We start from the raw sequence: 57,671 nt of genomic DNA, 5'->3' as shown, positions 1-57,671 counted from the left end.
GGGGAACGCTCCAAGCCCATCCGGTTCCGGGCCAACATTCCTACCACCTGGGTCGAGATCAAGATAAGCCAGGGCATGAACCGGCAGGTGCGCAAGATGACCGCCTCGGTGGGCTACCCAACCCTGCGGTTGGTGCGGGTGGCCATTGGCACCTTGCAATTGGATTCTTTGCAGCCGGGCGAGTACCGGGCCTTAACTTTTGAGGAGATCAAGCAATTGAAAGGATTGGCGAAGCCGGTGAATACGTTTGTTAGGCCATTCAAAAAGAGGTCTTAAGTGTTTTGAGCTCGTTTTTGGAAAATTGGCTCCAAAACAGGTTTTGATTTTCCTGGTGTAATCTTAGTCTGCTTGCGCTAGCGGAATGCTGCTTTTGGCGTGGGTGCATGCCGTTTGCTTGCGCTAGCGGAATGCTGCTTTTGGCGTGGGTGCATGCCGTTTGCTTTCGCTGGCGGAATGCTGCTGTTGGCGTGGGTGCATGCCGTTTGCTTTCGCTGGCGAAGAACTGCCGTTGGCGTAGGTGCATGAACTTCATTGTTTCATCGCTCGGCTCCGTGCGCTCACGGCCGCGAGGCCCCGCCTTCCGGCCTCGCGCTGTACCAGTTTCCTTTGCTCCCTGCGGTCGCAATGCCTGCGGCACCGGAACCTGCTTAGGCGCTCAACCGAAAGGCTGGAAACAGCAATGCGTTGGTAGTAACGCCTCAGACCTCACAGGTTTTGAAGACCTGCGAGGCCTACTTTGTAGTGACGCAATACCTTGCGTCTTTCAACGGTTCTACCACCTGATGTTTTCAATGCGCAGATGACCTGCCACAGTTCTCTTCCGTTTCGGGGCGGTTTTTTAGAAAACAGGTCAAAAGCGCATTCTTACCTGACACCCTCCGCCAATTGTTCGTATAGAAAAGCTTTCGTCTTTTGCCTGAAATGACATAGTGTCACAAATGGCATGAATTATAGCCTTGGCACATGTCTTGTTAATAAGACTGCATCAAGTTAAACTAGGAACTACTAAATAAAACTATAGACAATGGGAAAAATCATAGGCATTGACTTAGGAACTACCAACTCTTGCGTTGCGGTAATGGAGGGTAACGAACCAGTGGTGATTCCGAACAGCGAAGGCCGCCGGACTACTCCGTCCATCGTGGCATTCCTGGACAACGGGAACGGTGAGCGTAAAGTAGGTGATCCTGCCAAGCGTCAAGCTATCACGAACCCACAAAATACCATCGCGTCCATCAAGCGTTTCATGGGCCGCGGCTTCTCAGAAGTAAAAGACGAAACCAGCCACGTTTCTTACAACGTGCAGTCTGGCAGCAACAACACCGTGCGTGTGAAGATTGGCGACCGTGAGTATACCCCACAGGAGCTTTCGGCCATGGTGTTGCAGAAAATGAAGCAGACCGCGGAAGATTACCTGGGCACGACTGTGACCGAGGCGGTAATCACCGTTCCTGCGTACTTCAACGACGCCCAGCGTCAGGCTACCAAAGAAGCCGGTCAGATTGCCGGTTTAGAGGTGAAACGGATCATCAACGAGCCTACTGCCGCTGCTTTGGCGTACGGTTTAGATAAAAAACACGCTGACCAGAAAATCGCGGTATACGACTTAGGTGGTGGTACTTTCGATATCTCGGTGCTGGAGTTAGGTGACGGTGTATTTGAAGTTTTGTCTACCAACGGTGACACGCACCTGGGTGGTGATGACTTCGACCAAGTGATCATTGCTTGGTTAGCCGATGAGTTCAAAGCCGAAGAAGGCATGGACTTACGCACTGACCCAATGGCGTTACAGCGTTTGAAAGAAGCCGCTGAGAAAGCTAAAATTGAGCTTTCCTCTTCTTCTGAAACGGAAATCAACCTGCCTTACATCACGGCTACGCAGACAGGTCCTAAGCACTTGGTGCGCAGACTGTCAAGAGCTAAGTTTGAGCAGTTAGCTGATTCTCTGGTTCGTCGTTCCATGGAGCCGGTTCGCAAAGCCTTGCAAGACGCTGGTTTGCAGCCGTCAGACATTGACGAGGTAATCTTGGTGGGTGGTTCTACCCGTATCCCAAGAATCCAGGAAGAAGTAGAGAAATTCTTCGGCAAGAAGCCATCTAAGGGTGTGAACCCAGACGAGGTAGTAGCCATTGGTGCCGCTATCCAAGGTGGTGTATTGACCGGTGAGGTGAAAGACGTGCTTCTTTTGGACGTGACCCCGCTTTCCTTGGGTATTGAGACCATGGGTGGCGTGATGACAAAGTTAATTGAGTCCAACACTACCATCCCAACCAAGAAGTCTGAGACCTTCTCAACCGCTTCTGACAACCAGCCAAGCGTGGAGATCCACGTGTTGCAGGGTGAGCGCCCTATGGCCCGCGATAACCGCACCATCGGCCGTTTCCACTTGTCAGACATTCCACCAGCACCACGCGGCGTTCCGCAGATCGAAGTAACGTTTGACATTGACGCCAACGGTATCCTGCACGTGTCTGCCAAAGACAAAGGAACCGGCAAAGAGCAGAAAATCAGAATTGAAGCTTCTTCTGGTCTGTCTGAGCAGGAAATCGAGCGCATGCGCAAAGAAGCGGAGGCGAACGCCGAGTCTGACCGTTTAGCGAAAGAGCAAGTAGAGAAAGTGAACCAGGCTGACTCTATGATCTTCCAGACTGAGAAGCAGCTGAAAGAGTACGGCGACAAACTGTCGGCCGGAAACAAAACTGCGATTGAAAGCGCCCTGGCCGAGCTGAAGAGAGCTCATGAGTCTAAGGACTTAGCCGCGATTGACAGCGCCATGGAAAACATCAACAATGCATGGCAAGCTGCCTCTCAGGAGATGTACGCGGCCACTGGCGGAGCTGGTCAACCTGGTGCTGATGCTGGATTCGGCGGTGGACAGCCAGGTGCTGACGGACAAGGCGGTGCCACCCAGTCTGCCGGTGCTGATAACGTGACCGACGTTGACTACGAAGAAGTAAAATAATTAATATAGGTTTAGTTGAGGAAAGCCTCACCGCTATGCGGTGGGGCTTTTTTGTTTATAGAAATTTTATTCTCGACCAAAAGTTGCCATTAAGACAACTTTAGCCGTACCTTTACAGTTCTCAATTGGAACCTTAGGTAAATGAACGTCATCAGCTTAAAGAAACTAAAGGAGTACTATACTCAGCATGCTGGTGCTAAAATTGGTCTGACCGCTTGGTTTAAAACAACTAAGAAAGCTGAGTGGAAGGACCTGAATGGGTTGAAGGCAGATTTCCCTAGTGCTGATTTAGTAAAAGATGACAGGGTAGTATTCAATATTAAAGGAAATCATTACAGGCTCATTGCCAGAATCAGCTTTCAATACAAGAACGTAATGGTCAAATGGATTGGAACGCACGCCGAGTATGATAAGATTGATGCCGGTACAGTTTAACTCTTACCACTCTGACATATATGATAAGCTTAAAGTTGATTGAAACCGAGGAAGAGTACGAGCAGATGTTGGCCCGGATAGATGAGATCTTCAACGCTACTCCTGGGAGCGCAGAAGCAAAGGAATTGGAGCTGCTCATGCTCATCGTCAACAAATATGAAGAGGAGCACTATGCCATTGAGGAGCCAGACCCCATTGACTACATTAAAACGCGCATGGAGGAACTGGGCCTGAAACAAGAAGATTTAGTACCTTATATGGGCAATAAAGGGAATGTCTCCAAGGTTCTAAACCGGAAACGTGGCCTCTCCCTGGAGATGATCCGCAACCTGCACAAAGCGCTCGGCTTTCCGCTGGAAGTACTAGTGGCCGAACCAACATTACACCTCAACAAAGGCGCTGCTTAATATTTTTTACATGAATTTCATTACCCTAGATTTTGAGACGGCCACCGCAGACCGTGACAGCCCTTGTGAGATTGGATTGACCTTCGTGCAAAACGGACGAATTGAGAAGACGGAAGCCTGGCTCATCAAACCGAAATCTTACCCGTACTTCAACAGCTGGAACATCGCCATCCACGGCATTAAACCGCAGGATGTGAAGCACAGCCCCACGTTTGACCAGGTGTGGCAGGAACTGAGACCCATGCTGCAGAACCAACTGGTGATTGCGCACAACGCCAGCTTCGACATGAGCGTGCTCAGAGCCACGCTGAACACCTATGGCCTTCCTTTTCCGGAGCTGAATTACGCCTGCAGCGTGCAATTCTCCAAACAGGTGTGGCAAGGTTTGCCGCAGTATGATTTGAAATCGCTCTGCAATAGACACGGCATCCAGTTCAAGCACCACCGCGCCGCCGCTGATTCTTACGCCTGCGCCGAGCTAACTTTACGCGCCCTGGCCCACACGAATTGCCGCCAACAGGAAGACTTCTCCGAGAAGCTGAAAATCAATTTCGGGCAGTTGTTTGAGGGCGGCTATAAAGCATCCTCCGTGAAGAAGGAGTCAAAACCTAAGAGAGCGTTTCCGTTTTAGTGGTTTCCTGTAGTCTAGCTTTCCCATTCTTGATATTATTTTAGGGAGAACACCTGAGGAACTGACCTTCTTCGCTTCCGCTGAATCCCCATTCGGTGAAGCGGACGTTTCTGGGCTGATTTTAAAGAATCTGCCTCAAACTGTTTCTCTATCAAGAGAGAAAATTGTCCTATGTTACTAAACAAAAAGAGGCTGCCCATACTGGGCAGCCTCTTTTGATATCAATAACTTCTTGAATTTATAACAGCACACTGCCAACTCTGGATACAAAAGCTTCGTGCACTTGTTGTTGCGTGAGGATGTGGCCCTGCTTCTGAGCTTCATCAGCTAACTGGAAGCCCAGACGGGCGGCGGCCATGCGTTGGGCTGGCGTGCCATGGTGACCAGTGCTTGTAAATCCGCAGTCTCCAATCTGGAAGAACAGTGTCAAGAAGTCTTCTACACGTTTGCTGTTGTAGGTAGCTCCTCTTTTGTGCGTCATGTAGTAAGCTGCCATGAAATCGGCCTCTAACTCAGTGTAGCGGGTTGCCTCGGCTTGATCTTTCGCGGCGCCGTTCGGGTACCAGGCGGTCATGTTTTTAAACTGCACCTGGTGCGCCCACTCATGGGCCAGAATGCCGGTCCACACAATATCCTGCTCCACTCCGGTTTCAGAAAGCATCTCTACGATTCCGTCGCCAATCACAATCAGGTTACGGTAGGTAGTGGCAAAGCCATCCAGCGCGAAGAACGGTGATTCAGGCAGGTAAGGAGAGAACGTGTTGAAGTAAAGGATTTGGTCAGCTGCGGCATAGGCCTGCTCGCGGGTTCTGATGTTGGTACCCACAATTTGATACACATCGGCCAGTTTCTCGCGGTCATTCAGCGTAGCGGTGTGCTGTCCGTTGATCTGGATCAGGTTGGGCATGTTCCAGAAAGTCTCCAGATCTCTCTTCCGCTTGGCCATCAGGTTGGTGTACTCGCCATTCTTGCCGAAGTACTGCTCAGAGGTATCAAAGTAGGCCGAGTACTGGTTGAGGGTCATGTACAGGTTCAAAATGGAGTTTGCACTCTGCGCGCTCCCGAACAGTTGAATCAGGTCTTTGCCAAGCGGGGCTAAATACTTGTTCTGCACCGCCACGAACTGGGTAGGTCCGCAGGTGCTGGGCGCCACGGCATCGTAGCTGAAGAGGTTTCTCAGGTTCTCACCGGGCGCTTTAAAGTCGGCGGGGGCAGTGAGACTCAGGTTTTGGGGGATTTCAAGGCCAGAGGCAGTCGCGGCTACACTCTTTGACTGAGCATCCGTTTTCACGCTCAGCTCTTCCATTTGATTTTCACAAGAAACGGTAGCGAAGCCTACCGCAAGGCACATGAGGGCAAACGTAGATTTTTTCATTAAAGGGGTTTTGTTTATAGATTAAATTTGAAATGTGTTCCTGAATAGTAGTGATGCTGATGTGTTGGAAAGTCTTTGAAAACACTGGATTCAAAGACTTTCCAATTTGAATATAGGCAATTCTTTGTAGAATTGCACAAGTACATTTTCGTATAAACAGTTCCTTCCCAGAAATAAAAGTCCTTATTTTCTTTGGTGGGCTTGGGTTAGAATAGATCCGCGGAAGACTAGCAGGCCGTGAGAAGAGAGTTCTGAAACCATGATTTTACAGCCGTGGCAATGCTTAGAACTTGTCCTATTGCATACTTCGTCGCGCACTTTGCAATGTGACACGCGCCACAACTAGAATCTTGAAAGCTGGTTTAAAACAAAAGCGAGGGGTTACCAAAAAAAAGTAGATCAACTCAGACGATGTATCTTACCTGTAGACACTATCTTTTACAGGTTTCCGTTTTGCGCCTAATTTCCACAAAACAGGCCTGAAAAGGAGGTTACCCTTTACTCAGTTGCGTCACGCCTACGAAGCCTCGCCCGCCGTCCAGCACTACTTTCCAGCCGCGTTGCTTTAGGGATCGTTTGATGAATTCGTTCAGGAAACCGTGTGCCACCAGCACGGCCATGCCATCGGCCTCGGCCTCCCGGGCAAGATGCTCCGCGGCCTGGGCAGCGCGGACTTTCGCCTGCTTGAAACTCTCAATGTCTTTCTGATTCAAACCCAGCAGCCACAGAATGCGCGACGTCACCTGCCACCAGAGAAGGGGAAACTTCCCCAAGGGCAATCCCCAGATGCGGTTCTCAAACTCCTTGAAAGAGGCATCTTCTATCAGTTCCACCTCTGGCCCGAACAGCATCAGGGCCGTGGCTTTGGCCCGAGGCAGCGTACTGCAGAACACTTTCCTGATGCGGTCCAGAGGCAAGTGCTCACTCCTTTCGATGATTTCCTCCACCTCGGCCACATTGTACTCCTGAATATACTGCTCCGCCTGCGCTTTCGTGAAGAAGCCTTTCCGGTTAATCAGCGGCCGGGCGTGCCGGATGAGGTAAATGTGCGGGGTAGCTGGGTTCATTACTACTACATACTCAAAAGGACGTGAAAACGGTTACTTGCGTTTTCACGTCCTTTTTCAGAAATCAGGTGTAAAACAACCGGTTTACTGGGAAGCCACGGCCTCGGTGCGTTTATGCCGCCGAAGCGCTTTCATATACACCACCAGTTCATCTAGCTGATCCGGCGAAATCTCGTGCTTCTTGAACGAGGGCATCCGCCCGATGCCCAGAAAGAAGGCCTTGCTGCGCACCCTGAACCGCAACGCCGCCCCGGGCAGCGGAATGTTGTTGAGCGACGGACCCAAGCCCGCCTCCCCCAGCGGATGGCAGCGTTGGCAGTGCTGCATGAACACCACGCGGCCGTTTTCCAGTTGCTGGGTTTGCACCTTCATGGGGCCTAGAATGGGTTCGCTACGACGGGCCGAGCCGCAGCTAGAAAGTACCAGTACCGGAAGAAGCCACAGCCATTGCCTGGCGTTTCTAGGAAGTTTGAGGAGTTGTTTCATCTGGCGGCAGTTTTAGTGATTTTCCAAACAACGCCGGTCTGCTGCTTTGGCGCTGGACCCTGTTCCGTCATAGGCATGATGCCAAAGTCCACCACGTAAAGCGCGGTTCCCTCGGGGTTAAACTTTACGGCGATGGGTCTTTCCAAGCCGCCGTTTTTCATGATGGAGGCCGGTCCGTTGGTTTTGCTTTTGTTCACGGCAAAGTCTTCGATGACGCCGGTGGCGGGGTTCACCCGTACCACCTTGAAGCCCACGGGTCCGTAGGTGTGGCCTACTTCGGGGGTCATATCGCCAAACTGGGCGATAAACGCCTCGCCCACGTGACCAAAGGTAGCGGTTCGGGAGAAATCCAGACCGTTGGAAGAGGAATGCACCCCCAGAATGGCTGCCGGTTTGGGCGGCGTGCCCGGATGTTGGGCCAACAGGAATTTAGGGTCATCGTGCGGCGTTTTGTAGTCATCCGAAGCCATGGGCTGCCCGGAGGCGAAATCTGGCCAGCCGTACCATTTGCCGGATTGCACGGCCCACAGCACATCACCGGTGCCGTAGCCGGGCCGACTGCCGCGCGTGTCGTAGCCGTTATCAGTGACGTAGAGTTGCCCGTTGGGCGAGAAAGACAAGCCGTAGGGATTCCGCAGTCCCCAGGCCACCAGTTCCAGCGGTCCGCCCTGCAACGGCACCCGAAAAATAGCCCCGGAGCACGGAATCGCGCCCTTGATGGTTTGGTTAGGCGTGCTGGGTGTCCCGAAGGGCAAGTAAGCGCCCGTGGTGACTTCGTCTTTGTCATCCTCAGTCAGCGGGTTATAGGTGGTGAAGTTCTGCCCGGTCAAGACGATGTCCTGGCACGGAATATCATGAAACGTGGGGTTGCGCTTGAGCCAGCCGTAATGGTAATTATCAGTGCCGACCACGCCGGAGTTGGTGGCCGTTCCCTGCCCAAAGTACAGGTAACCGTCCTTCCCGATGACGGGCGCATCGGTGTGGTGATCGCCGTAGCTGGGCAGGCCTTCCACCAGGCGGGTGATCTGTCCGGTCCGGGAGATTTTCAGGATGCGCCCGCCCTCCAGCTGCCCGCCTTCCGACACGTAGAAAAAGCCGTCGTGGTAGGCGGTTCCGGTCCAGGGACCGTTTTTGTCGCCGGCGGCAATCTGGGTGGTGGTGCCATCGGGGTTCAGGCGCAGCAGCTTGGGCGGTAGCCAGACTTCGCCGTAGGCATAGCCAGACTCGGTGACGTAAACGGTGCCTTGCTCGTCAAACGTGATGCCGGTGGGGTACGTGAGGCCCGAGGCGATGGGTTCAATGGTGTACCCGGCAGGCAAGGCCACGTCTAAAGGCTGCAACGGCCGCATCTGCGGATTGAAGTTCTTGGGGCCGCCATAGCTTCCCTTGATCTTGTAACACCCAGAACACAGCAGCAGCAACAACGCAACAATATAAAAGCGAAGAAGTATTTTCATAGGCGAAGGTTAGGAAGGCTTCTCCTTACATACCGGTAGCAGGAAAAAGAGTTGCCTTTGCACCTTGCTAAGAAAACTTTACTTTGGTCTAAACATTTAATAGCGGGAGATACCTCCTGTACTTGTATGAAACTGCGTCTTGTTTTACTGCTTGTCTTAATGCTAATGTTTGTGACATTCGCCTTGGTGCAATTGAATGACCCTGATCCGGAAATCTGGGTTCCGGTGTACTTGGCGGCGGCCGTACTGTGTTTTCTGGCCTTCAAACGGAAACTGTTCAGATGGGTATACGCGCTGGCTTTTGTGGTTTTTGGGATAGGTGCTTTTCTGCTGTGGCCTCCCGTTTACCAGGGCATCACCATGGACATGGACCACACCCCGGCCATTGAACAAGCGCGGGAGTCTTTGGGGCTCCTCATCTGCGCGCTGGCCATGGCCTACTGCTTTCTCCTGGAATGGAAATACCGGGCCTAAAGCGGAACATCGATCATCGTCCAGTTTTGGGCCTGCTTTACGAAAGAAGGGCCAAAACGAAGAGCGCTACGTTGTCTCTACCTGATAGACTTTGGCGTACAAGCGCCCTTTAATTTCCTCAAACTGACGGGCTTCAAGTCTCTCTGGCCAAGACATGAGGTGTAGCGGCACCCAGGGTTTGCCCGAGGCATAGGGGGGTTGTGAGTAGGCAAAGGAATTCAGGTGGAAGCCGGCCCGTTCATAAAACGCGATGCGGCGGGTTGCCTCCGGGGTATGGGGGAATTCCACTTCCAGAACCAAAGGCGGATTGGAGATTTCCTGCAGCATCGCTATCACTTCCCGGCCCAGCCCTTTTTCCCGTTTATCGGGTGAAATGGCAAAATGCTCCAGAAACGTGAACGCGGGGAATTGCCAGACGCCCAGAATACCGGCCAGGCTTTCATCCTTTCTGATAGAGAGGAACTGATATACCTTGTTCGTGAGCAGGGCTTCTTGCTGCATGATGCTGCGCCTTTCCTCCGGCGGAAAAGCCTTTACATACAAGGCCCACGCCTGAGCGAACTCGGGCGTGGGCCTTGTACGAAGTGGTTGCAGGGAGAGCAAAGGTTAGTCCATTTCGATGTCGCCGCGGCGAAGCTGTTCCACAGAACGCATCACTTTATCACGTTGCACGGCGCGGTGTTTCTCCAGGGCATCGGCTACCACGGCGTTGGTGCTGCCCAAGATCTGGGCGGCCAGGATACCGGCGTTGGTGGCTCCGTTTAAAGCAACCGTTGCGACCGGTACACCGGAAGGCATTTGCAGGATAGACAGAATGGAATCCCAACCGTCAATGGAGTTGCTGGATTTCACCGGCACGCCAATCACGGGCAGCGTGGTAAGCGCGGCCACCATGCCCGGCAAATGCGCAGCCCCGCCGGCTCCGGCGATGATGACTTTCAGGCCTTTCTTCCGGGCTCCCTCGGCGTACTCCAGCATGCGGTGCGGCGTGCGGTGCGCTGACACGATGGTGACTTCAAACGGAATGTGCAGTTGTTCCAGGATATCGGCAGCGCCAGACATTACTTTCAGGTCTGACTGGCTGCCCATGATAATGCCTACCAGCGGCGTAGGGGAATCAGGAGATTGGCTCATGCAATGATTTTTAAACGATTTTTAAGGAGATCAGCTTTCTGTTTGACTTCTTCTACGGTAGAAGCCAGCACCGTTAAATGGCCCATCTTACGGTAAGGACGGGTAAATTTCTTGCCGTAGAGGTGAATGTACACCCCGGGTTCCTGCAGCGTGGTGTCCAGCCCTTCGTACACGGCTTCGCCGGAATAGCTGGCCTCGCCCAGCAGGTTCACCAAAACGGCGGGGCAATGCGGCTCCGTATCACCCAAAGGCAAGCCCAGGATAGCGCGTAAATGCTGCTCAAACTGAGAGGTGGCGTTGGCCTTCATGGTATGGTGCCCGCTGTTGTGCGGCCGGGGGGCCACTTCGTTCACCAGAATCTGCCCATCGCGGGTCACAAACATCTCCACGGCCAGCAAGCCTACAATGTCCAGGGCGGTGGTTACGTGGGTGGCAATCTCAATGGCCATGCGCTGCAGTTTATAGGCGATCTGGGCCGGGGCCAGCAGGTAATCCACCAGGTTGTGCTCCGGGTGCATCACTTGCTCCACCACTGGGAAGGCCTTCACCTCGCCCTGCGTGTTTCGGGCACAAATCACGGAGATCTCGGTCTCAAACTCCACCAGTTTTTCTAAAACCGTAGGGGCCTGAAACGCTTTGGAAAAATCAGCCGCGGAAGTTAAGCGGGTCACGCCATTCCCGTCATACCCGCCCCGGCGTAGTTTCTGGAAAGCGGGCAGAAAATCCAAGTTGGCCTCTAGTTCTGCGGCCTCCTGCAGCAACCGGAAGTCTGAGGTAGGGATGCTGTTCTTCTGGAAAAACTCCTTTTGCAGGCCTTTGTCCTGAATGGTCTGGAGCGAGGCCGGTTTGGGATACACCAGAACTCCCTCTTTCTCCAACTGGAACAGGGCATCTACGTTGACGTGCTCAATTTCAATGGTCACGTGCGTGCACTTCTTCCCGAAGGCGTACACGGTATCATAGTCCTTGAAATCACCGTGCACAAACTCCTCGCAGAGATGGCGGCAGGGCGCATGCTCATCGGGGTCCAGCACCAGGGTGTACAGGTTGAAATCCAGGCCCGCCTGCAGCAACATACGGCCCAGTTGCCCTCCTCCCAATATACCTAATTTAACAGTATTCATTTTAAAACCAGAAAGTCACTAATAAGAAAGAAATGCTCGTTTGCCGCGGACTTTTCGCAATCCGCCGGAAACCCAAATCTCTTAGTTCTGTGGGTAAGCTACAAGTTTTGGGAAGCAAGAAGGCCATTTTCTTTCAGGAATTCTCTTTTCTCCCTTACAGCTAGGTGAAGGCAAGGCCTTGAAACTCGTAAAAGTACCTGGCAAGGCTTTTTTTGCTTTAGTAATTTAATAATTTTGCACTATATATTTTAAATATTCATAAATAGCCTTCTATTCAAAATTCAGATTAGAAAAATAGTTACTTACCCATGAATACTTCCTATAAGCTGTTACTGCTGGAAGATGACCATCTGTTAGCTGGTTCGCTTGCCCAGGCTTTGAATAAGCAAAATCAATACGCCCAACGGGTAGACATCCAGGCGCTCAGCTACGAGGTGTTCGAGAATCAGTACGGGCTAGGGCGCAACTCTACCCGGGAGTTTATTGTGCTGGGCGGCAAGGCTTCTCTGGGATATGCCCCTGATACCCGCCTATTGAAATCACTGGCCACGCAACTGGAAAGAACCCACCTCTTCGTGCTGACTTCTTCTTTAGACGGCAAAGAAATCCTGAACCTGTGGCAGCCGGGCGTAGGCGGAGTGCTGCAAAGGGACGAACACGCGCATGTGGGGTTGGTGAAGGCCATTCTGCGCTTACAGTTGGTCCAGCAAAAACGCACCTACGTGCAGGCCAAGCCGAAGCCTACGGGCATCTGGCAGAAACTCTTTGCCTAACCAGCCCCGTTGGTTTAGGCTAAATTCAACCAGGTGTCCGTATTTTCCTGAATTTCCGTATTATTGGACGCAATGGAAATTCTACTCGCAACTTTCTCGGCTTTGTTCTCCGTGGTCAATCCCTTTGGGGCCATGCCGGTGTTCCTCACGCTCACGCACGATGACAGCCCCGCCCGGCGGAACCAGCAGGCGTTCAGGGCCTGCATTTACATGATCCTGATTTTGACGGTTTTCTTTCTGGCCGGGCAAGCCGTGCTGGATTTCTTCGGCCTCCGGATTCACGATCTGCGCATTGCCGGGGGCATCATGATCATGCGGGCGGGCCTGGATTTGCTCAACCCCAAAGGCGAGGACGGCAAGAAAATATCCAAAGACGTGGTGGCCGAAGGTGTGGAGAAGGAAGACATCTCGTTTACTCCGCTGGCCATGCCCCTGCTCTCGGGCCCGGGCTCCATTGCGGTAGTCATCAGCCTTTTTACAAAATCGCTCACATTTCTGGACATGTGCCTCACCATTCTGGGCATCGTTTTACTGGGTCTGATGAGTTACATCATCCTGCTTTTCTCGCCCCGCCTGATGATCTTTTTGGGCAAAGCCGGTCTGGCCGCCCTCACCAAGATCATGGGCTTCATCGTGTTGTCTCTGGGCGTAAGTTTCATTGTCACGGCACTGTTGGCTCTTTTTAAGTAAACTGTTCTAACCTGTTCAGTCTCCCGTTTTAGACCTGTTTTTCCAAAATCGGCTCCAAAACAGCCATTGTTAAAAACCTGCCCGTCTCAATTATCTGACTCAGAACCCAGAACTCAGAACTCAGGACTCATTGTTTTGCCTTATCTTTGCACCATGCAATTAAAGAACGACTTGCTCCTGCGCGCCGCCATGGGGCAGCCTACTGAACGAACTCCCGTATGGCTCATGCGTCAGGCAGGCCGTATTTTACCGGAATACCGCGCCGTGCGCGAACGCCTCTCCGGCTTCAAGGAACTGGTGGAAACCCCTGAACTGGCCGCCGAGGTCACCATTCAGCCGGTGGATTTACTGGACGTGGATGCCGCCATCATTTTCTCTGATATTCTGGTAGTACCCGAGGCCATGGGCTGTACCTACGAGATGATCGAGAAGCGCGGACCTTTGTTCCCGAACACCATCAAAACCGCCGCCGATGTTGAGAACGTGCGCGTTGCTGATCCTTACGAGCACCTGAACTACGTGCTGGAGGCCATCAAAGTCACCAAGCGCGAACTGAACGGCCGCGTGCCGCTCATCGGGTTTGCGGGCGCGCCCTGGACTATTTTCGCGTACATGGTGGAAGGCAGCGGCTCCAAGACGTTCTCCAAAGCCCGCAAAATGCTCTACGAAGCCCCGGAGCTGTCGCACCAGCTGCTGCGCAAGATCACCGATACCACCATCGCGTACCTCAAAGCGCAAGTGGAAGCCGGCGCGAACCTGATCCAGATCTTTGATTCCTGGGCGGGCATTCTGCCGCCGGCGCACTACAAAGAGTTCTCGTACCGCTACATCGCGGAGATCTGCCAGGCCATCCAAGGCGTGCCGGTCACCGTTTTCGCCAAAGGCGCATTTTTCTCCCTCACGGATTTCGCCCAACTGGATTGCCAGGTCATCGGGTTGGACTGGAACATGGACGTGAAAGACGCCCGCGCGGCCATAGGAGACGGTAAAACATTGCAAGGCAACCTGGACCCGTGCGCGCTGTACAACGATTTCGCCGGCGTGAAACGTGAGACCATCAAAATGCTGGAAGCCTTCGGCCCCAACCGCCACATCGCCAACCTGGGCCACGGCGTGTACCCAGACACTGACCCCGAGAAAGTGAAATGTTTTATCCAGACGGTGAAAGAATATAGCCACCGATAAGCATTTCAAGCCTCTTTTTGGAAAACCATACCAAAACGGCCTCCTGTTCATCTGAGCAGGAGGCCGTTTTGGTATAAGTTCCTAAGACTTGGGAATGCCGTTTTGAGGCTTTGCCTCACTGAAGTTGCAAACTTCAGGTCATGATGGGTCCAAGTTGAAAACTTGAACCAGATAATGGGTATCAATGTATGAAACTACACCTCATACTTCTTCCTATCGCAAGTTTAGCGCTAGCGCAACTTGTGGTGGTCATGACGGCAAGCTTGCAACTTGCCTGCTGCGGCCTTCCAAAGACTGCTTCCCTACCGAGGAATGAATCCTGAAACCCTTCCAGTTTAAAGCTGATTTCTCGAAAACGGCCCCAAGACGCAGACGCATCAGGTGGTCACTTCAAACGAAGCCAGCTCCTTTTGCAAGACCTGTGATTTCTGAGCTTCTGATTTGAGTAGCTCGCGGTTAATAGGCACCACGCCCACGTGCTCACACACTAGGCCTCCGCCCAGGTTCGCCAGCTCGGCCAAAGCGGGTAGCGGCAGACCGGCGGCCAGGCTGAGGGCGGCAATGCTCACCACTGTGTCGCCGGCCCCGGAAACATCAGAAATGGACCGGATGTGGGCATCCAGATAGGTTTTGGTTTGATCGGCAGCCTGGCAGAAAACGCCGCGCTCCGAGAGCGTCACCAGCACATTTTCCAGCTCCAGCTGCTGCTGCAACTGCTGGACGGCGGCTTCAAAAGCGTTTAGGTTGGCATCCTGGAAATCCACTTTCAGGCCTTCTTTGAGTTCTTTCAGGTTGGGTTTGAACAGCGTGCTGCCTTTGTAGGACAGGAAATTCTTCTTCTTGGGATCGACCACTGTGGGAATACCGGCCTGTTTGGCCAGACGCAGCAGTTCTTTTATTACTTCGACACTCAGCACGCCTTTGTCATAGTCCTCGAAAATAACCACGTGGGCCTGGTCCAGTAAGCCCTGAAACCGCTGCACCAACGCCTGTCGCTCAGCCGCTGACAAATCAGTCTCTACTTCAGAATCGATGCGGAGCAGTTGCTGGCCGCCGGAGATGATGCGCTGTTTCACCGTCGTGGGCCGCTCTGAACTTAGCACGATGCCCTCGGCGGTCTGGCCCTGCTCCTGCAACAGGCGCAGCAACGCTTCCCCGTCCGGGTCGTCTCCCACTACGGAGCAAAGCAGCGGGGTAGCGCCCAGGCTCTGCACGTTCAGGGCCACGTTGGCGGCCCCGCCCAGGCGCTGCTCTATCTTGGTGCGGTTCACGATGGGAACCGGCGCCTCGGGCGACAATCTCGTCGATTTTCCCCAGAGATAGGCGTCAATCATCACATCACCCACAACCAACACCCGCAACTGACTGAAGCGGTTAAAAAGAGACGAAACCGTGTGCTGAATGGACATTCAGGAAAATGTAGAGGTTAAAAACAAAACATTGGATAAAGCACCCGTTTTAGGGCCACTTTATCCAATGTAGGGCAAAAGTAAAAAGAAAAAGCGAGACTCAGTTTTAGCTTAGTTTCGCTAAACTGGCCTTAATACGCTCCAGGGCTTCAATCAGCTTGGCGTCTGAGGCGGCAAACGAGAACCGGATGCACTGCGGCGCCCCGAAGGCTCCTCCTTCCACCAATGACACGTGCGCCTCGTTGAGCAGGTACATGGCCAGATCGTTCGCGTTCTCTATCTTGATATCGCCCGCCGATTTCCCGAAGTAAGCGCTCACATCGGGGAAGATGTAGAAGGCACCCTGCGGCACGTAGGTTTTAATGCCGGGGATGTCGTTCATCAGCCCTAGCACCAGGTCGCGGCGGCGCAGGTAAGAAGCGCTCATCTCCTCGGCCGAGGCACGTCCGCCTTCCAGGGCCGCCTGCGCGGCTTTCTGGGCGATGGAGCAGGTACCGCTGGTGATCTGGCTCTGCATTTTGTCACAGGCATCGGCAATGTCTTTGTGGGCCGCAATGTAGCCCACGCGCCAGCCGGTCATGGCGTAGCCTTTAGAGAAACCGTTCACAGTGATCACGCGGTCTTTGATAGAATCAAAACGGGCCAGGCTGTAATGCTCACCGGTGAAGTTGATGTACTCGTAAATCTCATCGGCGATGACGTGCACCTGCGGATGTTTCTCCAGGATGGCGGCAAACGCTGCCAGTTCGTCTTTGGTGAACACCGAGCCCGTCGGGTTGCACGGCGAAGAGTACATCACCAGCTTGGTGTTGGGCGTAATGGCGTCTTCCAGCTGCTGGGCGGTGATTTTGAAATCGTTTTCCAGGGAGCCTTTCACCGGCACCGGAATCCCCTCGGCCAGTTTCACCACTTCCTCGTAGCTCACCCAGTACGGCGAGATGATGATCACCTCGTCGCCGGGGTTCACCAGGCACATCACCGCGTTGGCGATGGATTGCTTGGCTCCTGTGGACACCACAATGTTCTCGGGGCCATACTCCAGGCCGTTGTCGCGGCGCAGCTTCTCGACGATCGCCTTGCGCAGGTCTGGGTAGCCGGCCACCGGCGTATAAAAGGTATAGCCATCATCAATGGCTTTTTTAGCAGCGTCTTTGATGTATTGAGGTGTTTGGAAATCGGGTTCTCCAAAACTCAGGTTGATCACATCCACTCCCTTGGCCGCCAGCTCACGGGCTTTTTTAGCCATGGCAATGGTTTGGGACTCGGCAAGGGAGGTAATGCGATCTGAAAGTGCTTTTTGTTCGGTAGTTATCATCTCTTGAGAAGACATAAGGTGTGGCGCCAAAATTAGAAGGTTTTGCTGTTTTTACAGCAAATGCGCGCATATTTAATTAATACGTAAGGAGTTTAAGGGTTGATTCTGTTAAAATAGTGATTAATAAGGCAGCTACTCAACGTCAGAATTGCCCTTTAACGCTTCCCGCGCTTTTTCATTTGCGGTCACTTTGTTTCCAAATTTCTACTGTCAGCTCTTTTTGCCTGTTTTCTCAAAATCAGGCCGAAAACACCTAATGATAAAGTCGGGCGGCACGCGCAGGGTTGATACACACAGTTGCTGAAAGGCAGCGCTTCTACCCTTTTCTGTGGGTTATACTGGTCAGGGCTGGGCAATACACCAAACTTCTGCCAAGGCAGTTAGTTCTTTTACTGGTTATCTTTTGTGGTTTTCGCATTTCAAGGGATTTCCTTATTGCGCTTCCAGAAAGCGGCCCCGATGGTGCTGGCTTTCCCAAAACGGGGCTTCCTCTCAGTAGAGAGGAAGCCCCGATGGGGTCCTGTACAAAGTGAACAACCCAGGTAGCCGCTCACTCTGTACTGGGAAAATACCTTCAACTACTTTGAACATTGCTGGCTAACCGTATTCCTGCAAATGCCAGGCTATTGAATTAGTGAATATTTTCAACGCTAACGGTCTTGTACACCTGCTCAATAAACTGTTGCACGGTAGTGGGTTTTCTGCCCAGTAAAGACTCCAACGTGGTATCCTCCAAATCCATCATGCCTTCGGCCACAGCTGTGCCCCACATGACAAACATGCCAATGTACAGCTCTGGCACACCTGCTTTCTCCAGAATAGCTTTAAACTCTTCCACCTTGGGGGAAAGGTACTTAATCTCCTGGCCTACTGCCTCAGAAATATAGTTCGCAATTTCTTCAAAACCCACTGATGCGTTGTGGGTCAGATTGTACGTCCTGTTTTCATGGCCTTCGGTCGTTAATACGTTAACAGCCGCCTCGGCTAGTTCTTCCCGTAGTACCCAGCTGGCTTTCCCTCCAGCTGCGGGAAATAAAATAGTCCCTGTTTCGGCTACCTTTTCCCCAATAAAGGCTAGAATCATTTCCTGGTAAATGCCATTCTGGAGAATGGTATACTTGATCCCACTTTCTTTAAGAAACTTCTCTGACGCCACGTGAGAATTCTCAAAGTCAGCAATGGCAGAAGCTTCGTAGCCGGGCTTTCTCACGAAAGAAGTGTAGGCGATGTGCTGTACGTTTGCGTCTTTGGCTGCGGTAATCGCGTTGATGTGGTGCTTTGTTCGGTTTTCAACCGGGCCCCGGTCACTACTGGAAATCAATAACAGTTTATCAACGCCCGCAAAGGCTTTGCGCATGGATTCTACGTCTGCATAATCTCCCATTCTCACCTGAATACCTTTGTCTTTCAAAGGCTGGGCGTCCTCTCCGTCTCTTACCAATGCGGCAATGTCTTTAGCGGCTACCCCTTTGTTTAATAAGTGCTGTATGGCTTTAGAGCCAAAATTTCCGGTTGCTCCTGTAATTAGAATCATGGTTGCTTTTTGATTAGTGGAGCGGCAAGTTGACGAATTTACTATAGTATGTATAGTTGTTTCTTAAAAAGAACTCCTATACTTTTGTATAGTAAACCACTTAGAAACTTCACTGTGAGCGACTTTAAGAAATTAGTAGAGGAGGAAAAGTTACAGCAATGCCCTAGGCAATTCATCCTTGCCTTGACCGATACGCTTCAGGTGATTAGCGGGAAATGGAAGCTCCCGATAATTGCTTCCTTACTGTATGGAAGAAGCCGGTTTAAAGATTTACAGGACAATATAGAGAAGATCACTCCCAGGATGCTTTCAAAAGAACTGAAAGAACTGGAGATTAACGGTATTGTGCAGCGCAAGGTGTTTAACAAAACGCCGGTCCTAATAGAATACACCTTAACCGAATCTGGCAAAAATCTGATCAATGTAGTAGATACGATGCTCGCGTGGGGATTAGCCCATAGAGATGGAGTAATAGGACAAGACAGACCTAACGAGCAGTTATTTGCTAGTAAGGATTAGGGTAGACAACCCGCGAGGCCGAATGAGGATTACGTTGGGGGAGGACATGCGCCAGGCTTTGGCACGCCACTTTTCATGCTCTTTTACAGCTTTTCCTGAAAACACGGGCCAAAAACAGCGGGTAGCTATCAGCTTTTGCGTATTCGCCTACTTTTAGATTGTTCCCGCCAAATAAACCTGCGATTTAGCTGAATGCGCTGCTGCTACTTGCCTTGTTTGAAAGAGTTTTGTTTTCTAAGCTGATCTGCCCAGATTGGAAATATTACGGGACAGGATCAGCAGATCGGCGTAGGGCGTGTAGTCCTTGGCGTAGATGACCTCCATCTGCCGGGCAGCGGCCGGACTGATGCGCCGCCCTGAGACTTTATCTACCGGCGACAAGATGGCTGGCTTGGATTCTGGCGTGGCCGTGGCTTTCAGGCCTACCCATTGGTAAACGCCCACCAGGTTTCCGAGGCAGTTTTTCAAAAACTGCCTTTTTCTGTTGATCCGCCAGATCAGGAAAGGCGACAAAACCAGCAACAGGGCACTGACCAGCGAATTCAGCACGGCTTTGTTCCGGCGGTAATACGGGTTCAGGAGATTGACTTCAATGTGCAGGGCGTAATAATCGCCGGGAGCGTTCTTGGAGGAAGACCCGATAATGTAGGCGCTGTTCTCGGGCAGAATCTTGAATTCCACGGCGCTGTTGTGGATCTGCACCATCCACTCAATGATCTGGGAGACGGCCAGGTCTTTCCCGCAGAAGATGAGCTCGTTGATTTTGTAGATTTCGATCACCTCCCTGATCTGCCGCAAATCGGCGGGCGTGTGCTGCGGTTCCAGGCGGGCTAGGGGTTCCTGGGCTCCGGCCTGCCGCAACAGATTGGAAGCCCGTTTCACTTCTTTGTCGCTGCCCACCACCGCAATGCGCTTGGCCTTGGGCTCCCCGAACCGCCAGTGTCCGTAGGTTTTGAAATGCCACACCAGCCGCCAGAGCGTCATGCCCACCAGCCCCACCAACACGGCCACCAGCAAATGCTTTTTATTGGTCTCGCCCACCACTGAGACGATGCTGGAAAAGGCCATGAGCAGAATACTGCCCCACAGCATGCCCCTCACCAACCGGTACAAGCGCGTAGGTTGATCATAGGCCCCGCTGAAGAAGGCCGTTCCCAGCCACACCGCCAAATATGCCCCCCACATAGGCGACACCTCCAAGGACAACGGATCAGGCACTACTTTTTCTCCCAATAAGGCCCCCAGCACTAGGCATAAGCCGTCCAGCAGCAGCGGCAATACTTGTTTCACCCCCCTGAACAGCAGCGCGAGGGCCGCTCGCAGGTAAATGGCCCACCGGATCAGCAAGGAATACAGCCGTGCCTGGCGGCCGCTGAAATGTTTTTCGGCGAACACCATCATGGCCCGGTAGAACATAAACACGTAGTTCACGCTGGTTTTGCGGGTGCTTTCGCCTTTGTAGTGGATGATGCGCGTCTCGGGGAAATAGTAGACGTCAAAGCCACCTTCCTTGATACGGTAAGAAAGGTCGATGTCCTCGCCGTACATGAAGAAGTCCTCGTCCAGCAGGCCTACTTTCTGGAGCGCTTCGGCGCGCATGAACATGAAGGCCCCGGCCAGGATGTCTATTTTGTGCACCTCGTCCGCGGGTAAATGGCCCAAATGGTAGCGATTGAACACCGCCGATGCCGGGAACAGGGCCGCCAACCCAAACACCTTGGAGAATGCGACCCAAGGCGTGGGCAGCCCGCGCTTGGACTCCGGCAGGAACTTGCCCGCGCCGTCCATCATCTTCACGCCCAAGGCCCCGGCCGCTGGATTCGCTTCCATGAACCGGAAGCATTTGAGAAAAGTGTCTTCCTCCACCACCGTGTCGGGGTTGAGGAGCAGCACGTACTTGCCCTGCGCCTGCCGGATGGCCTGGTTATTGGCCTTGGAAAAGCCCAGGTTCTCTTTGTTGGCCAGCAGAATGACCTCGGGGAACCGCCGCTGCACCATCTCCACTGATCCGTCCACGGAATTGTTGTCTACCACAAACACCTCTACCCGCAGCTTCTGCGCGGCTCTCCGGACGGAAAGCAGGCATTGCTCCAGGAAATAGCTGACGTTGTAATTGACAATAATGACGGAGAGGTCTTTCAAGCGCGAACGTTGGGTCGTTTAAAGATACACACAGGAAGGCAATAGCTTGGTAAGTTCAGAAAAGAACGACAAACATAAAAAAAGCAGGAACTCAAGTTCCTGCCCATTGGCCGTTTCTGGCCTGTTTTCATAAAAATAAGTCAAAAGCTTAGATCTGGCTGTACGCCGTGCGGTCCAGAATACTGCGCCCCAGGGTAATCTCGTCGGTGTACTCCAGTTCGCCGCCCACCGGCACGCCCCTAGCAATGCTGGAAATGCGAGCCGGGTAGTCCTTCAGTTTACGGGTGAGGTAAAAGGCCGTGGTGTCGCCTTCCATGGTGGGGCTCAGGGCCAAGATGATCTCTTTCACCCCGGAGTTGGGCAGCCGCTCCACCAGTGATTGAATGTGCAGGTCTGAGGGCCCCACGCCTTCCAGCGGAGAAATGACGCCGCCCAGCACGTGGTAGACGCCTTTGAATTGGGCCGTGTTCTCAATAGCGATCACGTCGCGCATGTCACTCACCACGCACAGCAGGGCGCGGTCGCGGAGCGGATTGGCACAGATGCCGCAGACTTCCTGGTCAGAGATGTTGTGACAGGTTTTGCAGTACCGGATGCCGGTGCGCATGCGCACCAGGGCCTCAGAAAGTTGTTTGGTATCTTCGGTTTCGGCTTTGAGCAGGTGCAACACCAGGCGAAGGGCGGTTTTCTTGCCCACGCCGGGTAATTTGGCCAACTCTTCTACCGCATTCTCAATCAGCTTAGAAGGGAAATTCATCCAGATAAGTCAGGGTTAAACGATATCCGCTGAGATACCCCGGTCATGGATGGCAGTGCACATGATTTCCAACTCAGTGAAGGTGCCCAGTTTCACGGTGCACTTCCCTTTGTAGTGGATCAGCATGGTACATTGCTCGGCCTGTTCCTGTGTGTGGCGGCAGACCTGCACCAGCGTATTGATCACATGCTCAAACGTATTCACGTCATCGTTGTACACCACCAGCTCGCGCATGTCAGTGGTTTCCTCCAACAACAGCACGTCTTCCTGCTCCAGAATTTCAGTTAGAATGTCCATAACACAAAATTAAACAATTAACCTGAGTTTAGGAAGTCCTCTCTGCGTGAGCCTCAGCTGAAGTAAAACAGTTAAAAAGCGCCGCTTGTTCCTGAAAAAAAGGTAGTTTAGCCTTATTTTTGAGAAAAGAATCCGGCGCAGAAGGGATTGCCATCCACGCGTTTTGCGCCTGTTTTTCCAATCACAACCCCAAAACCAACATGCATAAACAACCGCTTGCCTGGATAGCCCTGCTCTGGCTGTCGCTTCTTTCTACTGGTCCGGTCTCCGGCCAGCAGAAGTTACTCACCATGGAAGACGCCTTCCTGAACCCGGCCCTCACCCCGGCTAACCTCCGCCAGCTCACCTGGGTGCCCGGCACCAACGACTTCAGCTACGTGAGCGACAAAATGGACCAGCTGCTGCGTGGAAACGTGCGGGAAAATGCCCGTCCCGTACTATCGGTAACCGATCTGAACGCGGCGCTGGAGAAAGCTGGAGGCGCCAAAGTTTCCAACGTGAACGGGTTGCAATGGATTAACGGCCAGGAACTGCTCCTGAAGCAGAGCGGCGCTGTATACCGCTACCACCTGCAAAGCAAAAACGCCCAGGCGTTGTATAAACTGGATGCCGCCGCCGAGAACGTCGATTTCTCCCCCAACAAGCAGCGGGCCGCCTACACCAAAGCGCAGAACCTGTTCATCTCCCAAGCGGGCAAAGAGAACGTGCAAATCACTCAGGAAAGTAATCCCGAGATTGTGAACGGACAAGCTGCGCACCGTTCTGAGTTTGGTATCTCCAAAGGCACGTTCTGGAGCCCCAGCGGCAACAGCCTGGCGTATTATCGCATGGATCAGACCATGGTCACCGATTATCCGCTGGTGGAAGTGGCCCCGGTGCCCGCCAAACTCAACAACATCAAATACCCCATGGCGGGCGGTAAAAGCCACCACGTGACGGTAGGCGTATATAATGTGGCCTCGGGCAAAACCATCTTCCTGAAAACCGGCGAGCCCGCCGAGCAGTACCTCACCAACCTGACTTGGAGCCCCGACGAAAAATCCATTTACCTGGCCGTGGTGAACCGCGCCCAGAACCAGATGTGGCTGAACCAATACGATGCCGCCACCGGCGCCTTTGTGAAAACCTTGTTTGAGGAGAAAAACGACAAATGGGTGGAGCCCGAGCACCCCATGTACTTCGTGCCCGGCCACCCCGACCAGTTTGTCTGGATCAGCGAGCGCGACGGATTTGACCACCTGTACCTCTACAACACCAGTGGCAAGCTAATCCGCCAGTTGACCAAAGGCGAGTGGGTGGTCAAAGATTTGGTGGGTTTTGACCAAAATGGCCGCGAAGCGTACTACACCTCCACCGCCGAGAGCCCGCTGGAGCGCCACTTCTACGCCGTGGAACTCAGCACCGGCCGTACCGGAAGGCTCACCCAGGGCAGCGGCGTGCACAACGTGTCCTTCAGCCCAACCGGGCAGTATTTCATTGACAACTACAGCAGCCCCGTTACGCCCCGCACCATCCGTATTCTGGACACCGAGGCCGGAAGAGTGACCAAAACCCTGTTAGTGGCGCAGAATCCGTTGCAGGATTATCAACTGGGCGAGACCACCCTCTTCCCCATCAAGGGCGAGGATGGCACCGACCTCTACTGCCGCATGATCACGCCGCCTAACTTCGATGAGAAGAAAAAGTACCCAGTGGTGGTGTACGTGTACGGCGGCCCGCACCTGCAGATGATCAACAACAGTTGGCTGGGCGGCTCTAACCTCTGGATGCAGCTCATGGCCCAGAAAGGCTACATTGTGTTCTCCCTGGACAACCGCGGCTCCGCCGATAGAGGCCGTGCCTTTGAGCAGGCCATTTTCCGGCAGGTGGGCGTGCCCGAGGTCAGTGACCAGATGAAAGGCGTGGAATACCTCAAAAGCCTGCCGTACGTAGACGTGAACCGCTTAGGTGTGCACGGCTGGAGCTACGGCGGCTTCATGACCACCTCCCTCATGCTCAAACAGCCCGGCGTCTTCAAGGTAGGTATTGCCGGTGGCCCCGTGATTGACTGGCGCCTCTACGAAATCATGTACACCGAGCGCTACATGGATACGCCCCAGGAAAATCCGCAGGGCTTTGAGCAGGCCAACCTGCTTAACCACGTGAAGAACCTCAAAGGCAAGCTGCTCATGATCCATGGCACCGTAGACGATGTGGTGGTGTGGCAGCACAGCCTTTCCTTCCTGAAAAAAGCCGTAGACGAAGGCATTCTGCTGGATTACTTCGTGTACCCGGGCCATCCGCACAACGTGGGCGGCAAAGACCGTGTGCATTTGTATAAAAAAGTGACCCAGTACTTTGACGAGCAGCTGAAGTAAGCGGTGCGTTTTACGCCCGTTTTCCGGGAAATAAGCTAAAAACAGAAAGGCGTTTCAATGGCAGAAGCGCCTTTCTGTTTACAGGGCAATTTCTATCTTTGGAAAACACTTCCACTCTTTCCTCCACATGAAAAAACTTCTACTCGCCTTATTGATTTTGGTCTCCGGTATTGCTTCGGCTCAAGTACTTGCTTCTGAAAACAGAATTGTGGTAATGGGCCAAGCCACCGTTGAAGCCCCCGCAGACCAGGTGAGTTTCAATATTAATTTATTGTCTACCGACACCTTAAGCCTTGATAAAATGTATGCAAAACACAAGGCGATGGAATCCAAAATCTACAGGATTTTAAAAGACCTGAACATTCCTTCAGACAAGATTTCATACTCCCTTTTATCTGTAGGAAAACGACCTTCTTATGCAGAAAAAGATGAAGACATAGTTTGGTACTTTGAGGGAACTCAGGAAATTTCCTTCACCCTTGACTCCCTCAAAACCTATCCAGCCATACGAGACAGATTGATCAGAGAAGGCGTTATAAGATTTGGCAGTGCTTTTACTTCCTCAAAAGAAGAAGAAATGAAAAAAGAAGTACTAACTAAGGCTGTAAAAGTGGCTACTGAAAAGGCTGAAGTTTTAGCCAAAGCTGGAGACAGAAAAATCAAGCGCATTGTCAAAATAGCAGATACAGATGACACTGACCCAATGTTTGAAAACTATACAAGTGACACCATATACGCGGTAGCAGGGGCCGACGCAACAGGAGGAAGTGCTGAAGGTACATTGATAGAAATCCCGCAGAACATCTCCGTTTCTGCAACTGTGAAAGTTACGTTTCAACTTAAATAGCCCACCCAACCAAATCGCCTATGCTCAAACGAATGCACCTCTGGGCGCTCCCACTCGGTTTAACGCTTTTAGGAGCGTGCCAGTCCGCTAGCAGCAAGAAAGAAGCCGCCACTTCTATTTCTGATACGGCTGGAGACGTAACGCTGGAAAGCTACAGCCAATATGTGACCGCCATCGCCTCTGATGACCTGGAAGGCCGGAAACCCTTTACCAACGGCGAGAAGAAAACCCTGGCGTACCTGGAGCAGGAAGCCAAAGCGCTGGGGCTGGAGCCCGGCAACGGCGACAGCTTTCTGCAGGAAGTGCCCATGGTGGAAATCACCTCCTCGCCCGCTCCTACCATGACCGTGAAAGGCAAGCAGTCCATGGAACTGACGGGATTGGAAGATTACGTGATCTGGGCCCGCCGCACCCAGGAAAACGTCACTATCAAAGACAGTGAACTGGTGTTTGCTGGCTTTGGGATTGTGGCGCCGGAATACAACTGGAACGACTACGCCGGTTTGGACGTGAAAGACAAAGTGGTGGTGGTGCTGGTCAGCGACCCCGGTTTTTACTCGGCAGACACTACGTTCTTCAAGGGCCGCACCATGACCTACTACGGCCGCTGGACCTACAAACTGGAGGAAGCCGCCCGTCAGGGAGCCAAAGGCTGCCTGATTGTCCACGCGACCGAATCAGCCGGCTACACCTTCAAGATTGTGCAGAACAACTGGAACACCGCTAAATTCTACCTGGGCACCCAGCAAGGCAAGGATTCCTACCGGTGCGCCATGGAGGGCTGGATTACCACGCCCGTGGCCGAAAAACTATTCACTGCCGCCGGCAAGCAGTTCCAGGCGGAGGTGCAGCGCGCCGCCAAACCCGGCTTTAAAGGCACGCCGCTGGGCTTGACGGTGAGCACCTCCCTGAAGGCGAAGGTGCGGTATGACAAATCGTACAACTTCATCGCGAAGATCACCGGAGACAAACGCCCCGACGAGGCCATCGTGTACTCCGCGCACTGGGACCACTTGGGCATCGGGAAGAAAAACGAGCAGAACGACAGCATCTACAACGGTGCCGCCGATGATGCCAGTGGCACGGCGGGTTTGCTGGCCATCGCCAAAGCTTTCCAAAACCAGGCGCAGAAACCAGCCAGAACCCTGGTCTTTCTGGCCGTGACGGCTGAGGAACAGGGCTTGTTGGGCTCGGCACAGTACGCCGAGAACCCCGTCTTCCCGAAGGAGAAAACCGTGGCTAACCTCAACATGGACATGCTCAACCCCTACGGCGAAACCAAGGATATTGTGCTCATTGGCATGGGGCAGTCAGAACTAGAAGAGATGCTCGCCGAGGAAGCACAGAAAGCGGGCCGCTACATTGCCCGCGACCCCAACCCCGAGGCTGGCCTCTACTATCGCTCTGACCACTTCAATTTCGCGAAGATGGGCGTGCCCGCTTTGTTCACCGGCATGGGCATTGACCACGTGAAACTTGGCAAGGCCGAAGGCAAAAAGCTGCTGGACAACTTCACCGCCAACATCTACCACAAACCCAACGATGAAGTGAACGATGCTTTTAAGATGGACGGGGCCGTGGCCGACCTGCAGTTGCTCTACCAGGTAGGCAACCGGCTGGCGACCTCAGCAGAATGGCCGCAGTGGAAAGCCGGTTCTGAGTTCAAGGCCGTACGTGATTCTTATCTGAAAAAGTAACTCCTGTTTTAAGGCTATTTTCGCAAAATCGACTTAAAAACGGCAAACACGGGGCCGCTCCAGAACTTGGGCGGTCTCGCTTATTTAAGCCCCTTGCTGCTCCCGGTTTCCCCGCCTCGCGTATGGGTGTCTGAACCTAACTCCGGCAATTATGTGGTGGATGTACGCCCTCCTCTCTGCCGTCTCCGCGGCTTTAACGGCCCTTTTCGCCAAAGTAGACATAAAAGGAGGTCTTGCAAGTGGCCCCATTGACAAAGCCAGTATCAACTTTATTCAATCAATACTAGCTCAAGAAGAGGAACTAACGTTCAAAATTACATTAGGTGCCAGTCTCATCTTTGCCGGCACCCTAGTGTGATTGACTTGAATTACTTCTTTCAGTTGCTCTGTTTTCAGGCAGCTTTTAGTTAAACAGGTTGAAACTGATGAGTGGCAACTTCTTGGTTTTTGGGAGCTGTAGCTGCTCTACCTGTTTTGTAAAGATTGCTCTGTCCGTCTACAAAAACAGTTTCTTAGATAGAAGTTTTTCAAGTTCTTCAACTCGATTGCCACTTCTTAATAAACCAATGTAGACTCAGTTTAGAATTCTATTTAAAATACTGAATATCATCCAATGTCCTACCCTGAAAGAAAGAGGGTAGAGAACTAATCCGGTAAAACTGCGAGCCCTCCTGCTACTCTTTCATATCTGAATTACTATTGCCTCTTGTTCAGGTAGCTCTTTGGAGGTTAGTAAAGGCTACAGTAGAAATCAACCACTTATTTTTCAGATTATTACCCAATATTTTCAAACAACTCTAGCTTATACTTTTATCCTTCCTGTGCCATCTGCTCTGGCAGACAGATCATAGATGAAGTATATAATTAAATTTAAATTATCCATATTCTTTTTATATCAGAAATCTTATACCATCTTTATAGGATTATATCATACTTCTATACAAAATATAAGAAAACTCTACCCTCCTTCAACCCTTTATGTTAAAAAATCTACTCTCTGTTTCATCTGGATTCAGATGGAGGCCCCTTTTTGCATTTCTGCTTTTCTTCAGTGGAATCCAGGTGGCCTACTCCCAAGCCGATTATGCGATTCAAGGGGCCGCGGCATCACCCACCTCGGTGGCTGCTGGGGGCTCTGTTTATGCCACCGGCTCCATTTACAACCTGGGCAATACTGCCGGGGCCTCTAGTAACATTGGCTTTTACCTGTCCACGAACAACACGCTGGATGATGCTGACACCTTCATTGGTTCTTCTTCGGGAGGCAGCCTGGCCAGTAAAGGTTCATCCTCCAGAAGCGTTACCCTTACTGTCCCTGGCGGCACCACTACAGGTACCTACTACCTGCTGTTTGTAGCCGATTACCTGAAAACAGTTACGGAATCAAACGAAAACAACAACGTAAGCAGCGTTTCTATTGCAGTAGTACCGTCCAGTGTTGACTTTACCATCACTTCGGCATATCTTTATTACACATCCTTACCGGCCGGAGGGAGTCTCACGGTAGAAGGGTATATCTCAAACCAAGGTAACATTGCCGCTTCTTCCAGCAATGTAGGTTATTACCTATCTACCAACAGCACATTGGATGCCGCAGACACTTTCATTGGGTCTTCTTCTGGCAGTGCTATATATGCAGGGGATTACACTTCATTTTATACTTCTCTTACCTTACCCGCTAACACTGCTCCGGGAACGTATTACCTGATCTTTGCGGCAGATTACCTCAACAGTGTAACGGAAAGCAATGAGACCAACAATACTGCTTCCCGTCAGATCACCGTGACTGCCCCCAGCGTAGATTTGGTGATAAACTCTGTTTACTTAAATAAAAGCACAGTATCACCGGGCGGAAGCATTTCTTATGAGTTTTACGTGTACAACCAGGGGAACACCGTTGCCGCGTCCAGTAATGTTGGTTTCTACCTGTCTACCAACAATACCTTGGATGCAGCAGACACGTTCATTGGGTCTTCTTCCGGTCAAAGCTTGACTGGAAGTAACAGCAACTACCGGTACTCTTCCGTCACTATCCCTGCGGGTACAGCAGCTGGTTCTTACTACCTTTTGTTTGTAGCCGATTATCTGAAAACTGTCTCTGAAACAAACGAAACAAACAACGTGAGCAGCGTTGCCATTTCTGTGGTAGCACCATACATAGATTTAAACGTTCAGTCTCCTTACCTCAGCCCCACTTCTGTCACGGCTGGGAACTCTGTTTCTGGCTCATTTTACCTCTACAACCTGGGGAACACCACCGCCACTTCCAGCAATGTAGGCATCTACCTATCTACCAACACCACCCTGGAGTCTAGTGATGTGTTTATTGGCTCCTCAACCGGAAACGCCCTGACCGGGGATAATTACGTTACCCATTATCCTTCCGTGACCATACCCTCCAACACCGCAGCAGGAACCTATTATGTTCTGTTTGTAGCCGATTACCTGGGCACCATCACCGAAAGCAACGAGAACAACAACATTGCCAACGTAGCTATTTCTGTGGTCACTCCTTCCATAGACCTGGAGGTACAGTCGGCTAATCTAACGGCTACCTCTGTATCCGCGGGGAATCCTGTCACCGCTACGGCCACTATTTACAACCTGGGAAACACCATGGCTGCCTCCAGCAACATAGGCTACTATCTGTCCACCAACAGCACCCTGGATGCGACAGATGTTCTGGTAGGTTTTGCAAATGGCGGCGCGATTTCTGCCGGATATTATGACTATAGAAGTGCGTCCATTACTATCCCGGCAAACACAACTCCCGGTAATTACTACCTCATCCAGGCGGTTGATTACCTGAATTCTTTGAAAGAGAGCAATGAGAATAACAACACCGGTAGCACGTACCTGAGTGTGACTGCGCAAGGAACTACTTTTATCACCCCTTCCAGCGGCAACTCCAGCTTTACCACCTGTACGGGAAAGGTGTATGACACCGGAGGAACTGGTGCTTACACCACTGCCGCCAACGGTACCATTACCTTAAATCCTGGCACACCGGGCACTAAACTCCAATTGTCATTTACCTCCTTCTCGTTGTACTCCTATTATGATTACCTGGAGATCTACGATGGCACCACCACCTCTGCCCCGCTGATTGGCAAGTACACGTACACCTCTCCGGGCATAGTCACTGCCTCCAGTACATCCGGCGCCTTAACGCTTCGTTTCTATAGCAGTGGTTACAGTTACTATGGATATACTGGTTTTGAAGCAGACATTGCTTGCGTAACACCTTCCGTAGACCTGATGCTTTTGTCTGCATTCACCTCCACCAGCAGCCTGACCCCGGGAACTTCCTTCACCACCACCAGCTTTATCGCGAATACGGGCGCGACTTCCTCCTACAGCAGTTCAGTGGGGTATTACCTTTCTGCCAACAGTACTTTTGAATCCACTGACCTTTACCTGGGCAACACCATTGGGAGTACTTTAACCAGTGGCAACTCGGCGCAGCGGTCGGGTACCATCAGTCTGCCTTCCACAGTTACGGCGGGGAATTACAACCTCCTGTTTGTCGCAGACCCAACGAACGATATCTCAGAAACGGACGAGACCAATAACGTGAAGGCGGCGGCCGTTACCGTTACTTCCTCCAACACTTTGGAACTTGCCGTTTCGACCAGAACCCTGGCAGCTACTTCTGTAGTACTGGGCGGAACGGTATCTGCTACTGCTACGCTTACCAACAGTGGCAATGCTACCGCTCCTAAGAGTGCCGTTGGTTTTTATCTTTCTACGAATACTTCTCTTGACGATAATGATGTTTTACTTACCTCCAAGCAAACATCAGGCACTTTGGCTGCCAAGGCATCTGAGGAAATAACCGCAACTTTAACTATCCCCAACAATACTGTTGCCGGCAGTTATTACATTCTGTATGTACCAGATCCAGAAAACCACATTGCAGAGTCAGATGAAACCAACGGGGTGATGTCACTTGCCCTTACAGTGACGAACAACAGCATTGACTTGGTTGTACAAAATCCTGCTCTTTCGCCAACCTCCTTGTTAGCAGGAGCCACTGTAACCGCCACGTCTACACTTCGCAACCAAGGTTCTGTTTCTGCGGCCAGCAGCAACATAGGCTATTACCTTTCTGCGAATAACACATTTGAGGCGTCTGATGTAGCATTAACCACTACCACTGGCGGTGCCTTGGCCGGAAGCACATCTGCTGCTAAGTCTGTCACGCTCACCATTCCAACTGGTACCGCTGCCGGAAACTACTATGTGCTTTTTGTGGCCGATCCAGCCAACGCAGTAACCGAAGGCCTAGAAACGAATAACGTTTCTAGCGTAGCACTTACAGTACTGCCCCAAACTATAGACCTAGAGATGCAAACTCCGTCCTTATCAGTAGCTTCTGTTACGGTTGGTGGTTCTGTCAAGGCAACCTCTACCATCCGTAACACGGGCACAGTAGCATCCAGCGCCAGTGTAGTTGGCTATTACCTCTCTACTAATACCACTTTTGAATCTTCTGATGTGGCGTTAGGCACCTCAACCGGGGGAGCATTGGCCGCTAATGCTTCTGCAGCAAAAAGCGCTGATCTTACTATTCCAGCTGCCACCGCAGTTGGCAACTACTACATCCTATTTGTGGCTGACCCTGCCAAAGCAGTAACCGAAAGCAATGAAACCAATAATGTCATGTCTGTCGCTTTAACTGTAACTGCCCCGCCTAGCCCAGACTTGGTAGTGGAGACATTTTACATTACTCCATCCACTTCGTTCATCAAAGGAACAGCATACACTGTTGCCTCGATCATCAAAAACCAAGGGAACGCCACCAGTTCAGCTTCTTCGGTTGGGTTTTACCTGTCTACTGATGCTACTTGGGATGCCGCAGATGTCCTGATGGCGGAGGCAACCGGCTCTAGTCTTAACCAGAATGCCACCACTACCCTCACCAAGGCCGTAACAGTTCCTACCACCACCGCAACCGGCTCTTACTACTTGATAGTTAAAGCTGATCATAAAGACGCCGTGACAGAGAGTAATGAAACCAATAACACTAAATATTCAGTAATAACGGTTATCAACCCAACGGTTGACTTCACCATCCACAACGTAACAGCTTCTACTGGGATCTTAAGCGTTGGACATCCCATCACTTTTTCTGCAAGAATATACAACAGTGGTAACTCCACCGCATCTAGCAGTAACATAGGGTTCTATTTGTCCACTAATGATACATTTGACACAAATGATATTGCCTTAGGCACCATTACAGGTGGAGAATTAGCTTCGGGAACAAACGCTACTAGATCTGGCACCTTTACCGTTCCGGCGGGCACCCCAAATGGGAATTACTTTTTGCTCGGCGTAGCAGATCCTGCCAATGCAGTGATAGAGACCAATGAAGCTAATAACGTTGTGGACTATATAGGTCTCTCTGTATACCCTGCAAGCGTAGATCTGGTCATACAAAGCACCATGATCTCATCACCAGTAGCGGTTAAGGGAACTAGTATCAATGTAAGTACCTCCATCATGAATAGCAGAACCTTAGCGGCCTCGTCTAGCAATGTTGGGTACTACCTATCAACTAATAACACCTATGAAACCAGCGATGTACTGCTGGGAACTTCCACCGGAGGGACACTTGCATCAGGTGTAACGGCTATCAAGAATGCGACACTCACCATTCCAGCTAATACTGCAGCTGGTAACTATTTCATATTATTCATAGTTGACCCGGGTAATGAAGTGACTGAAAATGATGAGACAAATAACCTTGAAGCTCTTGCTTTGACAGTCTATGAAACTAACACGAGCGTTCAAAAACCTGATTTAGTAGTTCAAGCTCCAACCTCAAATAAATCTAGTGTAGTTCCAGGGGGTACTGTGACCGTTACCTCTAACATTGTCAATGTTGGCAATGCCACCGCAGCTGCAGGCAAGGTTACCTACTATCTATCCTCTAATACTACTTTCGAGAGTACAGATATAGTATTAGGTGAAAGCAATCTAGCTTCATTAGCTGCGGGCGCATCTAATGATCAAACAACGTCATTGACCATTCCAGCCAACACAGCCTTTGCTAATTACTTCTTGCTAGTGAGGGTAGATGCCATTGGTGCTATCGATGAAATAGCAGAGAATAATAATCTGAATAGTATTGCGCTGACAGTGAAAGATCCCAATGGTATTCAAGAGCTTTCTCCAGAGCATAAGCTGACGTTATGGCCAAACCCTGCCACCAAAAATCTTTCTATTGAGGCCAAAGGCTTTAAGAATGGCGAGAAGGCGGCAGAGATCACAGTCTACTCCATTGCAGGTCAGAAAGTGATCACCAAGAAGGCTACTATTGTCAACCAGGACTTGAAAGCCACCTTAGACGTAACCAACCTTAACCACGGACTTTACCTGGTGTACATTCAGGTAGGCGACACCCTTACAATAAGAAGAGTCGCCGTAGAGAAGTAATTTCTGCCTCTCACCTCTTTCAAAGAGCCTCACCTAATGGTGAGGCTCTTTTTTTGTGTACACTTTTTTCAGGGAACTCATATGGACTTGTAGCTTATCTCCTGTGGAAAGCTCAAACTCTGTCATTTCCGTTTTAAAGCTTCTTTGGTAAAAACGGCTCCAAAACGATTCAAGGTTGATCTAGCTAGCTTTTTATTTGCCAGCACAAACCTGTAATTTTGAAAGCGTTAGAAGCGTAAGCCTTGGCGTGCTTCCAAAGACGTGTTTTCATCATCTTAGCCATCCCTATGCCCGTACCTTCCGCTGACTTCAAGCAGGCGTTGAAAAAATTAAGTGAGAAAGAGAAGGAAGCTTTGATTCTCAGGTTGGTGCGCAAAGACGCCGAGGCGTATGATACCCTGGCCTTTGAACTGCTGGACGAAGTCACGCTGGAAACACTTTTTGAGCGCAGTTCAGAAACCATCCATGACATCCTGTTCACCGTCTCCGGAAGGTCATTGAGCAAGGCCCTGAACCGCGGACTCAAGAAAGCCACCCAGGAAATCGCCCGTTTTCAGCGCATCACCAAAGACCACAAGGGCGAAGTTGAGCTGCATCTGTACCTGCTCACCCTCATCTTCGACAACTTCACCGGCCAGTTCGATAGCATCTACAAGGGTTTTTATGTGGCCACGGCCCGCCTGGTGCTGCGCACCATGACACTCATCAAAAAGCACCTGCACGAAGACTATCACCTGGAGTACCAGGACCAGCTGAACAGCTTCCTGTCTGATCTGAACGGCCGAAGCAAGCGCCGCCAACTATCCTTTGACCTGCCCGCCCAATTTGACGTAGCCTAACCGGCTCACCTGTTTTAAGGCTGTTTTCCGAAAATCGACCTTAAAACGACACCTTACCGTATGGCATCAGAACGATTCCAGTGAATGACGACTGATATGGATTCTTTATTCGGTCCTCCGCCTAAAAAAACCTGCTGACAAACGGCCGAACTGGAACGCAGTAGATCTTTGCGTTCCTTGACTGTAATCGGCAAACGGCACCTCTATTCCTCCTGATGCTCTTTGGGCTTGTTTATGGTAAAACAGCTCAAAAACGCAGGTAGAGATACGCTCATTTATCCCGATATAGGAGTATGATGATATTTCCTAAACCTGGCGCGGCAGTTCACGTTCATAAAAGTTCATAAACCATAACCGAACGTATGTCAACTAACGAGAAACAAAGAGTCGTAGAGGTTCTGCAGGAACTGAACGAATTTGTCCATGATGGCCTGGAAGGCTACGAGCGTGCCGCCAAGGAAAGCACTGATTCACTTCGGCAAGATGCGTACCGCCGTTTTTCACAGCAACGCCTGGCTTTTGCAAATGAACTGAACCAAGTGATCCAACAACACGGCGGAAGCCCGCAGCGGGACACCACTGCTAAAGGAAAACTGTACCGCCAGTGGATGGATTTTAAAGCAACTATTGCCGGTGGCAGCGAAGAGGCCATTCTGGGCTCCTGCATCTACGGCGAGGAATGGGCCCAGAAAGCCTACCGTGATGCCCTGGACCACGAGCTTCCCGCCGAAATCAGAGGCATTCTTTTACGTCAGAGAGAAGCCTCTACCGATGTGTTAACCTATCTGCACCAGCTTTGGGAAGCAGCGGGTTATGAAGAAGAGGCCCCAAGCGGCCTGGTAGCCGCCACCGCCGTTACCTCCACCCCCAACAGTACCTGGAGAACCGCCTTGTATGTGGCCGCTGGTGCTGCCGGCGCCGCGCTTATCTACGGCCTGATCACCAAGAGAATCCCTACGGATCGTTTGATGGCCGGTGTGTCCAACCTCACCAAAGGAACCCTGGGCACGAACGGAAAAAGCACTGGCAAAAAGAAAAACCAAGCCAATAGATAACAAAAAAACGGCGGACAATGTCCGCCGTTTTTCCTCATCCTATAACACATTCACTACAACTTAAAACTCTTTAGAATCTGTAACCAAGCGAGGCTTTGAACCCGTGGTTGTAAGATTTGTAACTGGCGTTGTCATCTATGGTGGTGAAGCCCATGTCATAGCTGCCGCTCATGTTTAACCCATTCTGGAACTGGTACCCGGCTCCCGCCGACATACCCAGATCCACTTTCCGTTGGCTGTTCTGCCACTCAAAATCATCGTTGTAAGCAGAGAACCCGAAGGCTCCGGCATTCACGTTCACTTTGTTAGACACCAGGAACGATACCTGCGGACCGGCAAATAGATTGAACCCGCTGCCCACGTACAGTTTGGCCAGTAACGGCACGTCAATGTATTCGGCTTTGTTGGTGAGGGTCACTTTGGCGTTGGCAAATTCCAAGGCATCGCCGGGTACGCGTCCTTCCAACACCATCCCTTTCTGGGAGTACTGCACGCCGGGCTCAAACTCAATTCCCGGGGCTATCGGAATGCTCAGGTACATCCCGGCGTGGAAGCCCTGCCGCATTCTGGTCTGCACATTGCCATTGGTGTAATCCAGCAGGTCACCGAAACTTTTCACGGTCTCGCCCTGCCAGCCCGCCACGCTGTAACCACCTTTGATACCAACCCGCACCCCGCCGCCATCTTGGGCGAAGCTTTCGTTCAGGAGCCCTGCCATCAGAACCACTGCTATCAGTATTATCTTTTTCATGTTGCTTGTATTTTCAAGGAAAGCCACTCATCAGGCTTGTATCTGTCTAAATGGAAAAACCGTGCCAAAACCACGCTTCTCCTGATCGTTTAAAAAGCAAACACCCTTCCACCAAATCACAACTACTTGATTACCAATCAAGTCATTCTGCAATATTTTTCAATTTTGCCCTTAAAACAGCAAGGCCCCGTCTCTGGTGAGACGGGGCCTTGCTGTTTTAGCTAATGTATTTTCTACAGTTTGATGAGTTTCACGTCTTCCCAATAGCCCATGATTTTATCATCTGGGCCCACCAGAATATCTACCCGGTTCTTGATCCGGCGGTGCATGGCATCGCGGACCACGTAAACGCCATCCAATCTGGGAGAGATTCCTTCCACCTTCACGGAGTCACCGTATTCTATTTTGCCGCCCCACCGGGTTAACAGGTTCCGGGAGAGGGCCAGCCACCGGTGCTGCCGCGGGTTTTTCTCGTTTATCTTGGAACCGTCGGCGGTGATGAAGGGGTCCTCATCGGTTTGTTCGGGCACCGGATAGTACACCGAGGCATCTACCTTGATGTGCAGCGTGTTTTCCGCCTCCTCTACTGGTGCTTTGGCCGCCGTTGGCATGACCACCGGGTGGTGCTCAATGGCCGGCATGGCAGGGGCCGGCGTGGTTGATCCTGAAATTTCTTTCAGAAACGGTAAAATAATTAGAAGAAAGAGTCCATACGTTTGATTCTTGACCATGTTTTCGTTGTTGGTGAAACATCGTTTTAGGTACTAGGTCTTAAACGGTTTATATTTTACAGGGTTGTCTTTCTTTAATTAGTACAATTATAGCTTTTCGAAGGCAGCTTAGCACATTATATGCCAAAACTTATTGTATTGGATGTAAAGCATGTAAATAGCTGGTAAACAAAAAAACCGTTTTTGACGCATTTTCATCAAATGAGTCAAAAACGGTTTTATATGTTAAGCTGAGAAGTTTCTCAGAACGAGTACGTTACAGAGACAACTGCTTGTCCAGCACCTGCACCGCCTGCGTAATGGTTTCAACGGCTTTCAGGTAGAAGGTGGGGTGAATGTTCTTGAACTCATCGGTCTCCTGGTGGTAGTGCGGATGGTCCTCCACCCCGAAATAGATAAACGGAATCTTGGCGGCATGGAAACTGCCGTGGTCTGACTGCCGGGTCCAGTCATCGTGGCCTTGCTCCGGGCGGTCGTGGCCAAAGCGCAGGTTCAGCCCCTGGGGTACTTTCACCTGCTCCAGCAATGGTTTAAAGGCCGGATAGTGGTACAAGCCGGAGGCGTACAGCTCGTTTTTCTCAGAGATGCTCACCATGTCCAGGTTCACGTTGAGCAGGATGCGCTCCTTGGCGAACGGCAGGTTGGCCACAAACGCCTTAGAACCTTGCAGGCCCTGCTCCTCAGCATCAAAGGCCACAAACACCAACGTATGCTGCGGTTTCTGCTTCTGGAACTGCGTGGCGATGGACAGAATGGCGCCAATGCCCGAGGCATCATCATCGGCACCGTTGAAAACTTTGCCGTTGCGGGTACCCACGTGGTCATAATGGGCCGAGATCACGATCACCTTCTCTGATTTACCCGGAATCATGCCCACCAGATTCACGCCGGGCTGTTGGGTGGTGGAATTGCGCTGGGTAAACGTGAACGCGTGCTGGTACTGGTCGCCTACTGGTTTCAGGCCGATGCTTTTGAACCGCTGCACCAGGTACTGCTGCGCCTTGGCGTGCCCCGGCGTGTTAGGCAAACGTCCGCCCAGAGAATCGGAGGCCAGAATCTCCACGTCTTTCAGGGTCTGGTTGGGCTTGGAAAGTTCCTGGGCGCAGGAAGAAAAGCTGAGGGCGCTCACGCCCAGAGAGGCCAGAAAAAGGCCACGCAGTAGAGGGAAACGGTTCATGACTAAAAGGTACGGCAAAAAAACACATCTTGTACCGGTGCCCTCCCCTGCCCCTGGTTTTTGGGCTGTTTTCTGAAAATCGATGCAAAACAAACCTCGGCTCAAGCCAGGTAAACAGAGGCTTCTACAGGAAAGCAGACCGTTAAGGCGGGAGGATAGACCAGAAAAAGCCGGCAAAGCAGACCTTGCGTTTTAGGCCCGATTTCCTGAAAACAAGCCTAAAATGCAAGGTCAGTTGGAGTAAAAACAAAACCGGCACCCTCTGGGGAGAAGGTGCCGGTGATACATATTGTAGTTTCTATAACTTAAGTAGTGGTCAGCACGCCTACGCGTTGGCCGGCTTCATTCAACAGCATCCCGTCGGTGCTCACGAACAGGTAGGAGAAGTAACGGCTCTCCAGGACGTAAGGGAAACGGGCGCTTTTGGTTTTCTGCAGCTTGCCAATCACTTCCAGGCCATCTGAAGTCTCGCGCACCAGGTTATAGGACGTAGTCACGTAAATACGCTCCTGCGGTGCGCTTTGCAACTTCACCTGACGCAGGATCTTCTGACCGGCCATTTTGGAGGCAGTGGATGAAGTACGTCGGACGGTAGTGGTGGTCGCCATGGCCTCAGGAGACGTGATGGGGCGGCTAACTCCGGCTACGGTACGATTTGGCGTACCGGCTTTGGCACTGGCCAGAATCTGCTCCTGGGCATTGCGCCAGCCTTTGCTGATGGCGGTCAGGCGGGAGCTTTTGCCCGGGTGCGTGTACGAATCCTCTTCCTCGGCCAGGGCTTTGATGGCGGCCTGAGCCTCGCTTAAACTCGCGCCCATTTTGCGGAGCACAAACCCAGAGAACTCATCAGCCTCCAGTTCATCCTGCTGGTTGCTGCCGCCCTGCGTAAGAGTGTGCCCGTTCAGGTGGTGCCCAATCTCGTGGGCCAGAATGCTCACGCCCGCCCAGTCGGTTCTGAGCGCGTTGTTCAGCGAGCTCACGAAGTTCTCGTTGTACAGAATATAGCGCTTGCCGTTCATAATCACGGCCGCAGCGTTAGGAACGTTGGCCGCGCGCACCTCAAACCGAGGCTTCAGCCCTACCACGTCAATAATTTCAGTGATGATATCTCTGGCTCCTACCGCGGCAGGCGCTGCATATGCCGTAGCAGCTCCTCCCTTCGTTTCAGCCACAGCCGGTGTCGCCACCGAGGCACCGGTCAGAAACAGACCGGTAAGTACTGATAAAAGAACCTTTTTCATATGCTTTTCCATGTAGTCTTAGAACAGAAGAACACGCCCTTTGATTCAACGTGAAAGTAGTCAAATCATTGCGTATCTATCTAATAGCAAGTTTTCTGCCAGTTTTAGCGAAAACAGCCCTTAAACGATCCTTTGGCGGGAGGATGTGAAAATATTTTTTTAGTTCCGAGGAAGGCACAAAAAAGCCTTCAGAAGGATTGCTGAAGGCTTTTTTGTGTGCTACTTAGTAGTTGTTTTCCTGGTTGGCGTCGCCGTCATTCGGGTCACGCTCGTCTATGGTGTTGCCGCCGCCGGCTTTCTCCGTGCCCGAGAAGTTCTCATCCTGCTTGGTGGAGTCATAGCCGGTCATGGACCTACGGTAACTGTCATTGTCACTGACGTCTTGACGCTGGTGCTCTGACTGTTTGCCTTGCTCCATGTGGTTAGCGGAGTTATTGGTTTCTTCGGGGCCGGGGTTATTTACTTTATCTGGCATGTTTGCTTCGCGTTAGTGGAACATCTCCCCGATTCTGCGTCGGGTCTGTCTTCTTGTACTAAAGCCAGGGCAAAAGGTTCTTCCCTATTAAGACCGGGAACCGAGCCTTCCGGCTTTCCCGCATCACTACGAAGTAAAAATCAGCTGACCGCTTTGCGTTCGATCTGGTCCAGCAGGTGCAGGAGCCGCTCGGCAGTTTGGTCTATCTGGGACAGTTGCGTCAACGCCTCCTCCTGACGTCCTTGCTGGTACAGTTGCCACAGACGGCGGGCAATTACATGCATTTGATCATGGACCTTTTCCAGCTCTTTTACTTCGAGCAAATGCCCGATGCGCGGAATGGCCACGTCATAGATCCACTTGCCCAAAGAGCAATCGGTGGTGGAAAGGACTGGTTCGGTGTCAATGGCTGCCCCGTAGAGCAGGGCCCGCAGTTTGGATTTGAACAGGACGTGCTTGATGCGGGCCTGCTCAAAATCAAGCCTACCTATGCTCTCAAAATAATTGTCCTGCTCGTTTATGTTCATAGTTTTATCCAAGGATGATCCAGACCTACCGGCCAGACAATGCACCTGATGGGGTCCTGCTGCTTTGGGTTCAGTAGAACCGGCTGCTTAAAGCTGGAACAAACCGGCCTTAAGCAGCCGCAAAGCTAAACAATCTCCCAGAGATTATCAGCCTTCGTCACGGCCTCTCACTTGGGCGGGCGGGGCGGTGGCTTCCACGGAGGTGAATTCTTCCAGAATGCGGTAGGTGTGGGAGGCGCCTTTGGGCACCACGTACGAGTTGCCGGGCTCCAGAATCACGGTCTGCCCTTCCACCAGCAGTTCGGCGCGGCCGGAGATCACGTAGCCCACGGTTTCGTACTCACGGCGCACTTCGGGTTTGGCCTCGCCGGGCTGTTCTTTCTCCCAGAGTCGCATGGACACGGTTTTGCCCGAAGCCAGGTATTTCTCTCCGTCTTCGCCCTTGGGGGAAAAGGCCCCGTCTATTTTGGTGACAGTGGTATCGCTCATAGTTAGTTGGTTTACATGAAATAAGATGTACGGTATCGTGATAGAAAAAGACTTTGCACAGGCAGAAATCTCAGGATTCCTCCAGCCTGCTCGCTCTTTCTCCCGATTAGAGTTCGTTGTTCTCCCGGGCCGCTTTCTGGTTGGGCGCGTTCAAAGGTGATTGCGTGAGTTCCGTTTCGCTTTCATAGCCGCGTACTCTTTCCTGCCCGATTCCGCCGGGGCCGGGCAAAAACAGGTTCACCAGCCCCATCAGATCAGCGGTGGTGCCGGGGAAGAGGCCGTGCAGCGTACTGATGAACTTGGCGTTGAAGCCCAGCGTGACTTCGGCCTCGCCGTAACGGCAGGCATCCACAATCTTGCGGGCTGCGCTGTCAGCGGCCAGGGAGATCATGGGGTTGGCATCCAGCAACGCAAAAGCGGTGTACTCCTTCTCGGTCTGTCCTTTCACAAACGCGTTGCGGGCACTGCCGGTACGCATGAGCCCCGGGTTGATGGTGGTCACGTAGATGCCGTCTTTCAACAACTCAGACCGGAACCCTTCTGACATGCCCACCAGCGCGAATTTGCTGCCGCTGTAAGGCACCAGGTGCGGCACGCTCACTTTTCCGCCAATAGACGCGATGTTCACGATCCGGCCTTCGCCGCGGGATTTCATGTCAGGGATCACTTCCAGCATGGTGTACAAAGAGGCCCAGTAATGCACTTTCATGGCTTCCTCAAAGTCTTCCAGCCGCATCTCCTCCAAAGGGCCGGCGGCAATGATGCCGGCATTGTTGATGAGCACCTCCACGGGGCCCCACTGGTCTTTGATCTCCTGGATCATAGTTTTCACCTGCCCCTGGTCGCTTACGTCACAATTGAAGGCCAGCACGTTGGCCCCGCCGGCTTCCAGTTCTTCGCGGGCGGCATCCAGCTGGTGCTGCGTGCGCGAACAGATGGCAATGTTGGCGCCCTGCTCGGCGAACATGCGGGCCAGCACCAGCCCCAGGCCGCGGCTGCCGCCGGTAATCAGGACGGTGCGGTCTTTAAAGGAGAATTCCTTTTTGCGGCGCGAGTAGGAACGCAGGGCGAGCAAGGCACCCACGCCTGCCCCGGCCAGTAAAAGTGAAGTTTTGGTCTTTTGTTGCATGATCTTATTTTTTCAGTTTTTTGAGATACGCCGCCACGTCAATGCCTTCGCCCAGCACCGGTCGGAAAATATCGCCCAGTTTCTGCACCCGCTGCGGCACGTTCTTTATGGTAAACTGCGAAGGGTGCAATCCGGTTTTGACTTCTTTCCATTGAAGTGGCGTGGAAACGGTGGCTCCCGCCCTGGGGCGCACGCAATAGGGCGCGGCAATGGTCTGCCCGATGGCGTTTTGCAGGAAGTCAATGTAAATCTGGTTCCGGCGTTCCTTGGGGCTGCGCTCCAGGCTGGTGAGTTCCGGCAGTTGCTCGTGCACCCGCTGGGCCAGCGCATAAGCCAATTCTTTCACCTGCTCAAACGGCCATTTTGCCTCCAGCGGCACGTAGAGGTGCATGCCCGTGGCCCCGGAAGTCTTGGCGTACACCGGGATCTCCAGCTCGTCCAGGAGCTGCTTGGCAACCAAGGCCGTTTCCACCACCTCGTCATAGGTGTTCTCGCCGGGGTCCAGGTCCAGCACCAGGTAATCGGGTTTCTCCAGGTGTGGCAGCCGCGAGTTCCAGGGATTGAGTTGAATGCAGCCCAGGTTGTTCAGGTACGCCAGCGTGGCCTTGTCCTGACAGACGATGTACTCCACGTCCTTGCCCGTTGACTCCGCGGGAATAGTCGTGGTCTGCACCCAATCTGGGGCGTGGTCACCGGCATCTTTCTGGAAGAAACCGGGCTTGGTAATGCCGTTGGGGTGGCGCAGCAAAGATTCAGGACGGTCTTGAAGGTAGGGCAGCAGCACCTCGGCCATGGACTGGTAATAGAGCACCAGGTCTCTCTTGGTGATGCCGTCCTCGGGCCAGTAGAGTTTCTCGGGGTGCGAGACAGGAACCTGCTGTCCGTCCAGTTCCAGCATCACCGTTTCTTCGTCGGTTTTCCGTTTTGGGGCCGTTTTCGGGATTTTAGCAGTTTTCTGGGCATCAGGTTTAGCCAACTGTTTGGAGGCTTTAGGCGCGGCGGGTTTTGCTTTTTTCTTACCCGAATCCTGCACGAAATCCTCGGCATCATAGGAATCCTCGGTGGCGAAATCGTCTTGCTTTTTGAGGAGCAGCCACGCGTCTTCCTGCCGACCTTTCATCTTCACGAGGGTGAACTCGCCGCGCAGTTTTTGGCCTTCCAGCACAAAGTGCAGGCTCCCGGCCTCAAGTTCCTGCAGCATCTGCTGCTCCCCTTCGGCGCGGGTGGTGGTGCTTACCGCGTGAAATGTTCCTTCGTCCCAGATGTCCACGTGCCCGGCACCGTAATTTCCTTCGGGGATGTCGCCTTCAAAGGTGCGATAACTGAGGGGATGATCTTCTACGGCCACGGCCAGGCGTTTGTCTTTGGGGTTCAGCGACGGACCTTTGGGCACGGCCCAGCTCTTGAGAACACCGTCCAGCTCCAGCCGGAAATCATAGTGCAGTTTAGAGGCCTGGTGCCGATGCACGACAAACCGCAAGCTTCCTTTGCCTTTGGTTTCTTTGCCTTCGGGTTCAGGGGTTTGGTTGAAATGGCGCTTCTGGTTGTATTCTAGGAGGCTCATAGGCGGAGGTTCGTTTGTTTAGCGGGTGTTTTCAGGAAAGCAGGCTTAAAACGGCTTTGCCTTGCCGGGGGAATGTCTTGCTCTTCTACGCAGGAAAGCCGTTCTGCGGTGCATGCCCTGACCAGCAGGCTTTGCGCCCGTTTTCCCGAAAACGGCCTGAAAACAGAAAGCCTGTCTCTTGATTGAAGAGACAGGCTTTCTGCTGGGTTACAACGCTGATTAGTTCGTCCGGGCACCGCGGCCCGCTACGTCAGGATCGTTGTTTTGGTCTTTCCCGCCTTTGTTGGACGAGTATTTCTCATCCTCTGGGTCTCCGCCGTGGCCGGCATGTCCGCTGCTGCGTCCGCCGCCGGTACCGTCGTTGCCGTTGTGGTTTCCTTTGAAGCCGCTGTGGCTGTCACTCAGACCACCGGCGTGGGTTCCGTACCCGGTGTCTTTGTCGCTTTCAGCGTCGTGTTTCGTCTGGTTTTTGTCACCGGAGGCGTGTTTGCCCAATTCTTGGGTTCGCTCGCCGTAACCGCCACCTTGCCGGCCTAAGACATCGCCGCCGCCGTTTCGGTCATCGTGGGCCTGGCCGTCGTCAATGCGACCGCCGGTGTCGTTGATGTCCAGGTTGCCGTCAGCGTCATAGTTGGCGGTGTTGCCCCCTTCGGCTTTGGTACCATAGTTATGATCGGCAAATACCCCGTCTCCGCGATTTCCGTCCTGGCTGTTGTTGCTTCCAGATCCTTCTTGCTGAGGCGTTCCCTGGTTCTTATTTTGCTCTTCCATAGTCTCGTCAGGTTTTAAGTTAGTGTAACAAACTTGTGTACCTGTTTACGGCTCGGAGCCGGGAGAGTTAATTTCCGGGGGAAGTTTACGCTCTGGGCGCTCGCTTACTTCTTCTCAGACATGGACGGCGGATAAGCCTGCGGGCTGGTTCCCCAGGTCTTGTTGGGTTGCGGGCCCATCACAAATTTCAAGGTTCCGCCCTGCATGAGCTCGGCGTGCGTGATGTAGGAGCGCGTCAATGGCTTGCCGTCCAGAAACACCTGCTGCACATAGATGTTCTGCGCACTGTTGTTTTCTGCGGAGATTTCAAAAACCTTGTTCTTTTCTACTTGGATGCGGGCCTGCGTGACCAAAGGACTTCCCAGCACATAATTTCCGTCCGATGGATTCACGGGATAGAAACCCAGCGCGCTGAACACATACCACGCCGACATCTGGCCGCAGTCCTCGTTGCCAGACAGGCCATCGGGGTGGTTGCGGTATAGCTGGTCCATGATCTGGCGCACCCGCGCCTGCGTTTTCCAGGGCTGGCCGGCGTAGTTGTAGAGGTACGCGATGTGGTGGCTGGGTTCATTGCCGTGCGCGTACTGCCCGATGAGGCCCGAGATATCCGGCGATACGTTTTCACCGGTCATTTGGGAGGTGACGTTGAACGTGGAGTCCAGGTGTTGCACAAACCGCTGCTCTGACCCAAACAGATTGATGAGGCCCTGCACGTCATGGGGCACAAACCAACTGTGCTGCCAAGCGGTGCCCTCAATGTACGTTCCCTTGTCGCCGTGCTCCGAGTAAAAGGGATCAAAAGGTTCTTTCCAGTGGCCATCGGCGTTCTTGCCGCGCATGAAGAGGGTCTTGGCATCGAAGAGCGGCTGATAGGAAAGTGCCCGTTGGCGGTATTTCTGGTAATCGGTTTGTTTTCCCAGCTTTTTGGCTACCTGGGCAATGCACCAGTCATCAAACGCATACTCCAACGTTTTAGTCACCGAGAACCCGTCTTTGTCGGCGGGAATGTAGCCGTAGGTGCGGTAGAAGTCCGTGCCCCGGATGTTCTGCGACGCGCTGGCCACCATGGCCTGGTACATTTCCTCCGCTTTTTCCGGAAGATAGCCTTTCAGGAGGGCATCGGCGAGCACGGGCACCGCGTGGTAGCCCGTCATGGTGTTGGTTTCGTTGCCCGACAGCTCCCAGACCGGCAGCAGCCCCAGCTCCTGGTAAGAACGCATGAGGGAATTCAGGAAATCGGGCATCCGGTTGGGCTGAGTGATGGTGTACAGCGGGTGCGCCGCCCGGAACGTGTCCCAGAGCGAGAAAACGGTATAGCGGTTGAAGTTAGCGGTACGCACCGTGTCTCGGTGGCCTTTGTACTGGCCTTTGACATCGGAGAATAAAGACGGCGCCACGAAGGAGTGGTACAGCGCCGAGTAAAAGACCGTGTCCATGGCCGGATGCACGAAAGAAGCCTGAATCTTCTGCAACTCCCCTTCCCACTTCGCTTTGCCGCTGGTCGCCACCCGCTGGAAGTCCCAAGCGGGGATTTCGACTTTCAGGTTCTGCAGCGCGCCGTCTACGCTGGCGCTGGAGATGGACACTTTCAGCAGCAATGGCTTTTCGCCGGGGGCGAAATAGAAGGCCGCCAGAGCTTTCTCGGCGGCAACTTCCTTGCCGGCCACCGATTGTCCGTTGCGCTTCAAGACCTGCTTTTGCACCGGTTCTGAGAAAACGGCCGCAAAATAGACCCACTGCTGGTTGGCCCAGCCCGTGGATTTGCGGTAGCCAGTGACCAGCGTATCGTTCACCAGCGTGATCTTGGTTTCGGTGGGTTTGTCCCAGTTGATGGCGAAGCCCAGGTCAAGGCTGATCGCTTTCACGGAGTCTTTGGGAAAAGTGTACTGGTGGAAGCCCACCCGCTCCGTGGCTGTCAAGGCTACCTTGATCTTGTTCTCCAGCGTGACAGTGTACAGGCCTGGCGTGGCGGTTTCCTGCTGATGGCTGAACTTCTGCCGCGCCTTTTTCTCCACGGCACCGGCGTAATACGGCATCACCGAGATATCGCACAGGTCACCGATGCCGGTGCCGCTTAAATGGGTGTGGCTGAACCCGGCAATCAGGCTGTCTGAGTAATGGTAGCCCGAGCACCAGTCCCAACCCTGGGTGCCGTTGTCGGGCGAGAGCTGCACCATCCCGAAGGGCATGACCGCTCCCGGATAGGTATGCCCGTGTCCGCCGGTCCCGATGAACGGATTCACCTTATTCGCCAAAGCTTGTTCTTGGGGCGAGGCCGCCTTCCGGAAAACACAACTGGACACGAGTGCTCCTAACAGGAGGACGCAACGGAAAAAGTAGCTTTTGGTCATGGGAAACTCAGGTGGCAGAAGCCAGGAACCAACCCGGCCCGATGCTTCTAAAATAGAGCAAAAGCACTGGCATTGGCAAACGTCCCACCGAAATATTTACCTTCTCACCACTCCACCACGAAGGGCCGTGCGCCTACCCTTGGTGAGTAGACGCACGGCCCTTCTGATGTTTTATCGTTTTTAAGCCTTTTTCTGGAAAAGTGGCTCAAAACGCACGTGGCTCCAGTTACCCAAAGACGGGTGTAGCCTTAGACCAGGCGAGGCGTGCCAGCTTACTTTTTGCCGCCGCTTTTCTTCTCCAGCAGCTTGGGCAGCAGGTTGGCTTTGGCCCATTCCACGGCCAGCAGGGTTTTGCCGTCTATAAAGGTGTGCTTGGTGAGTTCCTGGGCGGTTAGTTCCAGCGTTTTGATGCTTTCGTTTTCATCGTCCTTGCCGCCGCCTTCGCTTACCTGCTTGCTTACCTCGGCGTAAAACAGGTAGATCTTCTCGGAGAAAGCGCCTGGCGAGGGATAGAACTCATAGATCGGCTGCAAGTGGTCTACGGCGTAGCCAATCTCCTCCTCAATCTCGCGGGTGATGGCGGTGTCGGGCTTTTCGTCTTCGCTGTCCAGCATGCCGGCCACGGCTTCCACCATGTCCTGCTCCACCGCTGGCCTGAACTGCTTGGCGAAGATGAACTTCTGTTTCTTGGTGTCATAGACCAGGGCCGCCGCCGCCTTCCCGGTTTGGAAAACCTCGCGTTCAAACTCTTTTCCTTTGTCTTCCACGGTAAACACCTGCAGGCGGTAATGGCCCTGGTACGCGGTTTCCTTCTTGGTTATTTTCATAAAACGGTTCAGCTAAGAAAACTTCTGATTTGCTCTGTTCCCCACTGGTACGCATACGTTCTGCAGCGGTTCATCCGCGGGAGTTGTCCAAAATAAATCTAGCGGGAAAGTGGCTATTCTGGGGCCCGTTACGTACCTATGGAACAAATCAATCTCATCAGATGAAAAAAGTATTCTTTCTTTGGGCTATCCTGCTGTTGGTTTCAGGAGGAAGTGCGATGGCACAGGCCCAAAGCAGCCACTACAAAGCGGCCGAAACGTTGCTCCTGACCATGGGCAGCCCCAAAACCATTGACGACAACCTCCAGCAGATGCTCACCATGCAAATGGAGCAGGTACCCGCTATGAAAGCCGCCGAACTAGAGGTAAGGTCCTTTTTCTCCAAATACATGAACTGGGACGCCATCAAAGGAGACCTGATCAAACTCTACATGGACGAGTTCACCGAGAAAGAACTGAAAGACATGAACACCTTCTACCAGACGCCTACCGGCAAGAAACTGGCTACCAAACAATCTACCATCACCATGAAGAGCGCCCAAATTGGCCAAGCCAAAGTAGAGCCGCACATGATGGAACTGCAGCAAGCCATCCAGCAGAAAATGCAGGGCGACAACTAGAGACAACCTGCCGTTCTCGCGTAAAGCCAGAAGCCCTTCCCTACCCGGAGGGGCTTTTTCGTTTTACGGCCCTTTTCTTAAAATCAGCCCTAAAACGCAGCTCCAGCTGGGCTCCCGCCCAACCCATCAAGAGACTAAGAGACAAACGGTTACTCCTGAGTGCGCCCTGGTTTAAAGAAAGTTTCTGGAATTCGGCTTAAAAACAGAAATCAGGAAACTAAAAGGAAAAGAAGATACTTCATCAGGTATCTACCCCTTTGATTTTTAAGCCTCTATGCGTTTCATCCTGCTCCTTGTGGCATTGCTCTACCTGACCAGAGCCACGGTGTCTGCGGCGGTCGTCAAGCCAGATTCCTTGCAAACTCCTGTAGATTCTTTCCGGTGGCAACCGGCCCCTAAGCCCTCGTGGGTAAAACAACACCACAAACTGCTCCTGAAGTCGGCCTCGGTATTGGCGGTGACGGGTCTTTTCATCTCCACCTACCAGCATTATGACAGACGCGTGCAAGATTTCTCCCAACAGAACCGCACGTTTGTATCTGACGGTACCGCCCGGCTAATCCAGCCGATGGGCACTGCCCTGCCGTTACAGGCCACCTTTGCCTCTATGCTGGCGGTGGGCGCCTTGGCCAAACGTCCTAAGATGCGGGAGGCGGCGGTAGTGGGGCTGGGCAGTTTTTACCTTAACGCCCTGGTCACCGATAAACTGAAGAAGACCTTCCAGCGGCACCGGCCCAGCAGCACAGAAGACAGCCACTTGTTTGAAGGCGCTGATGGCGATGGCCGCAACACCTCCTTCCCTTCGTCCCACACCTCCACGGCCTTCGCGGCGGCTACCGCCCTGGCCTCGGTCTACCATGACAGCAAATGGATTCCCACAGTAGCGTACGGCATGGCTACGCTGGTGGGCTTGTCGCGCATCAATGACAACAAACACTGGGCTTCAGACGTGCTGGCGGGTGCCGCCCTGGGCTACATCACCGGAAAAGCCACGTACTGGGGTTACCATAAAGTTAAGAAACACTGGCAGAAGCCCAGCTGGGTTGTTTCACCGGCCTGGCAGCCCGGCCAAACCGGCCTCAACGCCTCCCTGCGGTTCTAAGACCCGGGCCAAATCCGTCTGGTTTGGACTGGTTTCCCCGAGGGAAGCGGGCCGATGGGAACATTTCAATCAGGTGCATGTTCTACCACAACCTATGTCGCTACCTTTGCAGCAGCATCGGTTTTCTTTTTGCGTACTTAGCAAGAGAGAAAACCCCTGAACCTTCACCTAAGCACTCGTATGAAAAAACTGACCTTTGCCTTGCTGCTTTTTCTGGCAGCCCACGTTGCCACGCAGGCGCAACAAATCAAATCCCAGTTGGTGGAATACAAAGAAGGCACCACCACCCTGGAAGGCTATCTGGCCTATGACGCCTCCAAGAAAGGCAAATTGCCCGCCGTGCTGGTGGTGCACGAATGGAACGGCATCAGCGACTATACCAAGAAAAGATGCGACCAGCTGGCCAGCATGGGCTACGTAGCCTTCGCGGCCGATATTTACGGCAAGGGAGTAAGACCCACCACACCAGAGGCCATGGGGGCCGAGGCCGGTAAATACAAAAACAACCTTCCGTTGCTGCGCCAACGCGTCAATGCGGGCCTTACGCAGTTGAAGAAACAGACCAACGTAGATCCCGCCCGGGTAGCCGCCATCGGTTACTGCTTCGGGGGAACTACCGTGCTGGAACTGGCCCGCAGCGGAGCCGAGCTTGCCGGAGTGGTGAGTTTCCACGGCGGGCTGGGTACTTCCAATCCGGCCGATGCGGCCAACATCAAGGCCAAAGTGCTGGTCGCCCACGGCGCCATTGATCCGTTCGTGCCCAAAGCTGAGGTAGACGGCTTCTTCAAAGAAATGAACGATGCCAAGGTAGATTACCAGTTCAACGCCTACAGCGGCGCGGTGCATTCCTTCACCAACCCAGACGCGGGTACCGACATTACCAAGGGCGCGGCTTACAACGCCGCCGCCGACCGCCGCTCCTGGGAAGCCATGAAACAGTTTTTCGCCGAGATTTTCAAAAAGAAGGCCTAAAACGGAAACACCTTGCTTAAAAGCCGCCGCCGGAAGAAGTTCTGGCGGCGGCTTTTTGTTTCAGCAGCTTCCTCGTTCCGTTTAAAGCCTCTTTTCCGGAAAAGCCGCCTAAAACGGGCAGATAGTTTAAGGGCTGGGCTAAACCCTGGGCTTCTCCTCTTGCGTACATGCTACCAGTTCCACCAGTTGCGTCAACCCAGGAGGAGAGATACCGTATGGAAAAGGCTCTCATCCAGCTGCCTCTCCCCCACAGGTACCGGAAACCGTATCAATTGCCTACTCAACATGCCCAAACTTTCTGTTCGAAGACCTTCTTTATTCACGTGTAGCCTTTTGCTGTTCCTGTTCGTCCTGGCTTTTTCGGCGTGCAAAAAGAAAGATCCGCATGCCGAGGAAACGGTGGTGTTCAAGCCGGAGCCCATCTCGCCCGAGGACACCATCAACTACCCCAATGCCCTGATCACCACGCTCAACCGCAAAAACAAGTGGGTAGACTCGGTTTTCCGGCGGATGACGCCCGACGAACGCATCACCCAGCTCATGATGATTGAGGTGTTCTCCAACCAGGGACCCGAGCACGAGGAAGACGTGAAACTGCTCATCCGGCGCTACAAAGTAGGCGGCCTCATCTTTTTCCAGGGAGGCCCCATCCGGCAGGCCAGAATGACCAACCGCTTGCAGGCTGTTTCCAAAATTCCGCTCTGGATTGGCATGGACGCCGAGAACGGCATTGGCATGCGCATGGACAGCGCCATGCAGTACCCGCTGCCCATGCTGCTGGGTGCCATCAACAACGACAGCCTCATTTACCAGATGGGCGCCGAAATGGCCTTTGAGTTCAAGCGGCTGGGCATGCACCTGAACTTCGCGCCGGTGGTAGACGTGAACAACAACCCCAAGAACCCCATCATCAGTTACCGGGCCTTCGGGGAAAACAAAGACGATGTCAGCTCCAAGAGTCTGGCCCAGATGCTGGGCATGCAGGACAACGGCATCATCGCCACGGCCAAGCACTTTCCTGGCCACGGCGACACCGAGGTGGATTCCCATTATGACCTGCCCGTGATCCCGTACGGCCGCAATCGGCTCGATTCTCTGGAACTGCACCCTTTCCGGCACCTGATCCAGAGCGGCGTAGGTGGCATTATGGTGGGCCACATCCACCTGCCCAAACTGGACTCCACGGCCAACTTACCGGCCACCCTCTCCAAACCTATTGTGACGGGCATCCTGAAAAACGAACTCCGCTACGCCGGCCTCATCTTCACCGATGCCATGGTCATGAAAGGCGTCACCAAGTATTTTGAGCCCGGCGAGGCCGAGGTCATGGCCCTGGAAGCCGGAAACGATGTACTGGAACGTCTGGTCAATGTACCCAAAGCCCTGAATGCTATCAAAGCCGCCATTAGGCAGGGCCGGTTAAGCCAGAAAGAGATTGACCGCCGCTGCAAGAAAGTGCTGGCCGCCAAGTATTGGGTGGGCCTGAACAAATACAAACCCATTGAACTGGACAGCCTGTACCGTGACCTGCACGCGCCGCACGCCCATGAAATGCTCCGCCGCCTGTCTGAGGGTTCGCTCACGCTGCTGCAGAACAAACGGAAGATGATTCCGCTGGAAAAGAAAAAGCGCCGGAAAGTAGCCAGCCTGGCGGTGGGCGGCAATAAAACCACATTTTTCCAGAAGCAGATCAAAACCCAGCTGGCCACCCAAGACTTCTTTCTGCCCCGCAAAAGCACCAAAAAAGAGCAGGAGAAACTTCGGAAGGAATTGCTCAAGTACGATCTGTTACTCATCAGCATCTATGGTCCCAGCATCAGGCCCAGCAACAACCTGGGCTTCACGCCCGAGGAACGCGCGCTGGTCAATGAACTCATCCGGAAGAAGCGAAGCGTGGTGGTGCTCTTTGACAATGCCTACACCCTGAACCGGTTTGAGGACATTCACCAGGCTACGGCCCTGTTGGTGGGCTACCAGCAACTCCCGGCGGTGCAGGCGGCGGCGGCCAGAATGCTCATGGGCGAAATACAACCCCAGGGCAAGCTACCGGTCACGGTGAACGCCAATTTCAAGTACGGCGATGGATTGTAGAACCATTTGCCACAGGGAGAACCTCTAAGCCCGATCCAGGCGCAGGGCTGTTAAGTTCAAGGCTAGTCGGGATTTATAATCCCGAAATTGAATAACGGCGGATTTGTAATCCGCCACCCTTGCCGCTTATAGTGGCAGAAGCCGGGGATTATAAATCCCCCTGCTAATTGCTTCGGGATTACAAATCCCGAAGAGCGCTAGGCTAAAGGTTGGGTCAGTTCTGTTCATCACGAAACAAGTTCAGTTACAACGTAGGCGCTGCTTGCATTTTCCTTTTAGATTTGAGTTGGTAAAGACTTAATCATCTGGCTCGCCGAGTATGGACTATATCCTGGAAACCGAACGATTACGCCTAAGACAACTCACCCTGGAGGATGCGCCTTTTATTGTGGAACTGGTGAACAGCCCGGGCTGGCTGCAGTACATAGGCGACAAGAACATCAGAACCCTGGAGCAGGCCAGGTTTTACCTCAGTAACGGGCCGCTTAAAAGTTACGAGCAGTTCGGGTACGGGCTGTCTTTGGTAGAGCGGAAAGAAGACCAGCGCCCCATAGGCATGTGCGGCATCATTAACCGTGACAACCTGGACACCCCAGACATTGGGTTCGCTTTCTTACCAGAGTATATAGGTCTGGGCTACGGCTTTGAGATAGCCAGTGCCACCTTGGCTTACGCGCAGAAACAGCTGGGCTTGGAAAAGATTGCCGCCATCACCTTGCCCCAGAACCAGAACTCAATCAAACTGCTGGAGAAGATAGGCCTCACCTACCAGCATCCGTTCTGTTTTCCGGGCAGTACAGAAACGCTGCACCTGTTCAGCACCTGACGCTTTAGTCCTGCCGGTCCTTCTTCCCATTAGAATCTGACGATTCTGTTTTGAGCCTGTTTTTCCGAAACTAGCCCTAAATCAGCCGGATCATCTGGGCGCATCGTCTCATCTTTTGCTATCTTGAGCGCATGAAACCAACTCTCCCCTACCGTCTCCTGTCTTTCTTCCTCTTCCTGATCGCTTGTCAATTACATGCCCTCGGGCAGAAACCTGCTTCTAAATCCACCGCCCCGGCGCAACGGGTAGTCATTGGTGTGGAACGGCTGGTGACCCCGGAGTTTCTGCCTTTCCTGCAGAACCGGCGCGTGGCCATTCTCACCAACCACACCGGCGTGATGCCGGACAAAGGCCATCTGGTGGATATGCTGCACGCGCGTTCAGATGTGAAAGTGGTAAAACTCTTCAGTCCGGAGCACGGTATCCGGGGCGAGGCCGATGAGCACGTCGCCGATGCCGTGGACCAGAAAACCGGCCTCAAGGTCATCTCACTGTACGGCAAAGTTCGGAAACCCACCCCCGAAATGCTCCAGGACGTGGACATCATCCTCTTCGATATTCAGGACGTGGGCGCCCGGTACTACACCTACATCATGGCCATGCAGAATCTGCTGGAGGCTGCCGCCGAGAACGGCAAAACGCTCATCGTCCTGGACCGGCCTAACCCCATCACCGGGCTCTATGTAGACGGCGGCGTTGGCAAGAACGCCGGGCAACCCGTGCTCAACCCCAATTTTCTGCCCATCACGCACGGCATGACCGTAGGCGAGCTGGCCCGCATGTTCAACGGCGAACGCCTGGCCAAGAAACTTCCCCAGGCCGAGCTGCTGGTGGTGCCCATGCGCCACTATTCCCGGAGCCAGTGGTTTGACCAGACCGGCTTGCCCTGGATCAAGCCCTCGCCCAACATGCTCAACCTCACCACCGCCACGCTCTACCCGGCCACCTGTATTCTGGAAGGCACCAACGTCTCTGAAGGCCGCGGCACGCTGCAACCCTTCGAGTTCATTGGCGCGCCCTGGATAAACGGCGAAAAGCTGGCCAAACAACTGAACAGCTACAAATTGGCGGGCATCACCTTTAAACCCGTGCAGTTCAAACCTGACAGCCTGGTGGACGGCATCCGGATTTACCCGCCCAAGTTCGTGGGGCAAACCTGCTACGGGGCCCAGGCCGTGGTTACGGACCGGAATACATTTGAGTCGGCGAGGGCCACGGTTTACATCCTGCACGCCCTGAAAACGCTGTACCCTGGCCAACTGGAGTGGAAAAACAGCCGCCTGGACGGTCTATGGAAAACCGATGTCACGCGTCAGCGCCTGCAGGCCGGCGATTCGCCCAAAGACATCTTCGCTACCTGGGCCGAGGAACTGGCTTATTTCAAACAAGTTAGAGCCAAATACCTGCTTTATCCGTAATAGTACCCACGAAACAAAACAGAGAATACATGGTCTTCCGATTGTCTTTGCTTTTCCTGGGGGTGTTTAGCTCCTGCCTTTCCACTTCGCCTACCACGCCTCCGGCAGTTCTTTCGGCCTCTTCCCAACAACCCAACCACGCCGCGTACGCCACCAAAAACGTGGTGCTGGTGGTGATTGACGGCGTGCGGTACTCCGATTCCTGGGGCGATTCTTCTTTGGCAAACATCCCGCGCATGGCCCGTGAACTGGCGCCCAAAGGAGTGTTCCATCCGCAGTTTTACAACAAAGGCGTGACCAAGACCAATCCGGGGCACGTGGCGCTTACTACCGGCCACCACCAGCGCATCCAGAACAACGGAGGTGAGCTGCCCGAGCTGCCCTCGGTGTTTCATTATTATCGCCAACACACAGGCGCGCCCGCAACCAAGGCCTGGGTGATCACCAGCAAAGACAAACTGGAGATTCTGGCCCGCACCAACAGCACCGATTCTGCCGCGCAGTTCGCGCCCGCCACTAGCAGCGGCAAGAACGGCCTGGGCACCGGCTACCGGCCAGATACCACCACCATCCGGATCGCCAAGCAGGTCTTCTCCCAGCACAAACCCCAACTGGTGCTCATCAACCTGCGCGAGCCGGACTCGGAGGCCCATGAAGGCAACTGGGACGGCTATATCAAGGCCATCCAGCAGAGCGACCGTTTAGTGGCCGATTTATGGAAATGGCTGCAAAAACAGCCAGGCTATAAAAACACCACCACGCTGCTGGTCACCAACGACCACGGCCGCCATACCGGCGAGCGGTTTGAGGACCACGGAGACAACTGCGAGGGATGCCGCCATATCAGTCTGTTGGTAATGGGCCCCGATGTGAAGGCCGGGACCGTGGCCAGCAAGCCGCGCTCACAGGTGGATGTTGCCGCCACCATGGCCGACCTGTTGGGTGTTCCTCTCCCCAAACGTGACGGCGAGCCGATGCGGGAGCTCTTCAAAACCACCCCGGTCAACGCCGACTGACATACCGCGCACAAAAAACGTTTCGGGCCTGTTTTCAAGAAAACAGGCCCGAAACGTTTCTGAGGTACTCGTTCTACTTTTTAGCGGTTCAGCGCCTGGTTTCTTTCTTTCAGTTCCAGGGCTTTGCGGGCATCCATCAACCGCGTAAAGGCGGTGATGTTGGTGAAGATGGCCAGAATGGTGATAGGAATGGTGAACACCGACATGGTTTCGAACACGTGGAACGGAATACCCGGGATGTACAATCTGTAATCTGGCCCGATGATGGAAGCCGTCAAGCCGCAGAACATTCCCGCCAGGGCAATCAAGACCACCCGCTCGGGCCGCTGAAAGAACCCGCCTTTGCACTCCACGCCCAACCCCTCGGCGCGGGCGCGGGTGTAGCTCACCATCATGGACCCGATCATGGCCACGAACGCGAAAAGGGAGCTCAGGAAATAGTGGTGCGACATGAGGTAATAGCAGATCCCCAGAAACATCACCAGCTCACTGTAGCGATCCAGCACCGAGTCATACAAAGCCCCGAAGGTGGAGCCCATGTTGCCCATGCGCGCCACCTGCCCGTCCAGCATGTCAAACAAGCCGGCCATCATGATCAGGAAACCGGCCCAGCCCACATAGGAGAAATCACTGCGGTTCTCGCTTTCCCCGCCTACCACAAAGATAATGGCCACCCCTATGTTCAGGATGAACCCGGTGGTGGTGACTGCGTTGGGCGTAAACCCCAGCCTGATCAGCAACCTGACAAACGGGTTCACAATGGTGTAGATGCCTTTTTGCAGGAAGACTTTCCAGGCTTTTTCACCGGGAGCTTTCTTGTTCTTATAAGTAGAATCTACTTTCATTTCCTCAGTTGCTTCCATATTCCCTACGTGAAAGGTTTTAGCTGTATGTAGATGTCGTGTTTTTCCTGAAGACAAACTTTTTCTGCATCTGGTAATTATAGCCCATGCCCACCACCAGTGAGGTGATGACTTTTGAGATGATGTAACTGATACCCGTGTGATGGGTGATCAGAAAAACGCCCGCGGCATTCAGGAACAGGCTGCCACTCCAGATGATAAAGTATTTGATGGCTTGGCTTACCACGCTGGAATCCTCGGCCTGGAACACCCATTCCCTGCTTAAAGAGAAATGGGCAACTCCGCCGGAAGCGGTTCCCAGCACCGCCGCCATCACGTACCAACTCCCAAAAACCTCCACCGCCAGAACGGTGACCAAAAAATCAACGATGGTGGCGCCCACAGAGGCAGCTTGTGCCTTTAAAAAGGTGAGCATCTAGAAACTCTTTACGTAAATCACTGCTTCATAAATAAGGTTGGCGTAAAACCGGCGCGTTCCTGGGTCCAGGTCCTAAAACAGACCCATTTCCACCGCTTCGCCAGAAAAGGCATCAGCAGAGTACCTCATGCGGCTAGTGGAAATGAGTCTGTGTCTTCAGTTTAGGTACGCGCTACAGGGTGTCTACGAGTTCCTGGTAGTAGTCGAGTCCCAGGTGGGTGATGAGGTCCTCGCCCATCATGTGGCGCAGGGTGTTCTGCAGCTTCATGAGCTGCTTGAAGATGTCGTGCTCCGGGGCCAGTCCCTCCGCGGTCTGCGGGGACTTGTAGTAGAAGCTCAGCCACTCCTGGATGCCGCTCATGCCCGCGCGCTGGGCAAGGTCGGTGAACAGGGCCAGGTCCAGCACCAGCGGGGCGGCCAGGATGGAGTCGCGGCACAGGAAGTTGATCTTGATCTGCATCTGGTAGCCCAGCCAGCCGAAGATGTCGATGTTGTCCCAGCTCTCCTTGTTGTCGCCGTGGGGCGGGTAGTAGTTGATGCGCACCTTGTGGTACATGTCGCCGTAGAGCTCGGGGTTGGACTCGGGGCGGAAGATCTCGTCCAGCACGCTCAGCTTGCTCACCTCCTTGGTCTTGAAGTTCTCGGGGTGGTCCAGCACGTAGCCGTCGCGGTTGCCCAGGATGTTGGAGGAGAACCAGCCTTTCACGCCCAGCGCCCGCGCGTGCAGACCTGGGGCCAGGATGGTCTTCATCAGCGTCTGCCCGGTCTTGAAGTCCTTGCCCGAGACCGCGATGCCGTGCTCTTTCGCTAATTCCACGATGGCGGGGATGTCCACCGTCAGGTTAGGCGCGCCGTTGGCGAAGGGAACGCCCGTCTTGATGGCGGCGTAGGCGTAGATCA

51 protein-coding genes (1 of these 51 running past the window's edge) are annotated in these 57,671 nt (G+C 53.1%); 23 read left to right on the top strand and 28 right to left on the bottom strand.

Translation table 11 applies throughout. The features are described from left to right. The 5 genes from H7U12_RS22350 to H7U12_RS22330 all read left to right on the top strand — a co-directional run. A protein-coding gene (locus H7U12_RS22350) for a pseudouridine synthase (RefSeq protein ID WP_186642146.1) crosses the window boundary here: on the top strand, positions 1-276 show its end. Its footprint begins 333 nt before the window's first position; the window shows 276 of its 609 coding nt (coding positions 334-609); its start codon lies off the left edge, out of view; it ends in the stop codon at positions 274-276. 748 nt (positions 277-1,024) lie between these two features. Then, positions 1,025-2,962 carry a molecular chaperone DnaK gene (gene dnaK, locus H7U12_RS22345; RefSeq protein ID WP_186642145.1) on the top strand — a complete coding sequence of 646 codons (1,938 nt, stop codon included), beginning with the start codon at positions 1,025-1,027 and terminating at the stop codon, positions 2,960-2,962. A 141-nt stretch (positions 2,963-3,103) separates the two neighbouring features. After that, complete coding sequence (locus tag H7U12_RS22340; protein WP_186642144.1) at positions 3,104-3,397, top strand: type II toxin-antitoxin system HigB family toxin; 294 nt, start codon at positions 3,104-3,106, stop codon at positions 3,395-3,397. Positions 3,398-3,417: 20 nt separating this feature from the next. Then, entirely contained in the window at positions 3,418-3,804 is a 387-nt protein-coding gene (locus H7U12_RS22335; protein ID WP_186642143.1) for a helix-turn-helix domain-containing protein, read from the top strand. Positions 3,805-3,814: 10 nt separating this feature from the next. Further along, entirely contained in the window at positions 3,815-4,435 is a 621-nt protein-coding gene (locus tag H7U12_RS22330) for a 3'-5' exonuclease (protein ID WP_186642142.1), read from the top strand. A gap of 238 nt (positions 4,436-4,673) precedes the next feature. On the opposite strand, the gene H7U12_RS22325 is transcribed toward H7U12_RS22330, so the two are convergent. The 4 genes from H7U12_RS22325 to H7U12_RS22310 all read right to left on the bottom strand — a co-directional run bounded on the left by H7U12_RS22325 (position 4,674) and on the right by H7U12_RS22310 (position 8,820). Beyond that, positions 4,674-5,810 carry a neutral zinc metallopeptidase gene (locus tag H7U12_RS22325; protein WP_186642141.1) on the bottom strand — a complete coding sequence of 379 codons (1,137 nt, stop codon included), beginning with the start codon at positions 5,808-5,810 and terminating at the stop codon, positions 4,674-4,676. A 491-nt stretch (positions 5,811-6,301) separates the two neighbouring features. Continuing rightward, positions 6,302-6,877, bottom strand: coding sequence for a histidine phosphatase family protein (locus H7U12_RS22320; RefSeq protein WP_186642140.1), 576 nt, complete (start codon positions 6,875-6,877; stop codon positions 6,302-6,304). A gap of 84 nt (positions 6,878-6,961) precedes the next feature. Next, on the bottom strand, positions 6,962-7,363 hold the full coding sequence (locus H7U12_RS22315; RefSeq protein WP_186642139.1) for a c-type cytochrome: 402 nt from the start codon (positions 7,361-7,363) through the stop codon (positions 6,962-6,964). Further along, entirely contained in the window at positions 7,360-8,820 is a 1,461-nt protein-coding gene (locus tag H7U12_RS22310; RefSeq protein ID WP_186642138.1) for a PQQ-dependent sugar dehydrogenase, read from the bottom strand. The genes H7U12_RS22315 and H7U12_RS22310 overlap by 4 nt, the downstream gene beginning before the upstream one ends. Positions 8,821-8,985: 165 nt before the next feature. Between H7U12_RS22310 and H7U12_RS22305 the strand changes: the two genes are divergently transcribed. Then, positions 8,986-9,294: a transmembrane 220 family protein gene (locus H7U12_RS22305; protein WP_241749649.1), complete on the top strand. Its 309-nt coding sequence runs from the start codon at positions 8,986-8,988 to the stop codon at positions 9,292-9,294. A gap of 66 nt (positions 9,295-9,360) precedes the next feature. Here the strand turns inward: H7U12_RS22305 and H7U12_RS22300 are convergent, their stop codons facing one another. From H7U12_RS22300 to H7U12_RS22290, 3 genes are all read right to left on the bottom strand, one after another. Further along, positions 9,361-9,837 carry a GNAT family N-acetyltransferase gene (locus H7U12_RS22300; RefSeq protein WP_255897541.1) on the bottom strand — a complete coding sequence of 159 codons (477 nt, stop codon included), beginning with the start codon at positions 9,835-9,837 and terminating at the stop codon, positions 9,361-9,363. Between the two features lie 63 nt (positions 9,838-9,900). After that, positions 9,901-10,428 carry a 5-(carboxyamino)imidazole ribonucleotide mutase gene (purE, locus tag H7U12_RS22295; protein ID WP_186642135.1) on the bottom strand — a complete coding sequence of 176 codons (528 nt, stop codon included), beginning with the start codon at positions 10,426-10,428 and terminating at the stop codon, positions 9,901-9,903. Continuing rightward, positions 10,425-11,552, bottom strand: coding sequence for a 5-(carboxyamino)imidazole ribonucleotide synthase (locus H7U12_RS22290; protein ID WP_186642134.1), 1,128 nt, complete (start codon positions 11,550-11,552; stop codon positions 10,425-10,427). Before H7U12_RS22290 ends, purE begins: the two co-directional genes overlap by 4 nt. A 308-nt stretch (positions 11,553-11,860) precedes the next feature. Here H7U12_RS22290 and H7U12_RS22285 point away from each other — a divergent pair, with 308 nt between their 5' ends. The 3 genes from H7U12_RS22285 to hemE all read left to right on the top strand — a co-directional run bounded on the left by H7U12_RS22285 (position 11,861) and on the right by hemE (position 14,200). Then, positions 11,861-12,325, top strand: coding sequence for a hypothetical protein (locus H7U12_RS22285; protein WP_186642133.1), 465 nt, complete (start codon positions 11,861-11,863; stop codon positions 12,323-12,325). A gap of 72 nt (positions 12,326-12,397) precedes the next feature. Next, positions 12,398-13,015, top strand: coding sequence for a MarC family protein (locus H7U12_RS22280; protein ID WP_186642132.1), 618 nt, complete (start codon positions 12,398-12,400; stop codon positions 13,013-13,015). A 153-nt stretch (positions 13,016-13,168) separates the two neighbouring features. Beyond that, the gene (hemE, locus tag H7U12_RS22275) at positions 13,169-14,200 is read left to right on the top strand and encodes a uroporphyrinogen decarboxylase (RefSeq protein ID WP_186642131.1); all 1,032 of its coding nucleotides are present in this window, start codon (positions 13,169-13,171) and stop codon (positions 14,198-14,200) included. A gap of 377 nt (positions 14,201-14,577) precedes the next feature. Here hemE and H7U12_RS22270 read toward each other — a convergent pair whose 3' ends face one another. From H7U12_RS22270 to H7U12_RS22260, 3 genes are all read right to left on the bottom strand, one after another. Further along, positions 14,578-15,609: a bifunctional heptose 7-phosphate kinase/heptose 1-phosphate adenyltransferase gene (locus H7U12_RS22270; protein WP_186642130.1), complete on the bottom strand. Its 1,032-nt coding sequence runs from the start codon at positions 15,607-15,609 to the stop codon at positions 14,578-14,580. Between the two features lie 106 nt (positions 15,610-15,715). Continuing rightward, positions 15,716-16,924 (bottom strand): pyridoxal phosphate-dependent aminotransferase, encoded by a 1,209-nt coding sequence (locus H7U12_RS22265; protein WP_186642129.1) that lies wholly within the window; start codon positions 16,922-16,924, stop codon positions 15,716-15,718. Positions 16,925-17,555: 631 nt separating this feature from the next. Then, positions 17,556-18,458, bottom strand: a complete 903-nt coding sequence (locus H7U12_RS22260; RefSeq protein ID WP_186642128.1) for an SDR family oxidoreductase — start codon at positions 18,456-18,458, stop codon at positions 17,556-17,558. Positions 18,459-18,572: 114 nt separating this feature from the next. Between H7U12_RS22260 and H7U12_RS22255 the strand changes: the two genes are divergently transcribed. Continuing rightward, positions 18,573-18,977 carry a winged helix-turn-helix transcriptional regulator gene (locus H7U12_RS22255; protein ID WP_255897538.1) on the top strand — a complete coding sequence of 135 codons (405 nt, stop codon included), beginning with the start codon at positions 18,573-18,575 and terminating at the stop codon, positions 18,975-18,977. Between the two features lie 234 nt (positions 18,978-19,211). Here the strand turns inward: H7U12_RS22255 and H7U12_RS22250 are convergent, their stop codons facing one another. From H7U12_RS22250 to H7U12_RS22240, 3 genes are all read right to left on the bottom strand, one after another. Continuing rightward, the gene (locus H7U12_RS22250) at positions 19,212-21,119 is read right to left on the bottom strand and encodes a glycosyltransferase family 2 protein (protein WP_186642126.1); all 1,908 of its coding nucleotides are present in this window, start codon (positions 21,117-21,119) and stop codon (positions 19,212-19,214) included. A 148-nt stretch (positions 21,120-21,267) separates the two neighbouring features. Beyond that, positions 21,268-21,876: a recombination mediator RecR gene (recR, locus tag H7U12_RS22245; RefSeq protein WP_186642125.1), complete on the bottom strand. Its 609-nt coding sequence runs from the start codon at positions 21,874-21,876 to the stop codon at positions 21,268-21,270. Between the two features lie 15 nt (positions 21,877-21,891). After that, positions 21,892-22,173: an ATP-dependent Clp protease adaptor ClpS gene (locus tag H7U12_RS22240; protein ID WP_186642124.1), complete on the bottom strand. Its 282-nt coding sequence runs from the start codon at positions 22,171-22,173 to the stop codon at positions 21,892-21,894. Positions 22,174-22,373: 200 nt separating this feature from the next. On the opposite strand from H7U12_RS22240, the gene H7U12_RS22235 reads away from it, so the two are divergent. The 6 genes from H7U12_RS22235 to H7U12_RS22210 all read left to right on the top strand — a co-directional run bounded on the left by H7U12_RS22235 (position 22,374) and on the right by H7U12_RS22210 (position 35,409). Then, positions 22,374-24,530, top strand: coding sequence for a S9 family peptidase (locus H7U12_RS22235; protein WP_186642123.1), 2,157 nt, complete (start codon positions 22,374-22,376; stop codon positions 24,528-24,530). Between the two features lie 127 nt (positions 24,531-24,657). Then, a complete protein-coding gene (locus H7U12_RS22230) occupies positions 24,658-25,377 on the top strand; it encodes an SIMPL domain-containing protein (protein WP_186642122.1) in 720 nt (239 codons plus the stop codon). A gap of 20 nt (positions 25,378-25,397) precedes the next feature. Beyond that, complete coding sequence (locus H7U12_RS22225; protein ID WP_186642121.1) at positions 25,398-27,074, top strand: M28 family metallopeptidase; 1,677 nt, start codon at positions 25,398-25,400, stop codon at positions 27,072-27,074. A 978-nt stretch (positions 27,075-28,052) separates the two neighbouring features. After that, a complete protein-coding gene (locus tag H7U12_RS22220) occupies positions 28,053-33,515 on the top strand; it encodes a CARDB domain-containing protein (protein ID WP_186642120.1) in 5,463 nt (1,820 codons plus the stop codon). A 287-nt stretch (positions 33,516-33,802) separates the two neighbouring features. Continuing rightward, positions 33,803-34,354, top strand: a complete 552-nt coding sequence (locus tag H7U12_RS22215) for a hypothetical protein (protein WP_186642119.1) — start codon at positions 33,803-33,805, stop codon at positions 34,352-34,354. Positions 34,355-34,716: 362 nt separating this feature from the next. Then, positions 34,717-35,409 carry a ferritin-like domain-containing protein gene (locus tag H7U12_RS22210; RefSeq protein WP_186642118.1) on the top strand — a complete coding sequence of 231 codons (693 nt, stop codon included), beginning with the start codon at positions 34,717-34,719 and terminating at the stop codon, positions 35,407-35,409. A gap of 70 nt (positions 35,410-35,479) precedes the next feature. Here the strand turns inward: H7U12_RS22210 and H7U12_RS22205 are convergent, their stop codons facing one another. From H7U12_RS22205 to H7U12_RS22150, 12 genes are all read right to left on the bottom strand, one after another. After that, positions 35,480-36,160: a porin family protein gene (locus H7U12_RS22205; protein ID WP_241749647.1), complete on the bottom strand. Its 681-nt coding sequence runs from the start codon at positions 36,158-36,160 to the stop codon at positions 35,480-35,482. A gap of 233 nt (positions 36,161-36,393) precedes the next feature. Further along, the gene (locus tag H7U12_RS22200) at positions 36,394-36,801 is read right to left on the bottom strand and encodes an RlpA-like double-psi beta-barrel domain-containing protein (RefSeq protein ID WP_206683973.1); all 408 of its coding nucleotides are present in this window, start codon (positions 36,799-36,801) and stop codon (positions 36,394-36,396) included. A gap of 346 nt (positions 36,802-37,147) precedes the next feature. Then, a complete protein-coding gene (locus tag H7U12_RS22195; protein WP_186642116.1) occupies positions 37,148-38,068 on the bottom strand; it encodes a M20/M25/M40 family metallo-hydrolase in 921 nt (306 codons plus the stop codon). Positions 38,069-38,373: 305 nt separating this feature from the next. Next, on the bottom strand, positions 38,374-39,309 hold the full coding sequence (locus tag H7U12_RS22190; RefSeq protein WP_241749645.1) for a M48 family metalloprotease: 936 nt from the start codon (positions 39,307-39,309) through the stop codon (positions 38,374-38,376). Positions 39,310-39,532: 223 nt separating this feature from the next. Then, positions 39,533-39,784: a hypothetical protein gene (locus H7U12_RS22185; protein ID WP_186642115.1), complete on the bottom strand. Its 252-nt coding sequence runs from the start codon at positions 39,782-39,784 to the stop codon at positions 39,533-39,535. A 140-nt stretch (positions 39,785-39,924) separates the two neighbouring features. Next, on the bottom strand, positions 39,925-40,311 hold the full coding sequence (locus H7U12_RS22180) for a CZB domain-containing protein (protein ID WP_186642114.1): 387 nt from the start codon (positions 40,309-40,311) through the stop codon (positions 39,925-39,927). A gap of 147 nt (positions 40,312-40,458) precedes the next feature. Further along, positions 40,459-40,800, bottom strand: coding sequence for a cupin domain-containing protein (locus tag H7U12_RS22175; protein WP_186642113.1), 342 nt, complete (start codon positions 40,798-40,800; stop codon positions 40,459-40,461). A 106-nt stretch (positions 40,801-40,906) separates the two neighbouring features. Further along, entirely contained in the window at positions 40,907-41,929 is a 1,023-nt protein-coding gene (locus tag H7U12_RS22170) for an SDR family NAD(P)-dependent oxidoreductase (protein WP_186642112.1), read from the bottom strand. A gap of 4 nt (positions 41,930-41,933) precedes the next feature. After that, positions 41,934-43,493, bottom strand: coding sequence for a non-homologous end-joining DNA ligase (ligD, locus tag H7U12_RS22165; protein ID WP_186642111.1), 1,560 nt, complete (start codon positions 43,491-43,493; stop codon positions 41,934-41,936). 219 nt (positions 43,494-43,712) lie between these two features. After that, a complete protein-coding gene (locus H7U12_RS22160) occupies positions 43,713-44,264 on the bottom strand; it encodes a hypothetical protein (protein WP_186642110.1) in 552 nt (183 codons plus the stop codon). A gap of 104 nt (positions 44,265-44,368) precedes the next feature. Next, entirely contained in the window at positions 44,369-46,618 is a 2,250-nt protein-coding gene (locus tag H7U12_RS22155; RefSeq protein WP_186642109.1) for a GH92 family glycosyl hydrolase, read from the bottom strand. Positions 46,619-46,890: 272 nt separating this feature from the next. Continuing rightward, positions 46,891-47,445, bottom strand: a complete 555-nt coding sequence (locus tag H7U12_RS22150; RefSeq protein ID WP_186642108.1) for an NUDIX domain-containing protein — start codon at positions 47,443-47,445, stop codon at positions 46,891-46,893. 161 nt (positions 47,446-47,606) lie between these two features. On the opposite strand from H7U12_RS22150, the gene H7U12_RS22145 reads away from it, so the two are divergent. From H7U12_RS22145 to H7U12_RS22115, 7 genes are all read left to right on the top strand, one after another. After that, positions 47,607-48,065 (top strand): DUF2059 domain-containing protein, encoded by a 459-nt coding sequence (locus tag H7U12_RS22145; RefSeq protein ID WP_186642107.1) that lies wholly within the window; start codon positions 47,607-47,609, stop codon positions 48,063-48,065. A 274-nt stretch (positions 48,066-48,339) separates the two neighbouring features. Then, the gene (locus H7U12_RS22140) at positions 48,340-49,167 is read left to right on the top strand and encodes a phosphatase PAP2 family protein (RefSeq protein WP_186642106.1); all 828 of its coding nucleotides are present in this window, start codon (positions 48,340-48,342) and stop codon (positions 49,165-49,167) included. Between the two features lie 180 nt (positions 49,168-49,347). Next, a complete protein-coding gene (locus tag H7U12_RS22135; protein ID WP_186642105.1) occupies positions 49,348-50,139 on the top strand; it encodes a dienelactone hydrolase family protein in 792 nt (263 codons plus the stop codon). A gap of 333 nt (positions 50,140-50,472) precedes the next feature. Next, positions 50,473-52,230, top strand: a complete 1,758-nt coding sequence (locus tag H7U12_RS22130; protein ID WP_241749641.1) for a glycoside hydrolase family 3 protein — start codon at positions 50,473-50,475, stop codon at positions 52,228-52,230. A 319-nt stretch (positions 52,231-52,549) separates the two neighbouring features. Then, on the top strand, positions 52,550-53,056 hold the full coding sequence (locus H7U12_RS22125; RefSeq protein ID WP_186642103.1) for a GNAT family N-acetyltransferase: 507 nt from the start codon (positions 52,550-52,552) through the stop codon (positions 53,054-53,056). Between the two features lie 131 nt (positions 53,057-53,187). Further along, positions 53,188-54,474 (top strand): exo-beta-N-acetylmuramidase NamZ family protein, encoded by a 1,287-nt coding sequence (locus H7U12_RS22120; protein WP_186642102.1) that lies wholly within the window; start codon positions 53,188-53,190, stop codon positions 54,472-54,474. 29 nt (positions 54,475-54,503) lie between these two features. Continuing rightward, positions 54,504-55,490 carry an alkaline phosphatase family protein gene (locus H7U12_RS22115; protein WP_186642101.1) on the top strand — a complete coding sequence of 329 codons (987 nt, stop codon included), beginning with the start codon at positions 54,504-54,506 and terminating at the stop codon, positions 55,488-55,490. Between the two features lie 80 nt (positions 55,491-55,570). Here H7U12_RS22115 and H7U12_RS22110 read toward each other — a convergent pair whose 3' ends face one another. The 3 genes from H7U12_RS22110 to H7U12_RS22100 all read right to left on the bottom strand — a co-directional run. After that, the gene (locus tag H7U12_RS22110; RefSeq protein WP_241749639.1) at positions 55,571-56,353 is read right to left on the bottom strand and encodes a CDP-alcohol phosphatidyltransferase family protein; all 783 of its coding nucleotides are present in this window, start codon (positions 56,351-56,353) and stop codon (positions 55,571-55,573) included. A 19-nt stretch (positions 56,354-56,372) separates the two neighbouring features. Further along, positions 56,373-56,768: a GtrA family protein gene (locus tag H7U12_RS22105; RefSeq protein ID WP_186642100.1), complete on the bottom strand. Its 396-nt coding sequence runs from the start codon at positions 56,766-56,768 to the stop codon at positions 56,373-56,375. A 175-nt stretch (positions 56,769-56,943) separates the two neighbouring features. Beyond that, on the bottom strand, positions 56,944-57,671 hold a 728-nt coding region (locus H7U12_RS22100), incomplete at its 5' end, for an inositol-3-phosphate synthase (protein ID WP_186639419.1).

The organism is Rufibacter sediminis, assembly GCF_014269285.1.
GTDB lineage: Bacteria > Bacteroidota > Bacteroidia > Cytophagales > Hymenobacteraceae > Nibribacter > Nibribacter sediminis.
The sequence above is the reverse complement of the archived record's forward strand: the minus strand, read 5'-3'. Positions and strand labels throughout refer to the sequence as shown.

Bases quoted from the DNA above. Each gene is read 5' to 3' on its own strand.
- dnaK (WP_186642145.1), top strand. From the start codon at position 1,025: ATGGGAAAAATCATAGGCATTGACTTAGGAACTACCAACTCTTGCGTT.
- H7U12_RS22340 (WP_186642144.1), top strand. From the start codon at position 3,104: ATGAACGTCATCAGCTTAAAGAAACTAAAGGAGTACTATACTCAGCAT.
- H7U12_RS22335 (WP_186642143.1), top strand. From the start codon at position 3,418: ATGATAAGCTTAAAGTTGATTGAAACCGAGGAAGAGTACGAGCAGATG.
- H7U12_RS22330 (WP_186642142.1), top strand. From the start codon at position 3,815: ATGAATTTCATTACCCTAGATTTTGAGACGGCCACCGCAGACCGTGAC.
- H7U12_RS22325 (WP_186642141.1), bottom strand. From the start codon at position 5,810: ATGAAAAAATCTACGTTTGCCCTCATGTGCCTTGCGGTAGGCTTCGCT.
- H7U12_RS22320 (WP_186642140.1), bottom strand. From the start codon at position 6,877: ATGAACCCAGCTACCCCGCACATTTACCTCATCCGGCACGCCCGGCCG.
- H7U12_RS22315 (WP_186642139.1), bottom strand. From the start codon at position 7,363: ATGAAACAACTCCTCAAACTTCCTAGAAACGCCAGGCAATGGCTGTGG.
- H7U12_RS22310 (WP_186642138.1), bottom strand. From the start codon at position 8,820: ATGAAAATACTTCTTCGCTTTTATATTGTTGCGTTGTTGCTGCTGCTG.
- H7U12_RS22305 (WP_241749649.1), top strand. From the start codon at position 8,986: ATGTTTGTGACATTCGCCTTGGTGCAATTGAATGACCCTGATCCGGAA.
- purE (WP_186642135.1), bottom strand. From the start codon at position 10,428: ATGAGCCAATCTCCTGATTCCCCTACGCCGCTGGTAGGCATTATCATG.
- H7U12_RS22290 (WP_186642134.1), bottom strand. From the start codon at position 11,552: ATGAATACTGTTAAATTAGGTATATTGGGAGGAGGGCAACTGGGCCGT.
- H7U12_RS22285 (WP_186642133.1), top strand. From the start codon at position 11,861: ATGAATACTTCCTATAAGCTGTTACTGCTGGAAGATGACCATCTGTTA.
- H7U12_RS22280 (WP_186642132.1), top strand. From the start codon at position 12,398: ATGGAAATTCTACTCGCAACTTTCTCGGCTTTGTTCTCCGTGGTCAAT.
- hemE (WP_186642131.1), top strand. From the start codon at position 13,169: ATGCAATTAAAGAACGACTTGCTCCTGCGCGCCGCCATGGGGCAGCCT.
- H7U12_RS22270 (WP_186642130.1), bottom strand. From the start codon at position 15,609: ATGTCCATTCAGCACACGGTTTCGTCTCTTTTTAACCGCTTCAGTCAG.
- H7U12_RS22265 (WP_186642129.1), bottom strand. From the start codon at position 16,924: ATGATAACTACCGAACAAAAAGCACTTTCAGATCGCATTACCTCCCTT.
- H7U12_RS22260 (WP_186642128.1), bottom strand. From the start codon at position 18,458: ATGATTCTAATTACAGGAGCAACCGGAAATTTTGGCTCTAAAGCCATA.
- recR (WP_186642125.1), bottom strand. From the start codon at position 21,876: ATGAATTTCCCTTCTAAGCTGATTGAGAATGCGGTAGAAGAGTTGGCC.
- H7U12_RS22240 (WP_186642124.1), bottom strand. From the start codon at position 22,173: ATGGACATTCTAACTGAAATTCTGGAGCAGGAAGACGTGCTGTTGTTG.
- H7U12_RS22235 (WP_186642123.1), top strand. From the start codon at position 22,374: ATGCATAAACAACCGCTTGCCTGGATAGCCCTGCTCTGGCTGTCGCTT.
- H7U12_RS22230 (WP_186642122.1), top strand. From the start codon at position 24,658: ATGAAAAAACTTCTACTCGCCTTATTGATTTTGGTCTCCGGTATTGCT.
- H7U12_RS22225 (WP_186642121.1), top strand. From the start codon at position 25,398: ATGCTCAAACGAATGCACCTCTGGGCGCTCCCACTCGGTTTAACGCTT.
- H7U12_RS22220 (WP_186642120.1), top strand. From the start codon at position 28,053: ATGTTAAAAAATCTACTCTCTGTTTCATCTGGATTCAGATGGAGGCCC.
- H7U12_RS22215 (WP_186642119.1), top strand. From the start codon at position 33,803: ATGCCCGTACCTTCCGCTGACTTCAAGCAGGCGTTGAAAAAATTAAGT.
- H7U12_RS22210 (WP_186642118.1), top strand. From the start codon at position 34,717: ATGTCAACTAACGAGAAACAAAGAGTCGTAGAGGTTCTGCAGGAACTG.
- H7U12_RS22205 (WP_241749647.1), bottom strand. From the start codon at position 36,160: ATGAAAAAGATAATACTGATAGCAGTGGTTCTGATGGCAGGGCTCCTG.
- H7U12_RS22200 (WP_206683973.1), bottom strand. From the start codon at position 36,801: ATGCCGGCCATTGAGCACCACCCGGTGGTCATGCCAACGGCGGCCAAA.
- H7U12_RS22195 (WP_186642116.1), bottom strand. From the start codon at position 38,068: ATGAACCGTTTCCCTCTACTGCGTGGCCTTTTTCTGGCCTCTCTGGGC.
- H7U12_RS22190 (WP_241749645.1), bottom strand. From the start codon at position 39,309: ATGAAAAAGGTTCTTTTATCAGTACTTACCGGTCTGTTTCTGACCGGT.
- H7U12_RS22185 (WP_186642115.1), bottom strand. From the start codon at position 39,784: ATGCCAGATAAAGTAAATAACCCCGGCCCCGAAGAAACCAATAACTCC.
- H7U12_RS22180 (WP_186642114.1), bottom strand. From the start codon at position 40,311: ATGAACATAAACGAGCAGGACAATTATTTTGAGAGCATAGGTAGGCTT.
- H7U12_RS22175 (WP_186642113.1), bottom strand. From the start codon at position 40,800: ATGAGCGATACCACTGTCACCAAAATAGACGGGGCCTTTTCCCCCAAG.
- H7U12_RS22170 (WP_186642112.1), bottom strand. From the start codon at position 41,929: ATGCAACAAAAGACCAAAACTTCACTTTTACTGGCCGGGGCAGGCGTG.
- ligD (WP_186642111.1), bottom strand. From the start codon at position 43,493: ATGAGCCTCCTAGAATACAACCAGAAGCGCCATTTCAACCAAACCCCT.
- H7U12_RS22160 (WP_186642110.1), bottom strand. From the start codon at position 44,264: ATGGAAGAGCAAAATAAGAACCAGGGAACGCCTCAGCAAGAAGGATCT.
- H7U12_RS22155 (WP_186642109.1), bottom strand. From the start codon at position 46,618: ATGACCAAAAGCTACTTTTTCCGTTGCGTCCTCCTGTTAGGAGCACTC.
- H7U12_RS22150 (WP_186642108.1), bottom strand. From the start codon at position 47,445: ATGAAAATAACCAAGAAGGAAACCGCGTACCAGGGCCATTACCGCCTG.
- H7U12_RS22145 (WP_186642107.1), top strand. From the start codon at position 47,607: ATGAAAAAAGTATTCTTTCTTTGGGCTATCCTGCTGTTGGTTTCAGGA.
- H7U12_RS22140 (WP_186642106.1), top strand. From the start codon at position 48,340: ATGCGTTTCATCCTGCTCCTTGTGGCATTGCTCTACCTGACCAGAGCC.
- H7U12_RS22135 (WP_186642105.1), top strand. From the start codon at position 49,348: ATGAAAAAACTGACCTTTGCCTTGCTGCTTTTTCTGGCAGCCCACGTT.
- H7U12_RS22125 (WP_186642103.1), top strand. From the start codon at position 52,550: ATGGACTATATCCTGGAAACCGAACGATTACGCCTAAGACAACTCACC.
- H7U12_RS22120 (WP_186642102.1), top strand. From the start codon at position 53,188: ATGAAACCAACTCTCCCCTACCGTCTCCTGTCTTTCTTCCTCTTCCTG.
- H7U12_RS22115 (WP_186642101.1), top strand. From the start codon at position 54,504: ATGGTCTTCCGATTGTCTTTGCTTTTCCTGGGGGTGTTTAGCTCCTGC.
- H7U12_RS22110 (WP_241749639.1), bottom strand. From the start codon at position 56,353: ATGGAAGCAACTGAGGAAATGAAAGTAGATTCTACTTATAAGAACAAG.
- H7U12_RS22105 (WP_186642100.1), bottom strand. From the start codon at position 56,768: ATGCTCACCTTTTTAAAGGCACAAGCTGCCTCTGTGGGCGCCACCATC.